This is a genomic window from Marinobacter litoralis, from assembly GCF_003336705.1.
In the GTDB taxonomy this organism is placed as follows: Bacteria; Pseudomonadota; Gammaproteobacteria; order Pseudomonadales; family Oleiphilaceae; genus Marinobacter; species Marinobacter litoralis.
The window spans coordinates 57,106-114,776 of the sequence record NZ_QMDL01000001.1 but is presented as its reverse complement, the minus strand read 5'-3'; the positions used below and the strand labels follow the sequence as shown (position 1 = coordinate 114,776).

The window sequence follows — 57,671 nt, the reverse complement described above, 5'->3', positions numbered from 1 at the left end:
CTGCTCCTGCGATCAAGACCTTCGGTGGCGTAGCCTTCCGTCTGCTGACCGAAGTTGAAGTAGCATGTCTGCCTAAGGACCTGCCAGAGTTCATCGAGATCGATCTGACCGACGTGGAACTGGATCAAGTTGTTCACCTGAGCGACCTGAAACTGCCAGAAGGCGTTCGTATCCCGGCTCTGCAGCACGATTCTGAGCACGACCAGGCTGTTGTATCAATCAACAAGCCGAAAGGCGCCAAGGCTGACAACGCCGAAGACGCTGAAGAAGCTGAGGAAGGCGGCGAGGAGTAATCACTCCGGAGGGACTGGCATATGGCACAGGATATTGTCATGGTTGTTGGCCTGGGTAACCCCGGAGCCGATTACGAGAATACCCGCCACAATGCCGGCGCCCTGTTCGTCGAAGCGCTGGCCCGCGATGCGGGTCAGACGCTCCGCCCCGAAAAGAAGTACCACGGGCTTTACGCTCGCATCCAATGGCAGGGTCTTGACCTGCATCTGCTCAACCCCAGCACGTTCATGAACCGCAGCGGCCTGGCCATTAAGGCTCTGGCGGATTTCTTCAAGATCGCGCCTGAAAACATCCTGATCGCCCACGACGAACTTGATATCGCTCCCGGTACCGCCAGGTTTAAAAAAGGCGGCGGCCACGGTGGCCACAACGGGTTACGCGATGCGATTGCACACCTGGGCACCAAAGACTTCCAAAGACTTCGCATCGGCATAGGTCACCCCGGCGACAGCCGCAAGGTAACCGGCTATGTATTGGGCCGCCTCGGCAAGAAAGAAACCGAGGAACTGAACGCAGTCACTGACGAAATCATGCGTGTACTTCCGGATGCCGCCAACGGCAAACTGGCAGCCGCCATGAACCGCCTGCACAGCTTCAAGCCTACCGCCTGAGCACGACACAACCCCTTACTCGCACCTATACCGATACACCGGTATAATCCGCGCAAATTATTAGTTCCAGCAGAGGCATTCCATGGGATTTAACTGCGGCATTGTCGGCCTACCTAACGTCGGCAAATCAACCTTGTTCAACGCACTCACCAAGGCCGGTATCGGCGCGGAAAACTTTCCGTTCTGTACCATCGAGCCGAACGCGGGCGTGGTGGCCATGCCCGACCCACGCCTGACCAAACTGGCAGAAATCGTCAAACCCGAACGCGTGGTAGCCACCACCATGGAGTTTGTCGATATCGCAGGCTTGGTAGCGGGTGCCTCCAAAGGTGAAGGTCTTGGCAACCAGTTTTTGGCCAACATTCGCCAGACCGACGCCATCGCCCACGTAGTTCGCTGCTTTGAAGACAGCAACGTCATCCACGTTGCCAACAAAGTTGACCCGGCTTCCGACATCGAAATCATCAACACCGAGCTGGCGCTTGCCGACCTCGACACCGTTGAGAAGGCCATCAAACGCGTACAGCGTGTTGCCAAGAGCGGTGACAAAGAGGCCAAAGCCCAGCTCGAGATGTTTGAACAGCTACTGCCCGTTCTGAACGAAGGCAAGCCGGTGCGCAGCATGAACCTCGATACCGATCAGTTGGCCTTGATTCGTGAGCTGTGCCTGCTCACCATCAAGCCCACGATGTACATCGCCAACGTTAGCGAAGACGGTTTCGAGAACAACCCTCACCTTGACGTTGTTCGCGAAATTGCCGCTTCAGAAAATGCAGCTGTCGTGCCTATCTGCAACAAGATCGAAGCCGAGATCTCAGAGCTGGAAGACGACGAAAAAGCCATGTTCCTCGACGAAATGGGCATGGAAGAACCCGGCCTAGACCGCGTTATTCGCGCGGGCTACAAGCTACTAGACTTGCAAACTTACTTCACCGCTGGCGTAAAAGAAGTCCGCGCCTGGACCGTTCGTGTAGGTGCCACGGCCCCTCAGGGTGCCGGTGTGATTCACACCGATTTTGAACGCGGCTTCATCCGCGCCGAAGTGATCAGCTATGACGACTTCGTGCAATACAACGGCGAAGCGGGCGCAAAAGAAGCCGGTAAATGGCGTTTGGAAGGCAAGGAATACATCGTGCAAGACGGCGATGTCATCCACTTCCGCTTTAACGTGTAATTTTTCGGAAATTTTGGCCAAGAAGCCTTGACAGCTTGAGGCCAAATGCCGAAAATACGCGCCTCGTTTGGGGTGATCCCCACAACGATTTGGCAAGGTAGCTCAGTTGGTTAGAGCACAGCACTCATAATGCTGGGGTCGGCGGTTCGACTCCGCCCCTTGCTACCAGTATTCTAAAAGCCCGACTCGAAAGAGTTGGGCTTTTTTTATGCTTAAACCACCTGGAAACTGCTGTCATGTCCGAAAACATCGCGTCCGGCTTGTCCATCGATACCCTTGAACGAATTACACGCCATTTCGATGAACGCTACATTCAGCCCGGCAAGCTGCCCGGTGCGGTCACCCTAGTGGCCCGCCACGGCAAAGTGGTTTGGGCACAGGCTCAGGGGCTGATGGACGTTGAACGCAACCGCCCGATGCAGCGCGACACCCTGTTCCGCATCTATTCCATGACCAAGCCTGTCACCTCCATCGCTATGATGCAGCTCTATGAACAGGGTAAATTCCTGCTGAACGACCCCGTGCACAAGTACATCCCGTCATGGCGCAAAATGCGGGTTTACAAAGGCGGCAGCTACCCGGATTTCGAAACCGAGCCAGCCGCAAAAGCGATGACCATTCGGGATTTGATGACGCACACCTCCGGCCTCACCTACGGTTTTACCGAGCGCACCGAGGTCGATGCGGCATACCGCAAGCTGAAACTGGACGGCAGTTCGATTCTTACACTGGAAAAGCTGGTGGATAGGCTGGCTGAATTGCCTCTGGAGTTTTCTCCCGGAACCGCTTGGAACTACTCGGTTTCCACCGATGTGCTCGGGTATTTGGTAGAACTGCTGTCTGGCCAGTCGCTGGATAATTACTTCGACGAACACATCTTCCAGCCATTGGGCATGACCGACACCGGCTTTCACGTTAGGCCAGAACAACAGCACCGCTTTGCAGCCTGCTACTTATACCAGCCCGGCGACACAATGAAACTGCAGGACGACCCGGAACGCTCAAAGTACCTGAAGCACCCGCGATTTTTATCGGGCGGCGGCGGACTGGTTTCCACCATCGACGATTACCACAAGTTTGCGCAGGCACTGTGTCAGGGCGGCGAATACCAAGGGCAACGAATCATCGGGCGAAAAACACTAGAATTCATGCGCCGCAATCATCTGTCCGACAACAAGGACCTACCCGCGCTCTCTGTTGGCGGTTTCAGCGAAACACCTTATCAAGGCAGCGGATTCGGTTTGGGATTTTCAGTAAAAACCGATGTAGCAGCCTCTCACACCGTCGGTTCTGAAGGCGAGTTCGGCTGGGGCGGCTTGGCGAGCACAAGTTTCTTCATCGATCCGAAAGAAGACCTTGTCGTCATCTTCATGACTCAGCTGATGCCTTCATCATCTTATCCGATCCGGCAAGAATTGAGAGCTTTAGTCTACGGCGCGATGACCTGAAATACGCCAGTAGCGAGCATTAGGTAACACCACCTATTCGACCATAGCCACCTATGGCATACTCGGCCTCCTTAGCCAATAACGAACAACTCATCAGCAAGGAACGTTGTCATGAAACCAGCAACTCTCGCTCTGCACGCAGGCTTCAAAAGCGACCCGACTACCAAGGCCGCAACGACGCCGATTTACCAGACCACGTCTTACACCTTTGACGACACCCAGCACGGTGCCGATCTGTTTGACCTGAAAGTTCAGGGCAACATTTATACCCGCATCATGAACCCCACCAACGCGGTTCTTGAAGAGCGCATGGCCGCTCTGGAAGGCGGCATTGGCGCGCTGGCTGTTGCTTCCGGTATGGCAGCCATCACCTACGCACTGCAAACCATTTGCCGTGTTGGCAACAACATCGTCAGTACTGGCCAGCTATACGGCGGCACCTACAATCTGTTTGCACACTCGCTGCCGAACCAGGGCATCACCTGCAAAATGGTCGCCCACGACGATTACGAAGCACTGGAAAATGCCATTGATGACCAGACCCGTGCACTGTTCTGCGAATCCATTGGCAACCCGGCGGGCAACGTCGTAGACATCCAGAAATGGGCCGAGATTGCGCACAAACATGGCATTCCGTTGATCGTAGATAACACCGTTGCTACGCCGGTTCTGTGCCGCCCATTCGAGCACGGTGCTGACATCGTGATTCACTCACTGACCAAATACATTGGCGGTCACGGTACAACAGTGGCGGGCATTGTGGTGGATTCCGGTAAGTTTGACTGGAAAGGCAACGCCGACAAGTTCCCGATGATGAACGAACCAGACCCGTCCTACCACGGTGTGGTTTACACCGAAGCACTGGGTGAAGCCGCCTTTATCGGCCGCTGTCGCGTCGTGCCGCTGCGCAACACCGGCTCTGCATTGTCGCCATTCAACTCCTTCCTGATCATGCAGGGCATGGAAACATTAGCACTGCGCATGGAGCGCCATTGTTCCAACGCCGAGAAAGTCGCCCAGTTCCTGCAAGACCACCCTTCTGTTGAATGGGTAAATTACGCCGGCCTGGCCAACAGCCCGTACAAGGCAACCTGCGAGAAGATCTGTGACGGCAAAGCCTCTGGCATCCTGAGCTTCGGCATCAAAGGCGGCCGCGAAGCCGGCGCCAAGTTCATCGACGCGCTGGATCTGATCCTGCGTCTGGTTAACATTGGCGACGCCAAGTCTCTGGCCTGTCACCCCGCCACCACCACGCACCGTCAGCTCGATGCAGACGAACTGAAGAGTGCGGGTGTTAGTGAAGATCTGGTGCGTCTGTCCATCGGCATAGAAGATGTTGAAGACATCATTGCCGACGTTGCTCAGGCCCTTGAGAAGTCCCAAGCCTGATTTGCATCAACCGGGTACGACCAAAGTCGTGCCCGGTACCCTCGTGATTGCCCGTATCCACCTTGTAACTGCACGCCCCGCCCATTAACCTTTAGAGCTCACCTTATCTGATTCGAGAGCTCCCGACCCCATGAGCGACAGCGCAAAAGCCCGCATTACCAGTGGTTCCAAATTCCGCAACGAACACGGTTTCGCCGCCATCAAAGACGGCGTCAAACGATCGAGCTCGAGTTCGGAAGACAAACCTCTGGAGCGCAAGCCCAAATGGCTGAGAGCGCGCATGCCTGGTGGTGAACGTTTTGAAGCGGTACGTCGCAACGTGTCGGAGCATCGTTTGAGCACGGTGTGTCAGGAATCCCATTGCCCGAATATCGGTGAATGCTGGACGAACGGTACCGCCACCATCATGGTGATGGGCTCCGTTTGCACCCGTGCCTGTAAGTTCTGCGCGGTTGATACTGGCAACCCGAAAGGCTGGCTGGATCCGGAAGAACCGGAAAATACCGCCAAGTCTGTTGAGCTCATGGGCCTGCGCTACATCGTGCTCACCTCAGTAGACCGGGACGACCTGGAAGACGGCGGTGCGGCTCACTACGCGGCCTGTGTGTCGGCCATCAAACAGCGCACACCGGAAGTTGCGGTAGAAGCCCTGACCCCGGATTTCGATGCGGTAATGAGCGATGTGGAGAAAGTAGTGGATTCCGGCCTGGACGTCTTCGCCCAGAACGTTGAAACCGTAAAACGCCTGACCAGCCGTGTACGGGACCCCCGCGCCGGCTATGAAAAAACCCTGAGCGTTCTAGCCCACGCCAAGAAACATCGCCCGGACGTACTCACCAAGACCAGTCTGATGCTGGGCCTAGGTGAAACCGAGGAAGAAGTCCTCGAAACGATGGATGACCTGCTCGCCATTGGCGTAGACATTCTAACCCTCGGCCAATACCTGCGCCCTACCCCGAATCACCTGCCTGTAGAGCGCTATGTTACACCAGAGGAATTCAACCGGTTCCGTGAGATCGGTTTGGAAAAAGGATTCATGGAAGTGCCGTCCGGGCCGATGGTGCGTTCTAGCTACCGGGCTGACCGGGTGTTCGACAAAAACAATCTCGGGCTGACTGTACCGGATGTTCCCGAGGCACCCCAGGCTATGCAGATTCCCGTCAAGCACGTGGAATAACTTTCACCATTAAAAACGCCGCCGGAGCTTCGCTCGGGCGGCGTTTTTAATCTTATCAGGCCTTTCCTGGCTCCGGGTTGTCCGGAGTGTTGATCATCTCATCGTGCTCGGCCATTTCCCACGGCAGTTTACCCGGCGAAATATCGAGGAAGTGCAGGTAATTCTCGAACTGGTCCAGGATATCCTTGATCACGTCATCCTTGTCATACCCGTAAATATCGTAGGCCCGGCCACCCCGGCGCAGATACACTTCCGCCCGGAAGTATACGTCCGGCTTGTCCGTGTCCCGTTTAAGCTCACCGTAAACAAATCCGGGCATGGCGTGCTCGGTTAGGCGGATGTCGTAAACAAAATCGACGTGATCCTTACGATGCACCATCAAGTGTGAGCGCTCGTTTTCCGGGTCGAATTCGGCCGAGGCGCTCCAACCCTGCGCCGTCAGCTCCTTCTCGACCTCCCGCATGGCTTCCATCACGGTGCCTTCAATGTACTTCGCCACGTCTTGGCGTGTCGGAAACTCAACCATAGCGGCCAACCGATGCTTCCATTGCGCCCCGGTCATGTGGCGATTGCTGCTGACATGGGCCTGCAAACTGGTTTCACGGTGCCCCTCAATAACCAATGCCCGCCACATGCCGATAGCGGCCACCAACATAATGATGGCAAACGGCAGTGCGCTGGCAATCGTCATCGTCTGCAAGGCGCTCAACCCTCCAACCAATAGCAAGACTGACGCAACCGCACCTTCCAATACCGCCCAAAACACACGCTGCCAGGCAGGGGTTTCAATCACACCGCCGGAGGCGAGTGAGTCGATCACCAAGGAGCCCGAGTCTGACGAGGTCACAAAGAATGTCACGATCAGCAGCACAGTCAGTAATGAGATAAAGAAAGACCAGGGCAACACATCGAACAACTTGAACAAGGCCACGGCATGATCTGTCTGGACATCGTTGATCAGCGTATCCAATCCCTCATGCATAATGAGAGTCAGCGCTGTGTCACCAAAGACCGAGAACCACAAGAAGGTAAACACGGAAGGCACCAGCATCACACCAAACACAAACTGGCGGATGGTACGGCCGCGACTGATCTTCGCAATAAACATCCCGACGAACGGAGCCCAAGCGATGGTCCACCCAAAGATAAATAACGTCCAGTTACCGATCCAGTCACTACGAGAGTAGGCTTGCAGGTTAAAGGTGCGCTCCACTATGCCGCTCAGATAACTGCCCGTGTTCTGCAGGAAGGTTTCCAGAATATGAATGGTCGGCCCAACCACGAACACAAACAGCATCAGGGAAATCGCCAACACCATATTAAGAATAGACAGTCGTTTGACGCCCTTATCCATACCCGCCACAACCGACACGGTTGCCGCTGCGGTGATCACGGCAATCGCGATAATCTGCACGGTGGTGCCGACAGGAACGGACGGCCAAAGGTAGTTAATTCCGGCGTTAATTTGAGTAACAGATAAGCCAAGCGTGGTGGCGATACCGAACATCGTCCCCAAAATGGCAAAGACATCGACCACATGACCGATGGGGCCGTAGATCTTCTCGCCAATTAAAGGATAGAGCGCAGAGCGAATGGAAAGCGGCAACCCGTGGCGGAAAGCGAAGTACGCCAATACAAGCCCCACCAGACCGTAAATCGCCCAGATGTGGAAGCCCCAATGGAAAAAGGCGATTTGCATGGCCTGCTTCGCCGAATTAACGGTTTCAGCTGCACCCGCGGGCGGCGCCGCATAATGCAACACCGGTTCAGCTACGCCGAAGAACAGCAAAGCGATACCGTAGCCTGCGGAAAACAACATCGCGAACCATTCTGGGAAGGAGTATTGCGGTTCGGCATGATCTGGGCCAAGTTTGATATTGCCCCACTTGGAAGCGCCCACGGAAACAATAAAGACCAGAAATATGGCCACGGAAAGCATGTAAAACCAACCGAATGTCTCGGTAATCCAACTCAGCGTGGCACTGAATGCCTCGCCCGCCATTTCGGGGTTACTGATTGTCCCGATCACCAGTAACAGCGCCACCACGACGGCCGGTATAAACACCGGCACTAATATCGTGGACCGCATCGCCTTCTTATCCGAAGCCATAAAACGCCACCATCCTTTTGTTAAATAAGAAATTCCGACTTGCGATTATAGGTTGCGAAACAGAATCAAAATCGCCTAGCAACACTATAGAAGCTGTAGGCAAATAATCCATTTGGGTTGTTCTAGTACTTTTCCCGAGAGAAAAAGCGAACTGCAGGAAATACGAAGGGGGTCCTCGGCGCCCACTGCTTGGGCGCCGAGGGAACTCGCGTCAGTATCGGGCGATTACTGAGACTGCTGCATCTGACGCTGTTGCATTTGCCGCTGCATCTGTTGCTGCATTTGCTGCATCTTTTGGTCAAGCTCTTCGCGCTGCTCTTTGGTGAACACCGCATCAACCTTAGCCTGCATCAACGCAGAAAGCGCCGCGATTTTACCGGTCACATCTCCCAATTTTTCAGCGTGGGAACGAATGTTATCTTCGTCATAATCGGCCTTGATTTCACCTTGCAGTTCACGCTGTAGGCCTTGGGCATCCTGACGCAACTCACTCAGTTCACCTTCCATCTCGCTGATGATGCCTCGAATTTCGGTTTGCTGGTCATCGGACAAACCCACCATTTGAGCCAACTGCGCAACTTGATCGGGTTGCCCCTGCTGAGCAAACGCCGGCATGGACAAACTAATGGCAACCAATGCCGAACCAATTATCTTTTTCAGTTTCATAGTACGCTCCAAATTTGAGTGGCAGATGCACCACAACATAGCCATTTAGGTTTCAGTGCCTTACACCCTAAATCATTCCCGCAAGCGATTTCACCCCGATCCCCCTGCTTTTTGTACAGTTTTTAGAGGCACCCGCCCAAACCCCGCGCCACTCCGGCATTTTTGACAATGTGAAAATTTAGTCATTCCACTGCATAATGGCGGCTTTACCCACCATACGGAGCAGACATCATGGCCATTAACTGGTTTCCCGGGCACATGCACAAGGCCCGCAAGGAGATCAAAAAAGTCATGCCCCAGATGGATCTCATCATCGAGGTGGTTGACGCGAGACTCCCCTTCAGCAGTGAAAACCCGCTGGTACCATCATTGCGTGGCGACACACCTTTGATCAAAGTGCTGAACAAACGGGACCTGGCTGACCCGAAAATCACGGAACAATGGTTGGAATGGCTGGAACAGGAACGGGGAGTGCGTGCCATTACCCTTACCCACAACCAGCGCCAGGAAGCCTTGAACATCCTGAAACTGGCGGAGGAAATGACGCCCGGTCACGATCGACAAAAGAGCGCGTTACGGGTGATGATTCTGGGCATTCCAAACGTTGGAAAATCCACCCTCATTAACACGCTTGCAGGCCGACCTGCCGCGAAAACCGGCAACGAGCCAGCGGTGACACGGGCACAACAAGCCATCAAACTCCCGGACAACGTTCTGCTGTACGACACCCCGGGCTTCCTGTGGCCAAAGTTGTCACCCGAACAGTGCGGCTATCGTCTTGCGGTTAGCGGCGCGATTCGCAGTGCCGTTCTGGATTTTGAAGACGTAGCCATGTTTGAGGCGGATTATCTGGTCGATGCCTATCCGGAATTGGCTATGTCCCGTTATGGCCTCAATGAACGCCCAAGAGACGGGCTGGTCTTAATGGATGCTATTGCCGCAAAGCGCCGCTTCGTGGGCCGTGGCGGTGTCCCCGATCTGTACAAGGTTTCTGAAGTGCTCATCAATGAGTTCAGGGCAGGCACCATTGGCCGAATTTCACTGGAAACACCGACGATGGTAGAAAAAGAACTGGCCGAGGCCCGAGCTCTAGCTGAAATCGAAGCGGCACAAAAAGAAGCCCAGGAGCAGGAGCGCAAACAGAAAGGCCGAAAACGCTAAGCCTTAAGAATTAAGCATAAATACCGCTAGCTCGAAGATTCGTTATGCAGCTATCTTGTTTTGGTATACTAGGTTAACGCTCAACAAGCCGCTATCGCTGGATGGCTTGTTTACACCATTTATTTCAGGTTCTTGGTTATGGCTAAGGCAATTCCGCTTCGCTCCGTTTCTCCGCTCAAGGCTTCATGCAATCAGTGCAGCCTCAGCAATCTTTGCCTGCCCCTTGCAGTCGAGGAAAACGATCTGGACAGCCTGGAAAACATTGTTCAGCAAGGAAAGATCTACAATCGCGGCGAACACGTTTTTGACCAAAGCTCACCGATTAGATCCTGCTTTGCGGTAAAGAGCGGCTCGATCAAAACGTCCATCATTACGGAAAGTGGCGAAGAGCAAGTGACCGGCTTTTTTATGCCCGGCGAGCTTGTTGGTTTAGATAGCTTAGGTAGCGATCAATACGCCTGTACCGCCAAAGCTCTGGAACGCACCAGTTTGTGCGAGTTCCCCATGGATAAGCTGGAAGAACTGACCATCAAGCTGCCTGAACTCCAGCACCACATGTATCAGCTGATGAGTAAGGAAATCCAAAGCAGCCACCAGTTGGCCATGCTGCTCAGCAAAAACACGGCAGAAGAGCGCATCGCTGCGCTTCTGCTCTCTCTTTCGAGCCGGTTTCGCCGTCGCCGGATGTCGGGCACAACGTTTACCTTACCCATGCCCCGAAACGACATTGCCAACTTCCTGGGCCTGGCGGTTGAAACCGTCAGTCGCGTGTTTACGCGCTTTCAGAGCCAAGGCATTCTTCGGGCGAAAGGGCGTGAGGTTGAGCTTTTAGATGTCGAAGCGTTGCAGACAGTGACGCACGAAGTGAGCAAGCAAGCCTGTCGGTCTTCACAATCCTGAACGTAAAAGAGCCAGCTTATTGAACTGGCTCGCTTTCCGGTTTCTCAGCAGCGGTCACCATCAGAAACTCTTCCTCCAGCCAGCGCCGCCAAGGCAATTGTTTTATGCCAAAGGTGTTGCGAATTTTGGTGCACACCATGGTTGTATTCACCGGCTCCAGGTGACCCCATTCCGGCGTTTCATCTACCACCCGAATGCCTTCCGGTATACCCGGCATATCGGCAATAGCTAAGCCTAATTCGTATAGGGATATTTCCTCAGCGCCGGCATATTGATACGTGCCCCAAGCTTCTGCCCCGCAATCCAGTTGCATGATAATTGCAGCCATGACGCGAGCCAGGTCCTTCACCGCCACCGGTTGGCCGAGGCAACGGCCGGGTAAAGGTAGTGCGTCCGTGTTGGCACTGTTTTCATAAACCTTCTTCGCAATCCGGGCCAGACTCCATCCGGCACGCAAAATAATATGCCGAGGCAACTGACTTCGTAACGCCTGCTCGCACTCCCACTGCCAGCGTCCCAATTCATTAATAGGCTGACCAGGATTAGAAGCGATATAGGCATCTTGTTTACGGCCATCGAATACATAGCATGACGACAACTGGAGCATGGCCATTCCGCGCTCCAGCGCATGGCCTGCAAGAGCCAAAGGCAGCGAGAACGCAGCTTCGTGAGTTGCTTCACGGTCGGCTTCAGCCTGCTCGGGATCACCCAGCCACAGTGCGTTAACGATCAAATCCGTATCGTCCGGAATCCAACTCGCCAAGGCATGCAGATCGACCCGCGCAGGATCGCTTATCAGCAGAGGACTCACCCGCAGATGCGAGGCTCGCAAGCGGTCAAGAAGCACCCGGCCTAATGGACCGTAATCATGAACAACTAATACATGCACGGGAATTCACCACCTCCGAATTTCGCTGATATGACAGGCAAATCCACTTTAGGGCCAATGGCCTCAACTAAGGTTTTGCTGCACCATTCATCGCATCATATAACAACTGACTGACTGTCAGTATGAACCACGCTCTGTGCAGCAACACCGTTGCGCTGCGATTATGAGCATACAACACCAGGACTGATCATGCTGAAACAACAAAGCCACATTGTTGCCCCCATTCCCGATGAACTTCGTACCCGCGCTCTTTACACGGTGAACGAGCTGAAAACCCGCGGCAAAGCCGACAAGGAAGCCATCGAAAAACTGCACAACTTGATTGCGGACTTGACCGAGAACGGCCTTGATTTCTTTTTTCTGGAACCGTTACGGCGCCTGAATGCCGGCAATATGACCATGAGCATGGCCAAAGTGGGCATCAGCAGCATGCTCAAAGGCAGTAAAATGGTCGTTCACAAAGTGCTCAAAAAGCTAAACGACCGGAGCCTGACCTCTATTCTGGAATTCATCGAAGAAATCATTCACGAGCCCGAAGCGCAGTAGGCCGGCCATCGCTTTTCGGGACTGCCGTTCAGTGGTAGTCCCGAGGCACCCTGGCCGTTACGCCGGTGAGCAGCTCGTAGCCAATTGTGCCCGCACAGGCAGCCACTTCATCCACACTGACCGTCTTGCCCCACAGCTCCACCATGTCGCCTTCCTGAGCCTCTGGCACACCCGTCAGATCAACCGCCAGCATATCCATCGACACCCGCCCAAGAAGCCCAATACGCTGCCCTAGAACAGCCGCAGGGGTTCCTGTGCCAGCATGGCGCGGATAGCCATCGCCATACCCGATAGCCACCATGCCCATTCGGGTTTCGGATTGGGCCACCCAGGTTGAACCGTAGCCGATAGACTCTCCCGGCTTGATAATTCGCGTGGTGATCAAAGGCGCCTCAAGCGTCATAACCGGCTTTAGCCCCAAATCGGGCCCGGTTTTACCTATCATGGGAGACGCTCCGTAGAGCATGATGCCGGGCCGGCTCCAGTCGTAAAGTGGCTGGTCCGGCAGGAAATGCGCTGCTGAATTGCCCACACTGCGCATCAATGACGGCCAAGCCTTTGTCGCTTGCTCGAAAATACGGGTCTGCTCCCGAGTCATGGAGCTCGACGTGTCGTCGGCACAGGCAAAATGCGTAACGAAGCCTTGAAGCTCAGCTCGCTGACCCGCCCCGTCCAGCGTTGCCATGACGGCAGGTAACTCCGACGGCCTGAAGCCTAACCGGTTCATACCCGTATTAACTTTCAACCAATACGCCGGGGCGGAGCTTTCGGCTAGCCAGTCCAGCTGGTGATTATTGTGCAATACCGGCTCGAATCCCTGCTGAAAGCACAGCTCTACATCCTCTCGGCCGTGCACACCCTGCAGCATCACAACCGGCTGACTCAAGCCTGCAGCACGTATTTCAAGCGCTTCTTCCAAGCAGGCCACCGCAAATTTACCGGCATCGTCAGCCAGCGCGTGCGCGACCGCTTTTATGCCATGGCCATAGCCGTCAGCTTTGACCACGGCCATCGCCTGCGCCGCACCCGCTTTGGCTTGCGCGAGTTGGTAGTTGTACTTCAGGGCACCCAGATCAATTCTGGCAACGGTTGCGCGCGGCATTAATAGTCACCACCGTAATCACCGTAATCCCCGTGCGCCAAGTCTTCGAACTTGGTGTACTTACCGATAAAGGCCAGCCGGATGGTTCCGATCGGACCGTTCCGCTGCTTACCGATGATAATTTCGGCGATGCCCTTGTCCTGAGTATCTTCGTTATAGACCTCGTCCCGATACACGAACATGATTACGTCGGCATCCTGCTCGATCGCACCGGACTCCCGGAGGTCCGAGTTCACCGGCCGCTTGTTGGGCCGCTGCTCAAGACTACGGTTCAACTGGGACAGTGCCACCACCGGGCAACTCAGTTCCTTCGCAATGCCTTTTAGCGATCGTGAAATCTCCGAGATTTCCGCGGTTCGGCCTTCAGTGTTGCCGGGCACCCGCATCAACTGCAGGTAATCCACCATGATCAGGCCAATTTTTCCGCCATTTTCCCGGGCAATCCGGCGCGCTCGGGAACGCATTTCCGTGGGACTCAAGCCTGGCGTGTCATCGATATACAGAGGCTTGTCTTTCAACAGACTGACCGCCGACGTCAGGCGGGGCCAATCGTCTTCCTCGAGCTTACCGCCCCGAACCTTTGTCTGGTCAATGCGGCCTAGCGAGGACAACATACGCATGGCGAGTGCATCCGCGGGCATTTCCATACTGAACACGAGAATCGGTGTGCCCGTGCTGATCAAGGCGTTTTCCACGATGTTCATGGCAAAGGTGGTCTTACCCATGGAGGGGCGACCGGCAACGATGATCAAATCAGCCGGCTGCATACCAGACGTCTGATCATCCAAATCCCGGAAGCCGGTGGTCAAACCCGTGGTTTGCTCACCAGATTCGAACAGCTCTTCAATACGGCTGAGGGTCGTCGCGAGAATCGGATTAATGGCTTTCGGCCCCGACCCTTCTTTTGTACGAGCTTCTGCAATCTGGAAGACGCTGCGCTCTGCCTCATCCAGTATTTCACTACTTTTTCGACCCAGCGGATTAAATGCGGAATCGGAAATCTTACCGGACACCTCTACCAGTTGACGCAGAACAGAACGCTCGCGCACGATATCCGCATAGGCGGCGATATTGGCTGCACCGGGAGTCTTCTCTGCCAGCTCGGCCAAGTAAGAAAGACCACCAGCGTCTTCAATATCCCCGGCCCGCTCGAGAAATTCGGCCAAGGTGACGACATCCAAGGGTTCACTTTCACTGGCCAGTCGCTCAACGGCACCAAAAATCAGGCGGTGATCCTGGCGATAAAAATCAGCGGCAGAGATCATTTCTGATATCTCGTCGAACCGTCGATTATCCAGCATCAGACCACCCAATACGGCCTGCTCTGCTTCCACCGAATGGGGTGGCACTTTGATACGACTGGTTTCTGAATCAATAGATACAGGTTTGGGAGAAGGAGTTGCCATAGACACCAGACACGTAAGGAATGAAAAACAGATCTACAAGAATACCAGAAACAAACAAGCCCGAAACCGTTTCCGGCTCGGGCTTGTTATAGACCGCTAAAAGCCTAGGCTTCAGCGGTCACTGAACTTACCTACTGTGGTTAACCGATTACTCGGCAACAACCGCCAGCTTGATGGTAACTTCAACGTCAGAGTGCAGCTGCAGCTCAATTTCGTACTCGCCAGTAGTCCGCAGTGGGCCTTCCGGCAGACGAACTTCGCTCTTCTCAACTTCAGTGCCGCCAGCAGAAACAACTTCTGCGATATCGCGAACACCGATTGAGCCGAACAGCTTACCTTCGTCACCAGCCTTGGAGGTGATGGTGAAGGATGCGCCTTCCAGAGCTTCTGCACGGGACTGGGCAGCAGACAGCTTTTCAGCAGCGGCTTTTTCCAGCTCAGCGCGACGCTCTTCGAACGCCTTTACGTTTGCTTCCGTGGCAGGCACAGCCTTACCGTACGGCAGCAGGAAATTACGACCGTAACCGGCCTTAACATTTACCTTGTCGCCCAAAGTGCCAAGGTTTGCAACTTTCTCGAGCAGAATAACTTCCATCTCGTTAACCTCTTCGTGCTTTATTCAGCCGGTCCGGTTGGCGCTATGCGCTCCCGAATATCCAGCCAGCTATCCACAAAAGCCAGAACCAACAACAGCATCATTAGATTCAGACCCAACAGCCCCAACACAATGTAAAACGCGAACAGCGCCTGACCGCCCCACTGTTTACGACCAACCACACCATGAACCAAAGCCAAACCTGCCACCAGAAGTGGCGTGCCTGCAGCCCAGGCCAAGAGTACCGGATTCAGCCCTAACAGCGGGCCCGACACCATGGATACAGCGCATACAACCGCGATGGCCGGCGATAGCCGGATGGCATGGAACTCGCGCTGAAAACCGCCTGGGTTATCCAGCCCTGCCTGCCAAGACCTTGCCAACATAGCCATGGCAATCGCTATCACGAATGCCGAGCCCGCTATGCTGGCGCTCATCGCGCTTCGAATGATTCGCTCCAGGTCGCCGCCCAGAGCCTGAACCACTTCAGCGTTGTACTGGTCGTAAAACTCGACACCGATGCGAACAAGTTCGTTTAACAGTGCCGGATACATGACTGGCAACATAAGGCCCGTCAGTATCGTCAGAAAGGCGCCGGATAACAGCGCGTTTTCCCAGGACAGCGATGTCCGGAAGACCGATGCAATCAGCATCGTTTGCAGCAATACAATCAGCGCTGTCGGGTTTTGACCGTAAACGGCCCAACCCAAAGCAGGCAAAATTGCCCAGAGGCCAATGGTGAGCCCCTGCCGAACCCCCTGTCGCATAACGACAAGGGCCGTAACTGCTGCGCCTATCCAGAACAACAAAGGAACAATAGTTGTGACTACTGCTACTCCGCCGGCCTGCATGGGACCGCGCATTACATACTGTGCCAGTGCACGCATGGTCCCGGGTCCTGTCTATCTGTGCTTAGTGGTCGTGACTATCCGTATACGGCAGCAGTGCCAGGTAGCGGGCACGCTTGATAGCGGTAGCCAGCTGACGCTGATAACGTGCTTTGGTGCCGGTAATACGGCTGGGCACGATTTTGCCGGTTTCAGTGATGTAGCCTTTCAGGGTGTCCAGATCCTTGTAATCGATCTCTTTAACACCTTCTGCCGTGAAGCGGCAGAATTTACGACGTCTGAAAAAACGAGCCATAACTTAACTCCTAACTCCGGTGAATTACTCTTCTTCGCCTTTGGACTCAGCGCTCTGGCTTTCGCCAGACTCAGCCGAACGGCGTGGACGATCGTCTCCGCCGGAACGACGGTCCTCACGGGACTCAGCGGCTTTCATCGGAGACAGGTCAGTAACAGCCTCGTCACGACGCAGGATCAGCTCACGGATGATCGCATCGTTGAAGCGGAAGTTATGAGTCAGCTCGTCCATCGCAGCCTGTGAACATTCAACGTTCATCAGCACGTAGTGAGCTTTGTGAATCTTGTTGATCGGGTATGCCAGGTGACGACGGCCCCAATCTTCCAGACGATGTACCTGACCGCCATCTTCAGTGATGAGGCCGGTATAACGCTCGATCATCGCGGGCACTTGCTCGCTCTGATCCGGATGTACCATAAATACGATTTCGTAGTGACGCATGAGTTCTCCCTACGGGTTAAACAGCTTTCTGCTCTGGGGGGTTCTTGCAGAACCGCTCCTGAACATGGAAAGCAAGGAGGTGACAGCTAAGCTGCCGGCTTCTTTTTGCTTTATAGACAAGGCTTTGCATAAAACCGCCTGATCAAAAGCGAGATTTTGATCCCCTGAATTCAGACAATACAAAACCACCCCTTCTAAAAGGGGTGACGTATTCTATGCCTACAAGGGATATCGTGCAAGGATTAACCGGTTCGTTGGCGCAACGCTTCGTACAGACAAACCCCTGTCGCTACCGAAACGTTCAGGCTATCAACATGGCCCAGCATAGGAATGTTTACTAACTGGTCACAATGCTCTCGGGTAAGGCGACGCATCCCCTTCCCTTCTGCACCCATCACCAACGCCACCGGCCCTTTGAAGTCCGCCTGAAACAGGTTGGCATCGGACTCGCCGGCGGTGCCGATGAGCCACACCCCCTGATCTTTCAATTCGCGCAGAAAGCGGGCGAGATTGGTAACGCGGACAAACGGCACGGTTTCAGCCGCGCCACAGGCAACCTTTCGGGCCACAGGCGTCAAACTGGCGGATTTGTCTTTCGGCACAATAACGGCTTGCACACCGACAGCGTCGGCAGTGCGCATACAAGCACCCAGATTGTGAGGATCGGTCACACCATCCAACACCAACAGAAACGGCGGCTTGCTGCTGGACGCTAGCTGCGCCAGCAAATCCGCCTCGGTCCATTCACGGCTTTCCGAGACTTCGGCCACCACCCCTTGGTGCACACCGGACACTCGCTCATCCAGTTCGCGGCGATGAACAACGCTCCAGCGCACGCCCAAACCGTCCAGCGCCTCGGTCACCGATTTTACTCGTTTGTCCTGCCGACCCGTCTGGATCCACACACGCAGCAACCGCTCCGGCTCCCGCTTCAGCACTGCATCCACGGCGTGCCAGCCAAATACATATTCCTGAGACACTAGCGATTCATTCCTGTGTTACTGATTACTTGCGGCTTTTACGCTTTTTACTGGCGGGCGCCGATTTGCTTTTCGCGCCCTTCTTGGCGGCTTCACGCGCAGCTTCGCTGGCCAGGCGCTCTTTCGCGCTGACCGGCTTGCCGGACTTGCCACGCTTGCCGCCCTTACCAGCCCGATCACCTTTGCCGCGCGGCTCACGCTTGGCGACGTCCAGTGCATCCCGGTCAGCGGTGCGCTTTTGGGGCGTGCTGGTCAGCTCCAGGTCGATTTTGCGATCTTCCAACCCAACCCGCACCACTTTCACTTTGACCTCATCGCCCAAACGGAAGCTCACCGCGGTGCGCTCTCCGATCAGCCGGTGTTTGGCTGCATCATGGTGGAAGTAGTCGCCATTCAGGGTCGAGACATGCACCAGCCCTTCAATGTAGATATCCGCCAGTTCGACAAAGAAACCGAACGGTACCACCGCCGCAATCACGCCATTGTATTCCTCGCCCACGTGATCCTTGAGGAATTCACACTTGAGCCAGGCCATTACATCACGAGTAGCATCATCTGCCCGACGCTCGGTCATCGAGCAATGCTCACCGAGCTGCTCAACTTTCGCGTAATCGTACGGGTAGGCAGCTAATTCTGCATCCAGCTCTTTCGGCGACACCACATCTTTCTGCATTTCCGGGTTGTGAATGCAGGACTTGATAGCACGATGCACCACCAAATCCGGATATCGCCGGATGGGTGACGTAAAGTGTGCGTAGCTGGCAAAGCCAAGACCAAAGTGACCACTCTCTTCAGGGCTATACACAGCTTGGCTCAGCGAACGCAGCATCACCGTCTGGATAACATGGGCATCTGAGCGATCCGCCACTTCAGACAGCAGCTGCTGGTAATCGGCCGATGTCGGGCGGTCACCGCCCCCCAACTGCAGCCCCAGCTCACTGAGGAACAAACGCAACTTGGCCAAACGTTCTTCGGATGGGCCATCATGAACCCGATAAAGCGCCGGCATTTTGTGCTTTTTCAGGAAACGGGCCGTGGCCACGTTCGCGCACAACATGCACTCTTCCACAATCTTGTGGGCATCATTCCGGTGCACCGGAACGATCTCTTCGATTTTGCGCCGCGCATCGAAAACAATCTTGGTTTCTGTCGTCTCGAAGTCAATCGCACCGCGTTCAGTACGCGCCTTACGCAGAAGCTTGTAGAGCTCGTACAAATTGTGCAGATGCGGCAGCAAATCGGCGTAATGCGCGCTCAGCTGATAGCCCTGTTCGGTATCCGGGTGCTCAAGCATGGCGCTGACCTTGTTATAGGTAAGCCGCGCATGGCTGCGCATAACCGCCTGATAGAAGGTGTATCCACTGATGTTGCCTGCAGCACTGATGGTCATATCGGCCACCATGCACAAACGGTCAACGCCCGGGTTCAACGAACACAGTCCGTTGGAAAGCTTCTCCGGAAGCATCGGCACGACGTGGTCAGGGAAATACACCGAGTTGCCACGTTCAAACGCTTCTTCGTCGAGCGGTGAGCCGGCACGCACATAGTGAGATACGTCGGCAATCGCCACGACCAGCCGGTATCCGCCACGAGGACGCGGCTCACAATAGATCGCATCATCGAAGTCACGAGCGGATTCATCATCGATGGTTACCAGCCGCATGTTTCGAATATCAACGCGATTTACTTTGTCTTTCTCTTCAACTTCCGAAGAAATCGCGGCGGTTTGTTCGCCGACAGCATCAGACCAGCTGTGGGGAATCTCATAAGAACGGATGGCCACGTCTATTTCCATGCCCGGAGCCATATGCTCACCCAACACTTCAACCACACGCCCAGTTGGCTGAGTGCGCACGGTTGGCTGGCGCAAGATTTCAACCACCACATACTGCCCGTGCACGGCGGCACCGACATTTTCATCCGGAATCAGAATCTCGTGATTGATACGGGCGTTTTCAGGAACGACAAAGGCAATGCCACTCTCCTTGAAGAAACGCCCCACGGTCTGTTCGGTACGGTGCTCCAGCACCTCAACGATCACACCTTCACGGCGACCACGGTCGTCTACGCGATCCACTCGTGCGGCTACTCGGTCGCCATGGAAAACCTGACGCATCTGACGAGCCGTCAAAAACAGATCAGAGCTGCCGTCATCGGGAATCAAAAAACCAAATCCATCGCGATGACCGGAGATCTTGCCGGTCACCAATGCAGCCTCTTCAATCGGCAAAAACGCATTTCGGCGATTACAGATCAGTTGCCCGTCCCGACACATCGCAATCAAACGACGGCGCAGGGCCTCAACACCTTCCTCAGATGCCTGCCCCAATTCTTGGCACAGGGTTTCGTGGGTTGCAGGCGCACCACGCTCTTTCAGGTGATTGAGGATAAACTCCCGGCTTTGGATGGGGTTATCGTATTTCTGGGCCTCACGATCAGCGTGAGGGTCCTTTATATTTTTTTTCTTGGAAACCATTCGGGTCCTTGTTATTCAGGCCGCAAACACTGCGGCAAAATTCATCAACTTACACAGTATAACGTTGGCATCTTAAACCTGCATGACAAGGGGGACATTAATAGGCACAAATACCGTGAAAACTTTTTTCACTAAAACGTTTGACAGGTCAGAAAGGAATTATTAAAGTACGCGCCATCGGTTGAGGGGCAACCTTCAACTCTGGCAGAAACGCTAGTTTTACACAAACTAACAGCGCAACTGCAAATCACCTGCCGAGGTGGTGAAATTGGTAGACACGCTAGCTTCAGGTGCTAGTGGGGGCAACCCCGTGGAGGTTCAAGTCCTCTCCTCGGCACCATTCTTTTTGAATGGCCTTCCAGATCAAATACTTACTCTGAATTCAATAGCTTAGCCGTCGCTCTGGTACACATTACTGGTACACAGAGGAATTTTGCTGTGGGTTTACGAATGTGCACTCCGAAACGTCATCCAAATAGCTCTAACTACTGGATACGCAAGCGCGTACCCGATGAATTACGGCCAATTTTGCAAAAGCGCGAGATCAAAAAATCTTTAGCCACCTCTGACCCAAGAGAAGCCAAGCGGCGAGCTTCAGCGGTCTGTGCAGAAATTGACACAATCTTCGAAAAAGCTCGACGCTCTCTGAAGATGGGCGCGTCCGAAATCGAAGCCCTAAAAGGCGAGTACCTACGGGAGCGCGTTGAAGCAATCATTAAAGAAGCTCAACGACATCAGTGGAAGCCGGAAGACCTAGAAAACGCAACACTCTCCCTATCAGACAAAATTGAGAGGAATATTCCCGCCAATCTTGACGAACAGGAGTATGAAGAGTGGCGGTCAGACCAAGCTTCTCGATTAGGGCTAAAGGCGATAACCCCAATCTTAAAGCGCCGCAACCTGACCCCTCCACCTGGAATAGCAACAAGACTAGGAGAAGAAGCTTTTAGGGCCGAATATGATGCCTATCGAGCAGCTTACGCCAACCTTTTTGGTGACCCCGAGTGGAACCCGCCACGCTATGCCTCAAGAACAATGGAAGAAGCATCCACTGTCCTAGAGCTATTCGAAGAGTATGCCAAGAACTCGGAGCTTGCCCCCCGCACCATTGACAGTTGGCGCACCTACTTGACTAGAGCCAACAGCTTCTTCAAAAGCAAGACTGCCGGAGACATCAAAAAACAGGATGTGAGAGCCTTTGCGGAAGCACTGCAACAAGGCGACAAATCCGCCACCCCCACAGGAAAAGCACTTTCCGTCAAATCAATCAACGACAACTATCTTGCCTCCTTGTCAGCCGTATATAAGTGGGCCATTGAACGAGATCGCCTTACTTTTGACCCTACAAAAGGGGTCAGACTAAAGGAACGCGGAAGAACTACACTTCCTATAATCCAGTACACCCGCGAAGAAGTCGCCACAATACTAACCGCCACCCGAGTCAAACCCGAATCACGGGTAAAACCTGAGACAGCAAACGTCCGACGCTGGGTTCCGTGGCTGTGCGCGTTCACTGGTGCCCGAATCAGCGAGATTCTTTGGTTGAAGCGCGAGGATATTCAGGAAACTCAGGGCATCCACTACATAAACATTCGACCCGACATTGAAACTGGACGAGGAACTAAAACCCGCAGTTCCATCCGGTTCGTTCCACTCCATCCTGCAATCATCAACGAGGGGTTCCTCGAATACTGGAAGAGTGTCCCCAAATCGGAGACATACCTGTTCCCTGGCAATTGGTCAGACAAAAGCGGTGACCGGACAAAGTCTCCGGCCAACAAACTCCGCGAATGGCTTAAAGCCCAACTACCAAAAGCCAATTGGACACAACTAAACCCTAACCACAGCTTCCGCCATTGGCTGACAGCCGAATGCCGCATTGCAAAAATCGATGGTGATTACGCTCGTGCGCTCACAGGACACAAACAAAAGGACGCTCACGGAGACTATGGGCCAGGAACCGTTCCCATCCTATACAACGAACTAAAGCTTATCCCTTCGCCGGTCGCCCCGCGCATGTAAAAAAAAGCCCCGCCAACGGAATTAACCGAAGACGGGGCTGAATACATAACAAGAAGCTGGTTTTTTAGACTGACAGGATGTTGACCACTGACCCTGCATCACCTCCAGAGCTTGAGGAGGAGGCTATACCGCATCTGTAGCCAGACACTTGAGAAAAAGGGGCAAATCATGGGTAAGCTTAGCGTCATACCCAGGGCGACCTCCTCAAAGCAATAAAGCTAATTATAGTTATGACCATCCTGCTTCCTCTATCCAGAGGCGCAAGCTCTTGATTACCTTCACCCAACCTGGAAACAACTCAGACCAATACCTGAGGCTCAACTCTAAGTTAGACCAGAGGTCAGAACTCCAACTTAGACCTTGAGCAATAGGAGCTAGTAGAGATAAAGCTTAAGTAGCTTAAAACCTGAGTTAAAAACTTTAAGTTACCCCCCTTACCCCCCAGAACCATTACTCCCCCTTACTAAGCAATGGTCATTCAGATGTACTGAAAACGGGTCTTACACCAAACTATCGGTCAAACTTTAAGCATCTCTATCCTTTGGTACGACAAAATCCCGAGGTCAAGTGGCCCAAGCTCTTCAGCGCTGCGCGTATGGAGCAAACTACTGTAGAGGTTTTGATCAGGCGTAGCTGCCCCCCAGAGAACCTGAGGTCATGAAGCGTCTGCACTCAAAACCTTCACAACCCCAGTCTCAATGGCCAACTTCCCGTCAATCACACACCACCAGTTTCATTTTCTGGGTCAATACTAGCGCTGCGTGTCATAACCAAAGGCTCATCATCAGTGACTTACCACTGATTCCGACCATTGGTTGAAGCTACCGAAGATAGCAGGCCTTTTAAGCCAAGAAACTAAATTTCAGTCAGAGACTCCAAGCCTCAAAACACCGCTCTGAAACCAGCTTAAAAGCCCTACAGCACCAACCATGGCGAGCCCATAAAAGTCATTGCTCAGTGTAGTTTTAGGCCTCAAAACGAGCCACAAGCTCCCTAAACTTAAAGGTATACCTCCTCCGAGATGCGACCCTCAATCAGCGCTCGGTTAGCGAGAGCATCGGCCTCTTCATTCCCATGATGACCATTATGCCCCCTGACCCACTCCCATGTGATCGTATGTTTCTCGTTGAACACATCAAGTTGCCGCCAAAGCTCTACATTCAAGACCGGCTTCCCATCTGACTTCCGCCAGCCGCTAGCCTTCCAGCCCACCAGCCACTCCGTCATTCCTTTAACCAACACCTGACAGTCGGTAACCAAGCGTATCGGCCTGCCTACGTGTCTATTTAAAACACTGAGCGCTTTGACAGCCGCAGTAAGCTCCATTCTCTGGCTTGTGGTCTGACCCACTCGATTAGCTATTAAGAAACGCTTCTTGTCGTCTTCGATAATTGCTGCCCATGAACCTGGGCCAGGGTTGCGCTTGCAAACACCATCGGTGTGAATCGTGATAGTAGAATTGTTCGTCGTCATGATCATGACCTCCTATAAGTCTTTTGTCGGTTATGCCGCGAACTAACGCGACGGTTTCTTCTTTGGGACGACAAAAAGACTGGATAGAAGGTCAGCTTTGGGAATCGGAGGCAGTAGTCTGAGTCATTACACCTCACATATCGTCATCCGGCCTCGCCCCGTGGCGTGACCTAAAACCATCTGCAACCCAATATACGGTTCTATTCTCATGACAACTAAAGTGGCTGGTGAGAATCAAGGTAGATGTCACCAAGCCCTCTCCCTAGCGTTATAGCGCGTAGAACAATGGCTCTTCATCCAAGTTCAAGGTTTTGGATATGACCTGGAATGAGGCTCTGGCGGCCTGTAAGAAGCACTCAGAAACCACCTTGAGCTTTTGCTGACCGACAGACGCTCGCTGGGGTCTTTGAGAGGATGCGTGATAGTCCAACTTGCGGGGAAGTAACAGCTGAAAACAATAGGGTATCGCTCCTTCGTTCACTTCTACTTCTCCGCCTCACGCTTTCCCAAGAAGTCAGCTTCGGGCAAAGACGACAACCTATAACTCTCTGTTTTTAAACACCAATTAGCTGCCCCGTTATTGACATTAAGTCATAACTAAAGCCCAAACCAGAGCCAACACCAATAGTCCTTGCATGAGTTCTCTATCTAGTACTAGTCCTGATTGAGTAGCCCTTCAACTATGAGTCATACCTAGAACACTCCCTGACTAACCTGGGGTCAACCGGTCAATGACTTAGTTACCAACTCCAGGCTAATCAGGGAGCTTATGCTCATAGACCTACCAGTGAACTGACTCCTCCCTCTATGCCTCCGAAACTATTGGATAGAAGCCCAATCGTTCGTAGTACTTCTCCATCATAAGTTGTCGTAACAGGTTCTCAGCATCTTTTGGCACAACGAAAGAATCATGAATTCCTAGACACGGCACTCCGTTGCTCGCCAGCACATCCATTATGCCCAGAGCAATACAGCTCTCTATGTACTGAAGCTCTCGCCAAAGCGTATCGCTCATAGCGTCTTTGATAATGGGGTTTAGCCTTAACACCGTCTCCAACAAAGCTTTCGCACCAAGCCGTTCTGGCAAAGTTGCAGCACCCTCCTGTTTAGACTCCTCCTCTTTTAGCAGTTGACTAAGAACACGCACTGCCTGTTTCTCATCAGAACAATTCATGACTCGAGTAGTTGCGGCTTTTATGAGCGACCGAGGAAGGTGGGGGTCAGCATAACAATCAGTTTCAGCTTCAACGCCCCTAGAGTGGTAGAGAATACGTATCTGATGGGACTTGTAATCCAACTCAACCGTCGGCCTACCGTCTATAGTGAGCGTCTTCCGGCTTTCCTGGGATATGCATTGGGCACGGCAATACACCCTACCTCCACCCTCAAAGTCATCTCTAAAACTCCTCGTATAATCAAGCATCGTCGGAGGTAGAAACTCTCGGGTCATTTTTCCCTTGGGCAAAACCGTAAATCGATGAGCCTGACAGACCTCGGTAATGCGCAAGAGCTGATCACGAAAACTACGTGTCGTATCGTCATCCTCGTAGTCAACCGATAGCTTTACAGCGACCGGCTTACCCTTAATGGTTTTGACTTCTTTGGTCTTTAAGTAAATAGTCTCGCGGTGATCACTCAATTGCTCAAGCCACATGTTCGTTGAGGTCTGCTCGAACCACTTGATCAACTTGTCAGTGAGGCTATAGAGCGTGCTGATACCGCTGAAATGTCCCTTCCCTCTGTATCCGCCGCCAAGCTTTGTTAGAAACCCCGCACATACCATTTGGTCAATTATCTTGCACCATTGCGTATGGCCGATAGCGTTTACCCTATACCGACTCTTTGGCTTGAAGTTCTGATCTCTTCTCGGCAGGCATAAGGCGTACAAAGCAGATGGGTCTTGAGTCTCTTCCTGAAATCGACTCAGGCTTAAACCGGCTAACAAGATAACGGACAAACTGTCCAAGTAACCCTGTCTGTATCGCTTTGAGTAACCACCTAAAGAGCCGAGCAACTCGTTGACAGGAGGGCCGACAAGCCCATCGCTACAATCGCCAGGCACGACACCTACCGAATACACTTTAGCTCCCAAAAGCGCCGATGCTTTATAGTTTTCGCCAACGAACACAGGTAGAGCGATTTCAGTTACGGACTGCTTGCTGTTCAGTAAATATTGGGGTTTCGAGTTCATTAAAGCCTCCCTATTAGGTTCTCCTCTTAGGGCCGACTAAACTCGCTCAAGAAAATCCCAACATCGAGACAATCCCGACATCGATCTCATTGATTTTAAAGTATTTTTTTGTGATACCCTTTAAGTCCAACAAACAACAAGGAGGATGTCATATGGCCGGAAATCTCACACCATCAGACAAACTGGCAGCAAACATGAAGCGGCTTTCTGCTCTATATCCGCAAGAACTCTGCTTCAGAGAGGTTCAAGCGCGGAAAGACCACATAGACCAATTCGGTAACTCTATTGCGCGAGGTGATATCTACTACTGCTACGAGGAGGGTTATCAATTTGAAAACTACGGCAAGCTATCCATTAAATCAGCAGAACTGCTTACCGAAATTCTCATCGACCGAAACCCCTCTTTACGAGAAGCCACCGACCGAATCAATGAAGAGAGAGAGGCGAAACTAAGGGAGAGCATGCGGGCTTTCATGGAACAGTGACTGCTATCCTGCGGCTCTCACGGTGAGCATTGGGGTGGTTTTCTCGGTCATCCATACAAGCCTCGGCAAAACACGCCAACGAACAATACTCAATGCGGGGACGGGCTTATTGCGTCAAAAACAACTAGCTTCCCACCCCGCTACTGATTACACCCCAGCGTCATCCATTCAACTTAGGCATGACACGGAATCACAACTATCATCGATCAAGAGACGCGTATATCGTCTGACGACTTACCCCATACTTCTCCGCCAAACGCTTCTTAGAAACACCTTCGGCAATTAGCGCTCGTATCTCTTCAACTTGCCCAGGACTTAACTTTGGCTTCGCTCCGATTTGCTTGCCTTTTCTCTTAGCTGCTTCGATACCCTCGCGCTGACGTTCATTGATCATTGCCCTCTCAAACTCCGCAAAGGCACCCATCATTTGGAGCTGGAGTCTTTGAAAAGGAGTCTCCTCGCCAGTGAAGGTCAACTTCTCTTTATGGAACTGCAGTGTCACACCCCGTCGTGTTACTTCCTCAACAATATCTAGAAGATCGACCATGTTTCGAGCAAGCCTGTCGATACTATGCACATGGAGCCAGTCACCCTTTCTGACGTGCCTGAGACACTCCTGTAGCGCCGGTCTATTTCTATTCTTACCACTGACCCTATCAGTGAAAGTCTCGTCAAACTCAATGCCAACATCCACAAGCTGGCGGTCAGTGTTCTGATCAACAGAGCTGACACGAATGTAAGCAACGTGATGTCCTTTCAATTCACAACCCTCAATGAACCATGATGTCCATAAAACTCTAAGACTTACATAGACAGAGTGTCAATAATTAAAAAAACGAGTTATATAGACACAGAACAACAAGGGCTGAGGGCTAGGCGGCATTGGTGTCCAACAAGCTTACTTAACTGGACACGAATCAAAAAAGCGCCCACTAACGTTGTCGCAAGAGAAACAAACAACGACACGTGAGCTTCAAACCAAAACACGCTGGGAATACTAAAGCAGGTCACACCACGCCCCCTCCGTGAATTCTGAAGTGCACAATCACGACAGCTTCATTGAGCCACTAAAATAGCTAGCACGTTACTCAGCATAGAAACCTCCTTAAACTGATGATAAGGATGTAAACGCCACTGCGTTGAAGAGTACGCCTCAAGTGGGTAAACTTTACTGTCCATTTCTGAGGTTACACATGAGCGACAAATTACGCTGTATCGAATTATTCTGCGGCTGTGGCGGCATGTCACTTGGCCTCAAAAACGCGGGTTTTTCTGTAGAGTTTGCTGCTGATCTTGAAGCAAGTGCAGTAGCGACCTATAACAAGAATTTTGAGCGAAGCGCAACGCAAGCAGACGTAAACAAGCTAACTCCACAGCAGCTTTTAAGCATAGTAGATGTTGAACGTGGGGAACTAGACCTCATGTCCGGCGGACCACCCTGCCAAGGGTTTTCAAAACAACGGCGTGGGGCGCATCTGCTCGAGGACAAACGCAACTTCTTGATCAAGGATTATGTACAGCTAATCGATGGAGTGATGCCCAAAGCATTTATCCTCGAAAACGTTGCTGTGTTTGGCCAAAAAAGAGGGCAAGCGTATCTCGAAGAGCTCTCAGCAGCTTTACATGATGAGTATTACCTGAACCCCAACTTCTACAACTCTGCCGATTTTGGGCTCGCTCAGACGAGAGAAAGATTCATCCTTGTAGGGATTAGAAGAGATATTGCAGGCAGGTTCGATGCGCCCAAGCCAAGCGTAAAGACTTGGAAAACCGTAAAAGAGGCAATCGGGGACCTGCCACCTCCTCCAAGCGATTGCTCAGAGCACCCCAACTACCCAAACCATATGACTACGCGTATATCTGAAAAGAACCGGCTCAGGTTCTCTTTTGTTCCTCAAGGAGGCGGGTGGAAAGATATACCTTGGGAACATCGCCTTGAATGCCATAAAGTAACAGACCCTAAGGCAGGGGGCTGGCCAGACGTTTATGGCCGATTAAGCTGGGACAAACAGTGCCCTACAATCACAGGCGGGTTTGATAGTTTTACTCGCGGTAGATATGGCCATCCAGAGCAAAATAGAGCCCTAACCCCAAGGGAAGCCGCTCGATTACAAGGCTTCCCAGATTGGTTCGTCTTTGCTGGCAACCGACACCAAGTTCGCCACCAGATCGGTAATGCGGTCCCCCCTCCTCTTGCTCAAGCAATTGGAGAGAGTATCAAAACCGCATTAGCAGGCGGCGGCACCGCGCAAGAATCTGTAACTACAACAGCCTCCCAATTTAGCCTTGCAATATAATCAAATCTCAGCTGGCTGGGCGACTAACTATTAGCCCCCAGCCACGCGGGGAGGTCATCGTTAATCATGCAATCGATTGTCCTCATGTTACTTCTTGAGTCCTCCATTGCCAGCAATGCTGTAGGTGGGGGGTCTACATAATAGTAGGCATCCAAAGGATCGAGCAGATGGCGATACAGCCTGTCATGTCCGCTTAAAAATGTATACGAAACCCCAACGGTTACCCCTTTTTTCCTTTTTCTCTGAACATCATTCAGAACAACCGCAATAAATTTTGGACGCTGGGAATGGGTCTGCTGGTAGAAAAACTTGTCGACATAGAACATAACCCCTCTATCTTTCGTCGTAGTTTTCACACCACAAACGATACAAGGAGGTGTCAGGTCCATGTTGTTTTTAATTTCATGGTTTCGCGGCCTAACTAGCTTATCAAAACTTAGCTTAAGTACTTCGTCCTCAGCCGTACCCAAAGCTGCCTTCACCTCATCGCTTAAGGCCTCAGCTTCCTGGATATTGAACGCTATAGTACCAGAGCTGACCGAGTACTGACTCGCAAAAATCTGACCCACTAGCCCCTCAAAAAATTCGCCAACTATCTTTCGGGCACTTTGCGCATCAGATATCAAGTCAAGATATGCACCAACGCTTTGCTGCATCGTATATATAAGCCTACGCTGATCGTATCGGAATGCAGAGCCGGCTTCAGGATGCGCCTGCCCGAGATATTCAACGATGCTATCAGACCATTTTGAAAACCCTTCCGTAATGAACAGCTCAATATTTATCGGACGGACACCCTCATTGGCGGAGCCCTTATCGTGGCGCATCGAATAGCCGTTGAATTCGTCTGTATGCTCGGTATTAGTCATCACATACTGATGACACTTAACAGAGAGATCAAACAAATCCTTGAGGTTTCTTTTTTTGTAATGTTCTTTTATATCGTCAACGCTAGGGTAAGACATAAACCACTCTCTAATCAGATGGCTTTTCATCCCCAAACAATGCATTCACACTGACATCGAGAGCTTTCACAATCTTCAGAAGGTTAAGAACTGAAAAGTTCCGTTCGCCCCTCTCGACAGAACCAATATAAGTCCTATGCATGCCACATAAATCAGCCAACTCATCCTGCGAATACCCTCTCGCTAATCGAGTTTGACGAATCCGTGCGCCGAGTTCGGCAAGTGCTTGTTCAGAGTGCTTTTTCATCACCAAAGTACACCCGAACGATGACTCTCCGTCGACAGACTATGAGTAGCATTAAGACTAAGACAGAGATTAAGTTGGAAGGAGCTCCGAAAAATAAGGACTGCCCAACGCAACAGACCTAAAGCTCCAAATTAAGTTAGAAATCTATACTCTCGTTTACGGCCTGCAGCACGGGGGGGTATGGGGGGAAATCCACGTAGGGCTCTCTTAAAAAGGGGGCTCAAATTTTTCTGACAAAAACTTTTGGTCAAACCTGTTTATGAGTTGAGGGGTTACAGGTACAGTCCACACTCCGCTCCCCCCCCAACCTCATGAAACTGAACAGAAAGCATGAAGCTAGCTCTTACCTCCGTCCTAACTCTTTTAACTGCTATTACCCACCTACCTAACGCTGCAGCAGACACTCTTACTTTCCGCAAAGCCAAAGAGTTGTCTCGAGAGGTAGTTTACGAAGATCAATCACAAGCTTTAACTGGCACGTTCTACTGCGGCTGCTCTTGGTCATGGGCAGGAAAGTCTGGCGGACGTATAGATCACCTCTCCTGTAACTATGGGGTCAGAAAGCAGGAAAACCGAGCTGCAAGGCTTGAGTGGGAGCATGTAGTCCCCGCATGGGTCATGGGCCATCAGAGACAGTGCTGGAAGGAAGGCGGAAGGCGTAACTGTCGCAGCAATGACCCATTGTTCTCAGTTATGGAAGCCGATATGCATAACCTCGTGCCTGCAATCGGAGAGGTCAATGGCGACCGCAGCAACTACAAGTTCGGAGTGATTTCAGGTGAACCCAGGGCCTACGGGCACTGTGACGTTGAAATCGACTTCAAAGAACGCGTTGTAGAGCCTCGCCCTGAAGTTAGGGGGCAAATTGCTCGCACTTATTTTTACATCCATGACCGCTACAACTTGAGCATGAGCAAGCAACAGCAGCAGTTATTCATGGCTTGGCACAAACAATTCCCCGTCACCCCATGGGAACTAGAGAGAAGCCGGAGAATTGCCCAAGTAACAGGCGTTAATAATCCCTTCGTGACAGGCGAACAGTCTTGGAAGATCGGACACAAGAATAGTGGCTCTGGGTTATCTGTTCAGTTAGCTCAAAGTAACAAATCTAAGCACTCCGAGTCAGACCCTCGATACCAAGAGGTCAGAGGCAACCGGAACAGTAAGGTGTTCCATCTGTCAGTCGGTTGTCCAAGCTATGACCGAGTGTCCCCAAAAAACCGTGTTTCCTTTACGTCTGAGGCTGAAGCAGTGGACGCTGGGTATCGCAAGGCAGGAAACTGTCGCTAACAACGGGAGCTACGACGTGCCTCTGCCAGCACTCAGCAATCGTGATGCTTTATAGCTTCTTCAATGATTGTCGGATTAAATACAATATCAGCCATGCTGTTGCCCGAGCTTTCCCGTCTCCCATGCGGCACACTTTGCTCCAGACTCAATTTTTGAGACATCGCGAATACAAACTGGAGTTTTGTTGTGTCGTACCCCCGACCAGCACAGTAATCATGAACACTGATGCACCCCGCCAGACGGTCTGAGCCGACCTGAACCGACATTCTTCCCGCCAACTCGTCAATACGGTTTTCGTGCTCTATAAACTTTGCCTTGGTCTGGCGCTCTAGCTCTTTAGTCTTCTGCTCAAGCGCCTCTCTAGCCTTAATCTCTTGCAGCAATATTTCTGTTGCTCGACGGATTTCTGAAGAGCTTTCATTTTTCGTTGGAGGTGGGTAGGTTCCATGCCTTTGAATGGATGGCAGCACATCGTGCAGAACCCAGCGTTGAAACTGTTTTGCTGCTGGACTGGTGTCCCTCATAACCACCCGAAATAGTCCTGGTTGGGTTACGTATGTCTGGTGCGGAAGGTCATAGCCTCTCGTTTGAGGTTCGCTTACTACCTCATGCTCATCCGACTCTAGCGCTTCAATCTGAGCAGCAAACAATCCTTTAAATCCTTTACCTGCATCACCTCCAGACAGCCGACCATTCTCCGCTGCCAACACTCTCACAACGTCAGCCAAGCTGAAGAGGACTTCCTCGCCTCTCATGATAGTTCTAACTTCTTGATGACCCGCAGTCCCTGGGTATGACAAGACGATTTGGTTAAAAGATGCAGATTCCCTCACAACAACTCTCCAGCTCAATATCAGAATAAAGCCAACATTACCATAAACCAAAATGCCCGTTAGTGTGGTGACTTGACTTGCCCGAACACCAAAGCCATCATCCCTAGATTGATAGTACCTTTAACTGGTACACAAAGCGACACCAGATAGACTGCAAGCACTTGATTCAAAAGCACTTAATCTGAAGCCAAGAGAGTCCTCTCCTCGGCACCATTTCCTTCCTCAGGAAATGGCATCGAAAACACCCTTTTTTGAATCGCTCAACAAGCCCTAATGCTTGGTCTTTTTCTTATCCGTTAAAAAAAGCGGCAGTCGCGTAGACGCACCGCTTGTCGCATCCCCGATTTTCTAGCTATTCAGAAACTTCACCCTCTAGCCCGTCGATCAAATAATCCGTGAGGGTCTTGTACTCATAACTTAGCTGCGCATATGCGACTCCGCTTCGCTCTTGAACAGGCTCACCACATGCCGTTGTGTTGCCGGCTCGCTTCAGCTCAGCTTGCTGAATATGGTTTACAGTTTCTTCGGTGACACCGTCTTGGTTGAGCCTTGGGTAGGTCAAATTCCACCGGAACGCGCCGCTTTCCGAATCTACACGCCCAAGACTCGCTGCGGCAGAATTTTGTACCGGATATTTCAGTAGCCGCTGAACATTCAATTCGGGACCGCCCTCCCCGCCGTGCTCCAAGGGAGGCTCACTGTAACTGCGGAAGTCGTATTCGTAGGCACTCTCATAAGAAACCGGCCCTTCAGAGAGAGTTACACCGAACAGCCGGGTCACATAGGGGTTTTCTAGAACAGCGGGATCATCATCGGGATTCTTCGGCGTACAGACATCGCCTGACCCTGCCTCCAAGAACGCAACCGCACGCTCCACTTCACCGCCCGCTTCGGATTCAACGCGGTACCCACTAACCCAACTTCTTTTCGACTTATCCGCCTCCTCCATGACCTCTGATCCCTCAGCCGGCGAGTGCTCAACCAAAAATGAAATCGTCCGATCGGGAAGCCCTGGAACAGACTCAACCACGGCAGTCTTATCCGCCCAGCTCCATACAATCTCCGGACTTCCCTCCAGTTCAGTGATTTCTGGCTCTATACCTTGGGTGTCCTTATGGCACAGGGTCTCAGTATCAAAATAAGCACGCTTCTTTTCCCAATCGAAAACGATTTGCTCATGAGTACCGCCTTGTTCGTAGAGCTCCTGGCCTTGGTCCGACAATGACGCACTGGGCAACCACTGCGTTTGCAGTAATCCCATATAGCCATCCACCTGCACCAGCCGCATCAATTCAGGCAACGATGGGTCCATGCAGCCCCGACTGGACACCGACAACAACTGCCCGCCTTCCGAATAGTCAAAGAACAATTCGGCCGACGGACTCAGGTCTCTTGAGGGCAACTTGCTGTTATCAGCAGACACTTTGACCGCGGTCAAAAGCACGGGGTTGCTGAGCTCAATGGGAACAACAGGCAATGCCAGCGTATCCACGTCGACGTTGGCATACCCACCGGTTGCCGCAGCGTCCACCAAATCCATCACCTCAGCGGCATTCTGAACTAACGAGATACCCAGTAACCGCACGGACTCTTCTGTTAAGAAACGCTGCTTCCCATCGCTACCACTTTCAGCCAGAAACGCGTTGTAGTCGTCCGGGATTTGGCTCGCCATAAAACGAACTAACGCTCGGGCATAAGCATGGGCCCTGTCATCGCTGGCAAGCACATAATCGTTCAGCAAGTTCAGCCCGTTCAGGTCTGCAAACCGTTCCGGAGGAATGAGGCCCAGCTTTGGGCTAATGGAGTTCCCCACAACAGCACGGTAGCGTGCCAGCGTGGTCAGCGGCGTCACGTTGGTCACACCAGGGCTGGCCGACATCAGGAAAGCGCGCGCGACCGGCACCTCACCGTGACGGGTTTCTTCCACGGTTTTGCCCGGCAACGCCAGCGCATACAGCGGATAATCTCTGGGGTCTAAATCTTTGCCCAAAGTGCCCGGCACATCGAGCTCGGAAATATCGAGATCAAAGCGCCCGCCAGCAACGGTCATGGCCGTGGGCTCGCCGTTGGCCAGCGTGTAAGTTTCACCGTTCGCCAATGAAACCTCGAGCGGACCCTCGCTATATTGCCCATCGCCATCCAGATCCAGCCAAACGCGAGCGTTCCGAAGGTAGCCATCAATAACGCGCCCCGAATAAGGCGCAGGCTTGCTGTAGCCAACGCCGTCAAAATCACGACCATCAACCGGCAGTTGGTCTGAATCTTCGCCACAACCGGCGAGCGCAAGCGTTAAAAGGGGGACGGAAAGACTGAGCAGGCGTTTCATCACGGCAACCATTTATCCTTGTTAGAAGGTTGTGCCGTTACTGTAGGGAATACCGAAGCCGGAGACCTTGACCGGCTTGGCAAATTGTAAAGTTTGGTAAACGACAGGCCTGATCGCTCAAAGCCTGTCGTCTGGAGGGATATTAGAACGAGCGGGCGACGATTTCTTTCATGATTTCGTTGGTGCCGGCATAGATGCGTTGCACACGTGAGTCGGCCCATGCGCGTGCAATCGGGTACTCCCACATGTAACCGTAACCACCGTGCAGCTGCACGCACTCGTCCATGACTCTGCATTGCAGGTCGGTGGTGTGCTGCTTGAGCATTGCCGCGGTTGGGATGTCCAGCTTCTTCTCCAAATGAAGTTCCAGGCAGCGATCCGTGAACACGCGGGCAGCGGTAATTTCAGCTTTCAGTTCCGCCAGTTTGAAACGGGTATTCTGGAACGCCACAACCGGCTTACCAAATGCTTTCCGCTCTTTCACGTAATCGAGAGTCCACTGCCAAGCTGCTTCCGAAGCCGCTACGGCCGTGAGAGCCACCTGCAGCCGCTCAGCCGGCAACTCGCTCATCAATTGAATAAAGCCTTGCCCTTCGCGGCCACCCAACAGATTCTCTGCGGGCACTTTCACGTCCTGAAAGAAAAGCTCAGACGTATCCTGCGCCTTCATGCCCACCTTGTTCAGGTTCTGCCCCTTCTCAAACCCTTCAGCGGTTGACTCAACGATGAACAAACTGGTGCCTTTGGCGCCCTCTTTGGGATCGGTTTTCGCGACCACCACAACCAGATCCGCTAACTGACCGTTGGTGATGAAGGTTTTGGAACCGTTCAAAAGGTAGTGATCACCGTCTTTAATGGCCGTGCTTTTCACGCCCTGCAAGTCAGAACCGGCACCTGGCTCGGTCATGGCGATGGCACCCACCATTTCCCCGGAAGCCAGCTTGGGCAGGTAACGCGCTTTCTGCTCGTCGGTACCCCAGTTATAGATGTAGGGGGCGACGATATCCGAGTGAAGGCTCCAGCCAATGCCGGTCAAACCGGCCTTGGCCACTTCTTCCATGACCACAGCGGAATAGCGGAAGTCTGCCCCTACACCGCCGTATTCTTCAGGCAATGTCGGGCACAGAAAGCCCAGCTCGCCGGCTTTGTGCCAGATTTCCCGGCTGACCTGGCCGTCTTTTTCCCATTGTTCATGGTGAGGCGCCGCCTCTTGCTCGAGAAACTTACGAACGGAATCCCGAAAACCTTCAAGATCGGCATCAAACAGAGTACGTGGAATCATGGCAGAACCTCGCGTGTCGAGTGGCTTGTTTTTATCTTTAACCAGTCTGTGACGAGGGAGGCGCGCACTCAATGGTGAAAACCATCAATCGCTTTGGCCAAAACCAACGCAAGCAATGGCCCTACTCTGCTTTCTATTCTCCCCAGCGCGGAACCAACGTTTGCGGAAGACCCAGATGATCAAGAATCCGCGCCACCATGAAATCCACCAAGTCTTCAATCGATTGCGGTTTGTGATAAAACCCGGGGCTCGCCGGCATGATGACAGCGCCCATGCGGGTAAGTTTGAGCATGTTCTCGAGGTGCACTTCTGAATAAGGGGATTCCCGCAGCACCAAAATCAGCGGCCGGCGCTCTTTCAGAGCGACATCACCGGCACGCTCAATGAGATTGTTGCTGGCACCGGTGGCTAACGCCGATAGTGTCCCGGTGCTACAGGGGCAAATCACCAGCGGGGCTTTTTCACCCGACCCCGAGGCCGGAGCCGAGAACCAGTCTTCACGACCAAACACCTGAATCTGGCCCTCGTCGGCACCGGCGTATGCGGTAAACGCGTCGGCCATAGCAGGCGGCGAGCCCGGCAGGCGGAAGTCGGTTTCGGTGGCAATCACCACCTGCGCTGCGCGGCTGACCATCACGTTCACCCGGCAACCATTGGCCACCAGACACTGAATCAATCGCAGCGCATATTGGGCGCCAGAAGCGCCGGTGATAGCAAGATTAACGACCTGAGGTGCCTCAGCCACGCACTTTCTCCAATTCGGCGACCAGTTTGCGGTGAATACCACCAAAACCACCGTTGCTCATGATGACAATGTGGCAGGTTTCCGGCAGTTGTTCCAATGCGCGGGCAATCAGCGTCTCGACAGAATTCTCGACACTGTGATGATCCAGCTCTCCGTGTTCTGCCCGCCAGCTTTCCACCAACTCCGGCAACCAATCCATATCACTGAGATTACCCCACAGCACCCGGTCTGCTGCTGCCGTGCTGGGGATCAGAGTTTGCTGGTGCACGCCTTGCTTCATGGTGTTGGAACGAGGCTCGATGATGGCCAGAATCGGCTCGTCACCCACCTGATTCCGCAATCCTTCCAATGTGGAGGTAATCGCGGTGGGATGATGGGCAAAATCATCATAAACGGTCACGCCACCAACCTCCCCCACTCGTTCCATGCGGCGTTTTACGCCGGAGAACCGGCACAGGGCCGCCACTGCATGATCCGGCGTCACGCCCACATGGCGCGCTGCGGCAATGGCCGAGAGCGCGTTACGAACGTTGTGTTGACCGGTCAGATTCCACTTCAATACCGCCACCGGCTGCTCATGGTGAATCACCATAAACTGGCTGCCGTCTTCCCGTAGGAGTTCCGCGCGCCAGTCGGTGGTACGGGATATTTCGCTGCCAATGGCGGTGTCCTGAACCGGACTCCAACACCCCATATCCAACGCCTTGTCTAAATGCTTATCCACGGCGGGGCGAATGATCAGCCCTTGCGACGGCACCGTGCGTACCACATGGTGGAATTGGCGCTCGATGGCCTCGACGCTGTCGAAAATATCCGCGTGATCGTATTCAAGGTTATTAAGAATCAGCGTATTCGGGCGATAGTGAATAAATTTGGAACGCTTGTCGAAAAACGCACTGTCGTATTCATCGGCTTCAATGACAAAGAAATCACTGCTACCCAACCGGGCCGACACCGGAAAATCCTGTGGCACGCCGCCCACCAGATAACCCGCATCGAATCCCGCCTGATCCAAAATCCATAACAACATAGAGGTGGTCGTGGTTTTTCCGTGGGTGCCAGCGACCGCCATCACCCACCGGTGTCTTAGTACTTCCCGAGACAACCATTCCGGGCCAGACATGTAATCGATACCGCGATTAAGAACCGCCTCAACTTCTACATTGCCCCGAGACATGGCGTTGCCGATCAACACCAAATCGGGCTTGGGCTCCAGATTCTCCACCCGGTAGCCTTCCATCAGCGCAATACCTTGGGCCTCAAGCTGTGTGCTCATGGGGGGATAAACACCTTGATCGGAACCGGTCACCGTATGACCCAGTTCCCGCGCAATCACGGCCAAACTGCCCATGAACGTGCCACAGATGCCCAAAATATGTATATGCATTAGGATATTGCCTCCGATTTGAATCCTGCCAAGCCTCTACCATACTTTCTGCGGGGTCAAGAGTCGGCATCCCCTCATGAAAAACGACCGTGTTTGGCGTATCATTCGCGGCAACTTTGAACCAGCAGGAGGCTTGAGCCCGCGATGGCGATCAAGAACGCATTTTATGCCCAATCTGGCGGAGTAACCGCCGTCATCAATGCTAGCGCATGCGGCGTTATCCAGACCGCACGCAAGTACCCGGATCTGATCGGAAAAGTCTACGCCGGTCGCAACGGTATCATCGGTGCCCTGACCGAAGAACTGATCGATACCAGCCTGGAATCAGATGAAGACATTCAGGCGCTGATCCACACACCGGGCGGTGCGTTCGGCTCTTGCCGCTACAAGCTGAAGAACTTTTCCGAAAATCAGCGTGAATACGAGCGACTGATTGAAGTGTTCCGTGCCCACAACATCGGCTACTTCTTCTATAACGGTGGCGGCGATTCCCAGGACACGGCTTACAAAGTGTCTCAATTGGCCGACAAAATGGGCTACCCCATCACCTGCATTGGTGTTCCCAAAACCGTCGATAACGACCTGCCGTTCACCGATTGCTGCCCGGGCTTCGGCTCGGTTGGCAAATACATTGCCACTTCGACTCTGGAAGCCAGCCTGGACATCAAGTCCATGTGCGAAACTTCCACCAAGGTGTTCATTCTGGAAGTGATGGGCCGTCACGCTGGCTGGATTGCAGCCGCAGGTGGCTTGGCCGGTCAGGAAGAAGGTGAACCGCCTCACATCATCCTGTTCCCGGAAATCCCGTTCGACCGCGAGAAGTTCCTGGCCCGTGTTGATCAGTGCGTGAAAGACTACGGTTACTGCGTGGTTGTAGCCTCTGAAGGTGCCCAATACGACGACGGCCGCTTTGTTGCCGACGCCGGCGCTAAAGATGCCTTCGGCCACACCCAGCTGGGCGGTGTCGCTCCGGCTCTGGCGAATATGGTCAGACAAGCTCTGGGCCACAAGTACCACTGGGCTGTTGCGGACTATCTGCAGCGCTCTGCTCGCCACATCGCGTCTGCCACGGATGTTGAACAGGCTTACGCAGTTGGTGAAGCCGCTGTGGAAATGGCTCTGGCCGGCAAGCAGGCACTGATGCCCACCATCGTGCGCGATCAGGCCAAGCCTTACCGCTGGTCGATCGGCGAAGCCAATTTGAGCGAAGTGGCGAACCAGGAAAAGAAAATGCCCATCCACTACATCACGGATGACGGCTTCGGCATTACTCAGGACTGCCGCGACTACCTTCAGCCGCTGATCGAAGGGGAAAACTTCCCGCCTTTTGAAAATGGCCTGCCGAAGGTTGCCAAGCTGAAAAACCAATTGGTCGAGAAAAAGCTGAAGACAGAATTCAAACTCTGATCAGCGGACCTGAAAGCAAAAGCCCGGCTACTGAGAAGTAACCGGGCTTTTTTGTGCCGCTGAGGCGTATCTGCGGAGTCTGTTTTTACACGCCGTGACGACGCACGTACGCGAAAAACTCATCACAACCACCGACGTATTCAGACCCTACCAGAATTTGGGGTACCGTATGCACGGGCTGACCGATCCGCTCAGCCACATCTTGCTTGCTCAAACCCTGCTCGACCATATCAATCCAGGTATAGGGAATGCTCTGAGATTCACACAGGTCTTTGGCTCGCAAACAAAAACCACAACTTGCGCGACCGTATATCGTGACCTGTTCCATAACAACCTCCTGCATCAAGGGCTACGCCTTGTGGTGAATAAGACAAAAACTGTAATTGCGACAAATAATGACACGCGCAGAAAAAATTAAAAATTGATCCTGCGCATAGTGCTCATAGTAAGCACCGATACTTAGCGGGAGGCCGAGTTCAGGTTTTCAGGCGTTTCAACTCTCCATCCAATACCTGAACCTGGCCGTCAAGCGCTTCACCACTTTGGCGCACTCGCTGTGCCAGTTCACGCAGGTCCGTAGCCGCATCCCCGATATTAGTCAGGTTGCGGTTGATCTCCTCACTCACGGAGCTTTGCTCTTCGGCCGCCGTCGCCACTTGAGTGACGTGCTCAACGATTACTCCGATACGGTCAACAACCGTGGCCAGAGAATGGGCCGCTTCCCGGGTGCCATCTACAGCGCCGGAGGCACGATCTACACCATGCTGAATCACCGACACGGCCCCCGTGACATCGCCTTTCAACGCTTCGATCATATCGCTGATTTCGTCGGTGGATTCACGGGTTTTCGAAGCCAGACTCCGTACTTCGTCTGCCACCACGGCAAATCCACGACCTTGTTCGCCCGCGCGAGCCGCCTCGATGGCCGCGTTTAACGCCAGCAAGTTCGTCTGTTCTGCGATTCCGCGAATGACCTCGATGATCCGGTTGATCTCTTCGCTACGCTGTTCCACATGCCCAATCGCCGAACTGGCCTGCCCCATATCATTCGCCAGCGCATCAACCTCTTTAACCGCTGCGCCCAGGGTGTCTTGGGTAAACTGAATGCCGTCCCGCGCAGCACGGGCGTTATCGGCCGCTTCACCGGCAAAACCGGCCACTTCACCCGCCGCTGCGGACATTTCATTCATTGCGGTAACCACACTGTCGATATCGCCGTGCTGCTGGCCGGTTTGGTCATCAATATCCCGGCTGACCGTGCCCATGTCGGTGGCCTGGGCCCGCACCTTGATATTGACCGCTTTCAAGTCGCTGATCATTTCTCTCAGGCGGGCAAGGAACTGGTTAAAGCCGCCCGCCAGGTCAATCAGTTCCGCGTGGGTATCAATCTTCAGCTCTCGGGTTAGATCACCTTCCGCGCTCGCCAAATTTTGCATCCGATCCCGAATCTCATTCAAAGGCCTTGTCACCGAGCGCACCAGAAGAATCAGTAGAGCAATGGCAATCAACACCACAACCGCTGCAACAACTGCCTGCCGCGTCGCAGTAGTTGTCACATCAGAGTCCAGCAGAGCGATGATTTCGCTCACATGGGCCAACGCCACATCTCTGGGCAATTCGATTAACAGTGACCACTCGCTCCCAGACAAGGCAACCTTGACTGGGTGCGCAACCGCAAGCGTGTGGCCATCATCGTAACCGCCGTCCTGTTTGTGCAGACTGACAAAATCCGATGCCAGCTCTGGCATGGCCTCCTGAAGTGGCCGCCCCAGATGTTCCCGATAATGACTGGAAGCAGCAATCAGACCTCGTTCACTCAGCAAGGTGACTTTCGATTCACCATTAAACAGTCCCTGACTGACCTCTGTCACCATGGTTTGAAGCGTGCTCAGATTGATGTCGATACCGACCACTCCGGCAAACTGCCCGTCACTCAAAACCGGTACAATAAGGCTCGTCATTAGTTCCGAGTAGCCGTCCTCGATTTCATAGTCGTAGGGCTCCAGCAGGCAAGGCTGAAGAGAATCCATCGCACACAGGTACCACTCTGCCTCGCGGTCACCAAACTCATTGCGGGCATCCAGATACTTTTCAGAGGGATCTTCTGTGCGACTGAACTCGATTTCGCCCTGAGGGTTCCGAAAATAGTAAATATCTAACGTGCCTTCATCACTGCTGTGTTCTGCAGCACCGTCTTTGAAAAACTCGTCTAAACCATCGTAGGCATCAGGCTCAAATTGGGCATAAATGGCGCTGATATCAGACTGTTCCTGCAGAACGGCTCGAAGTGCATCCTGCAGTGCCCACCGGCTCATCCGCCCGAACTTGTCGTTTTCTATGTTTTGGCTGATCAGAATCCGGAGCGTTTCCGGTGTTTGGTAGGCGGCTTCAAACTTGCCGACCACTCGCTCCCCATATTGGCCGGCAGTTGCACTGAGCTGGTCCACCACAATACCCTGCACGGTATCGCGCGTATCATCGGACAACCGCTCCTTCATCGATCCCAATGACCACTGGGCGGTCAAAACAATACTGAGACTGAGCAGCAACAACAGCGCGATCACTAAGCCGTATAGCTTGAAACGGAGCGATAGGTGTTTCATAGAACGTAAAACCCATTAAAGTAAGCGTTAAAACCCATAGTAGAACATGGAGCGCCCATGGCGTACCTCACCCTGTTTTTGACATCTTTTGCAGCAGCCACCCTGCTACCCGCGTATTCCGAGATACTGCTGGGCACTTTGGCAAATCAAGGGCTGCCCCTGTTCTGGCTTTGGCTCGCGGCTACCCTCGGGAACACATTGGGCTCTGTTGTTAACGGGGTTATCGGCCGGCAGGTCGATCGCTTTAAAGACAAACGCTGGTTTCCGATTAGTGAGATGCAACTGCACAAGGCCCGAAACCGCTTTAACCGGTACGGTCAATGGTCACTGTTGCTCGGCTGGCTGCCACTGGGCGGGGATGCCCTGACACTCATCGGGGGCGTGATGAGGGTACCCTGGCTGAACTTTATTGTTTTGGTAGGAATAGGCAAAGGCCTTCGCTACGCCCTGGTCATCTGGGCGGTTGAGAAAGCCTTCAGCTAGCGTTACTCGGGGTAGAGATAACGCCGGAGAATGTCTTCGCCGTTAAACTCCGAATACAACACGGCGATAAAGGTATAAACGCCAATCAGCTTTCGATTCAGGAACACAAATTCCTTGGGCGGCACCCGGAAGTACCGGCTGATAGCCGAGCGGGCGGCCTGCTTGGCAACGCGCGACGGTAAGTCGCTTTGCCGCCAGCGGTATTCACCTTGGCTGTTTACGGCGTAATCCGGCCACTCGCTGCGATCTTGGGCCAGAGGCTCCAATACCGACATACACACAGCACCAAACTTTTCCAACACCGCTTCCGGCCAATCCCGGCTCATGAAGTTTAGCGTGACCCCGCCATCAATCACGGCTTCGAGATCACCTTCATAGGACGCCCGGATCATCTGGATCACGGGCGCGAGGAATTCATCTGAATAGCTTTGCACGGCGCCGAAATCGAGCAACACGATTTTGTCCCGGTGGTTATCTTCACCCGGCTCGTCGGCAATTCGGATTCGATAGTTGCCAAAGTTCGGGTCGGTCTGGATTTCGCCCCAGTCGAACAGCTCCCGGAAGAATAACTCAAGAGCTGCTTTCCCCAGCTCACTACGCCGAGCCTGGGGTAAAGCCGCTACTTCAGGCGAGCCCACAGAATAGCCATGCTCGTAGGTGGAAGCGATGATGTGATCGGTCGAATATTCCGGCAGCACCCGCGGCACAACGAACCGTGTGTCTTCAATGAGCATGGTCCGGAATTTTTCAGTGGTGCGAGCTTCCAGCCGATAATCCACTTCGCGGTGCATCATCTCCCGAACTTCTTCCAGCCAGTCATTAAACTCCGGGCCAAAGCTAACCAGGCGGGCGACTTTCAACAACTGGGCCACCGCGTTCAAATCACTGTCTACGGCATCCGCTACCCCCGGATACTGAACCTTCAGCACCAGTTCCAGCCCATCGCGTTTCCGCACTGCGCGGTGTACCTGCCCCAAAGACGCGGCCCCGATAGGTTCGGGGTCTACCACCAGCTCCGCCAACCGATCAGCGCCTATTTCTTCCTTCAGCACACGCTCTATGGCTGGCCACTCCAACGAAGTAGTCTGATCTTCCAGGGTATGCAAGGCTTCGGTCACTTCGTCCGGCAAAAAGTGTTCGCCGTATAAGGCCATTACCTGGCCAATCTTCACCACACTGCCTTTGAGTTTGCCCAGCTCATCCACCAGAAAACGGGACTGGCTCGACAACATGGCCCGGTGCCGTTGATCACGGGTTTCTCTGCTGCTGAACCAGTTAGTGGCCATGTGGGAGGCCATGCGGGTTCCGGCGAACAAGCCGGCCTTGGTCAGAGACAGTCGGCGCTCAAAGCTGCCAGTCTTGATGCGAGAAACAGATTTTGCGGGCTTTTTGGTAGACATGAAGAACCTGTCTTAATGTGGGGTGTTCGAATATGTGGCCAGTTAAAGGTACCGCCCAACAACTCTCACGCTACATTATATCGACACTGCGCGCAGACAACTTATCCCGTCCGCCCCACAAGGATTGCTATACGGGCCAATGCGTGCCGCTTTACCAGCCCTGTTTGAACTCGACGTCTTGCCCCGCCAACCCTGCAATCAGCTCTTTAACCAGATGCTGTTCGACGTCGTACACCGAAACACCCGGCACAAAATTGCTGACCTGCGACATCGACATGCCGGCATAGCCACACGGGTTGATGCGAGAGAACGGTTCCATATCCATGTTCACGTTCAATGCCAGCCCGTGAAACGAACACCCTTTGCGCACCCGCAGCCCGAGCGAGGCTATTTTCGCGCCGTTAACATAAACCCCCGGAGCGTCAGACCTCGGCGCCGCTTTGATATCGTAGTGGGCTAATGTGCGAACGATTGCTTGTTCAATCTCATCGACAAGCGACCGAACACCCAACTTGCGCCGGGTCAGATCAATGAGCAAATAAACAACCAATTGCCCGGGGCCGTGATAGGTGACCTGCCCTCCGCGATCCACCTGGATCACCGGAATATCACCCGGCAAAAGGATATGCTCAGCCTTACCTGCCTGCCCTTGGGTAAACACTCTCGGATGCTCGAGGCACCAAAGCTCATCAACCGTATTGTCGTCGCGGGATTCGGTGAAGGATTTCATCGCTTCCCACGCGTCCATGTACGGCTGTTGCCCCAAAGAGCGGACGATAAGATCTGCCATCACAGCACCATATGAACCCGGCCAGTAGCCTTTAGTTCTTCGAACAGCGCTTTGAGCTGAGGTTCCCCGGTAGCCACAATCTTTACCCGAAGCGAGCAAAACCGTCCATTTCGGCTGTCATTAACGGTAATGGCAGCCTTATCAATGCCCGGCGAATGCTTTTCGACAATGGCGGCAACCACATCGATAAAATCCGGAGCAGAGTCTCCGATGACTTTGATCACGTAATCGCATGGAAACTCGATTTTCGGTGCTTTCGGCTCAGTCATGCCGCCTTATACTCCCACGTCGTCGCGGACAATCCGCGCGGTCTTAATTGAATAATTGAATGAAAAAGAGCTTGATGGAATCCCACAGGCGCTTGAACAGACCGCCTTGCTCAATTTCAGTCAGTGCCAGAACCGGTTGCTCGACCACGGTTTCACCATCAAGCTGCACACGCACTTGGCCCAGTTCCTGACCCATCTTAATGGGCGCTTTAATCACAGAATCAAGGTCCACCGTCGATTGCAGTTTATCGCGGGAACCGCGTGGAATCGTTACGTAGACATCTTCGGCCATACCCACCGACACGTGATCAGCCACACCACCCCAGACATCAGCCGCCATCAGCTCCTGGCCGGCACGGAACAGACGCTCGGTTTCGTAATAACGGAAACCGTAATTGAGCATTTTCTGAACTTCCTGAGCCCGGGCTGCCGAGCTGCTGGTACCCATCACCGAGGCAATCAAACGGGTATTGTTTCGCTTCGCAGACGCGACAAGGCAGTAGCCCGCCTCTTCAGTGTGACCGGTTTTCAGCCCATCCACACTGTCATCACGCCACAGCAACGCGTTGCGGTTCGGCTGACGGATGTTGTTGTAAGTAAAATGCTTCTCAGCATAGATCGGGTAGTTTTCCGGGTAATCCTGAATAATGGCCCGCGCCAGAAGCGCCAGATCGTATGCGGTAGAGAAATGATCCTGTGCCGGCAAACCGGTGGCGTTCCGGAAGTTCGTGTTCTTCATGCCAAGCAATTGGGCTTGCTGGTTCATGATATCGACGAAAGCTTCTTCACTGCCGGCAATAAACTCGGCTAAAGCTACCGAAGCGTCGTTACCTGACTGAATAATCACGCCCTTGAGCAGATCGTGAACGGTTGCGGTGGTACCTTCACGAAGAAAGGTACGAGACCCTTCGGTGCGCCACGCATTCACGCTAATGGGCACGGCGTCCTGCATGGAAATCCGGCCCTCGTCCAGCTCACGCTCGACAATATAGGCCGTCATCATTTTGGTCAGACTGGCCGGCGGCAAGCGCTCGTTACTGTTGTGTTCCATGATCACACGGCCACTGAGCGGATCCATCAGCACCCAGGAGCTGCCGGCTATTTTGGGCGCCGAAGGTATCAGTACAGATTGCGCGGAGGCCTGCGCGGAGAACACTGTCAAAGACAGAGCCAGAAGAAAGATTCGAGTAAACATTTTGAAAACCATGGGTCGTTTCATTCGCTGTCAGAGGTTCGTCTTATGTGTGTCCTGAACTCAGGGTTCAGTGTGTGTCCGTAAGAACAATGGAGTTGCCGAAACCTTTTGCTTCAATCAGGTTCTGGGCATACCGGGCATCATCTTCACTGCCAAACGGGCCCACTTGCACCCGATGGAAACGCCCGTTACTCGTTGAAACTTGCCGCACCCGGACCGGATCATCAAGCTCTCGCTGAGCTCGGGCAAGCATTGCATTGGCAGGCTCCAGGCTACCAAAAGCCCCAAGCTGCACAAACAAAGCCTTGCGGGTACTTTCAACCGCCGGCTCTTCTGGTGCAACAGGTTCCGGAGCCGGCTTGGCCATTACTGTCTCGCCATTCGGGCTATAAGGCTGCCCGGCCAAGAACATGGAGCCGTCGGGTTTTACGGTAATAGCTGCCACTTCCACGCGCGCCGTACCGCGGGATTGGTATCCCAGTTTCTTGGCCGCCGCGTACGATAAATCGATCAAGCGGTCACCATGAAACGGCCCTCTGTCGTTCACCCGAACAACCACAGAGCGGCCGTTATCCAAATTGGTCACTCGGGCATAGCTCGGGATGCGAAGCGACTTATGGGCAGCCGACATGCTGTACATATTGAATACTTCGCCATTCGACGTTTTGTGGCCGTGGAACTTTTGTCCGTACCAGCTGGCGGTTCCACGCTCTACGTATCCGTCATTGGAATCAACCACATGGTAGCTTTTGCCCCAGACCTTATAGGGCGACTTGTTCCCTGCCCGGCGGGGAGCTTCGTAGCGAGGCTCGGCATCGGCCAGACCACTGACGTCGTAATCTCCGTCTGGTGCCCGGTCTTGCTTGATGGTGTATCGTGAAGAATGGTCGATTTCTGGGGTACTGGAGCAGCCGGACAAGACCACTGTGACTACTGCCACCCAAAAACCTATGTTCAGTATGTTCGCCATAGCTGCGCGCAACTCATCGTGTTGGTTTGTCAGAGCTTACTGACCTGCAATATTGTAACGGGTTCCACCACGCCTTAACCATTACCGGCCAGCCATGATTGACCGGCCGTCAGGCGGTAATCATCCGGCGATGGGTGTGAATCGACATAAGCACCCCGAAAGCTGCCATCAACGTAACCCCGGAGGTTCCACCATAACTGATAAGTGGCAGAGGCACACCGACCACCGGCAATAACCCGCTGACCATTCCCACGTTGACGAAGATGTAGATAAAGAACGTCATGGTCAACGCCCCGGCCAGCAGGCGCGCATAGGAATCCTGCGCCGACACCGCGATGTACAGGCAACGCAGAATGATTAAAAAGTACAACGCCATCAGCAGCAGCATGCCGACAAAACCAAATTCCTCCGCCAGAACAGCAACGATAAAATCGGTGTGGCTTTCCGGTAAGAATTCCAGATGGGACTGGGTTCCCTGCAGCCATCCTTTGCCATCCATCCCCCCGGACCCGATTGCGGTCTTGGACTGGATAATGTTCCAACCGGCTCCGAGCGGGTCACTTTGAGGGTCCAACAAGGTAAGCACACGTTGTTTTTGGTAATCCCGCATAACGAAAAACCACATCAGCGGTGCGGAAACCGACACCACACCGAAAAACGCAGTGATCAGTTTCCAGCTCATACCGGCAAAAAATACAACAAAAATACCAGCCATCCCTACCAGCAGCGAGGTGCCCAAATCAGGCTGCTGAACAATCAAAAACATCGGAAGCAGTACGATGAACAGCCCAACCATCACACGGCCGAAGGTCGGGGGCAGGAAATGACGGGAGAGGTACCAGGCAGCCATCATAGGGACCACCAACTTCATCAACTCTGACGGTTGGAACCTTGGCAGCCCCGGAATCGCTAACCAGCGCTGCGCGCCTTTCGCGCCCACCCCCACCAGCAAGACGGCCACCAACCCAGCTAACCCAAGCACGTACAGCCAAGGCGACCAACGCCGGAATACCGCTGGGTCGAGCTGAGCAAACACCAGCATGACACCAAACGCCACCGCCAATCGAATGCCCTGAGCCTTGACGACTTCAATGTTTCTGTCAGCACCACTGTAAAGTACAAACAGGCCACCACCGACCAGAATCATGAGAAGAAACAGCAAAATCGGATCGAGGTGCAACACGTTCCAGATGCTTCGCGACCGCCCTAAACCGGCACCTGCCTGAGCACCCAACAAATCGTTTCCTAATCCCATCACTGCTCACTCCCGTTCCGGGTCAACTGCCCCAGCAACTGGTTTGTCTCTGCTGCGGGAAACTCTTCCAGCCAGGCATCAAACAACCCCCGAGCCACTGGCGCGGCAACGCTGCTGCCACCACCGCCATTTTCAACAATAATGGCGACGGCAATCTTGGGGTCATCCGCCGGTGCAAAGCCTACAAACAACGCATGGTCGCGCAGTCGTTCCCGAACCTCTTCGGCATCGTATTCTTCATCTTGGCCCAGGCTAAATACCTGCGCCGTACCGGTTTTGCCCGCCATTCGATAGTTAGCATCGGCGCCAGCCCGGCGGGCGGTACCTTTCGCCCCATGCATGACTTCTTCCATGGTATCGACAACGTATTCCCAGTTTTCCGGATCTTTCAGCACCAGCGGGTTGTGAGTTTCAGCTGGTAAAAACTCGTCCGCCGACCGTTCGCCGCGAATATCCTTTAACAAACGAGGCTCAACCCACTCGCCCCGATTGGCCACCAGAGCAGTCGCTGTGGCCAGTTGCAGCGGTGTGGCCAAGAAGAACCCCTGGCCAATACCCATGTTCACAGAATCTCCCGGGTACCAACGCTCATTTCGCATGGCGCGCTTCCAGTCATCGGATGGCAGAAGGCCGCTCAAAGCACCGGAAACGTCTAACGTTGCGTCTTCACCAAAACCAAACGCCGAAAGATACTTGTGCATCGTACCAACGCCCATTTCGACGGCCGCATCATAAAAATAGACATCACAAGACTGTGCCACTGCATCTTTCAGATCGACCCAGCCATGCCCGGAACGTTTCCAGTCACGATACCGGCGGCCACCTTCCCGTAGCTGGTAGTATCCCGGATCCCAGATTTTTCGGTCGCGGGTTGTTACTCCGCTATCCAGAGCGGCCACCGCCATCATTGGCTTTATGGTAGAGCCCGGCGGGTATTGCCCCCTCAACGCCCGGTTAAAGAGAGGCTTGTCGATGCTTTCGCTGAGCGCACGATAATCCGCCACGCTGATACCGGTGACAAACTTGTTGGTATCGAAACCAGGCACACTGGCCAGCGCCAGAATGCCACCTGTGGCCGGTTCGATCGCGACAATGGCTCCACGCCGGCCTTCCAGTAACTCATGAGCTTTACGCTGCAGACGCAAGTCCAGATGCAATTCGAGATCTTCCCCCGGCACAGGATTTTCACGCTCCAACACGCGCAAAATGCGACCTCGGGCATTCGTCTCTACGTGCTGATAGCCAACCCGGCCGTGCAAGACTTCTTCGTAGAAACGCTCAATCCCGGATTTTCCGATGTAGTTGGTACCCGCATAGTTGACCGGGTCAATCCTGTTCAACTCGTCGCGGTTAATACGGCCAACAAAGCCCAAGGCATGGGCGGTGAGATCGCTGTGCGGGTAATAACGAACCAGTTCTGCAGTGACTTCAACGCCCGGAAACTCATGCCGGTGTACCGCCATCCTGGCGATATCCGATTCACCCAGATCGTAAAACAAGGGGATTTCCTGAAACGGTCGGCGAGGCTCGTTCAAGCGTTTTTTAAAGCGCTCAAGATCTTCATCAGCAATGTCGATTATCCGCCCCAAGCGGTCCAGGGTATCGTCAATGGGCGCGGCCCGTTCGGGCACGATCGTCAGACTGAAAACTGGCCGGTTTTCCGCCAGCAGCTCTCCGTTCCGGTCATAAACCAGACCACGAGGTGGTGGCACCGATTGGACCTGCACGCGGTTCTTATCCGACAGCGTGGTGTAAACATCGTGCTCAACGACCTGCAATTGATACATGCGGGCCAGCAGTCCCGTCATCAACAACATGACGAACAGCAACATCACCAACGCACGGCGTTGAAATAACCGGCGTTCTGCAGCGGTGTCTTTGAATTCACCCCAAGCCATAGAGTGTCCTAGGCCCGGTGATATGGATGATTACGTGTGATGGACCAGGCACGATACAGCTGCTCGGCAAGGAGGATGCGCACCAAAGGATGGGGTAAGGTAAGAGGAGAAAGTGACCATTGTTGGTCGGCTCGTTGCCGGCAGGCATCAGCTAAGCCATCCGGGCCACCCACCAGGAACGACACGTCCTGACCATCTTGCTGCCAGCGTTCCAGCTGGCTGGCAAGTTTTTCAGTTGACCACGGGCGCCCGCCCACTTCCAGCGCAATTACCGTATCTCTCTGACCAACAGCGGAAAGGATAGAATCGCTTTCACGCTGCATGAGTCTCGGGATATCGGGGTTTTTGCCGCGGTGAGGCATGGCAATTTCAGTCAACTCAAGGGGCAGCTCCGGAGGCATCCGGCGCGCATAATCGTTATACCCCGCAGTGACCCAGTCGGGCATCTTCTGCCCCACGCAGATCAATCGCAGGCGCATGATTACTCGCTGCCTGCCGCGCCAGCATCTGGCGCATCACGCCAGAAGCGTTCAAGATCGTAGAATTCCCGGGCTGCTGGCAGCATCAGATGCACAACCACGTCGCCCAGATCTACAAGAATCCAGTCGCTGCCCGGCGCACCTTCTACGTTATTGGCTCGCATCCCCTGCTCTTTGGCTTCGATTACCACGGAATCAGCGAGTGATTTCACGTGCCGGCTGGAGGTACCCGATGCGAGAACCATAAAATCAGTTACGCTGGTACGGTCACGAACATCAACCACGCTGATGTCTTGCGCTTTGATGTCTTCCAGCGCGTTTACGACCAGATCTTTCAGTTGTTCTGCCTGCATAATTACCCTGTGTTCCGGGCCCTGGCCCAAATGGCCGCCCGATTAGTGATATTCAAGCGCGATTGTAGCACTAAAAGTTTCTGTCGGGGCAGGCACCATACAGGCCTTGCTCATGAATTCTCTGCAAGACCGAATCGGGCAACAGGTAACGCGGAGAATGCCCGTCGGAAATTCGTTGGCGAATACCCGTTGCCGATATTTCCATGAGCGGTGCATCAAACCCCAGTATCTTGCCGGCGGGAGCCTGCCAGAGATCGTTTGCCGTTTCTGCACGACGCTCTTCAAGCAAGCCACTGGCCACACTCCCGGTCGGCAAATCAGAGCCGGGCCGGCGAACCACAACAATATGTGCCAACTGCGGAATTTCTCGCCAATCGCGCCATTGATCAAAGCCAGCGAAGGCATCGGTACCCAGCACCATCACCAGCGGCTGGTTCGGGCCCAGTTCCTGCCGCAACTGCCGCAGGGTATCCGCTGTGTAGGATGCCCCTGCACGTTGTAACTCACGATCATCAACACTCAAGCGCGCCTCGCCTTCAACGGCAAGGCGAATCATGTCGAGCCGCTGAGCCGAGGTTGCCCCCGTGCCATTTCGATGGGGTGGAATGTGGCAAGGCATCAAATCCATCCTCTCCACCTGCAACGCGTCGGCCACTTCCAGTGCCAGCCTCAGGTGCCCGTGGTGGATCGGGTCGAAGGTGCCGCCGTAGATTACGTGCATCAATCAGGCCCGAACGTGGCCGTCACCGAACACCACATACTTCTGGGAGGTCAGGCCATGCAGCCCAACCGGACCACGGGCATGAATCTTGTCGGTAGAGATGCCAATTTCCGCTCCCAAACCATACTCGAAACCATCCGCAAACCGCGTTGAGGCGTTAACCATCACGGAACTGGAATCCACTTCGGTAAGAAAACGACGCGCGCGGGTATAGTTTTCGGTAATGATGCTTTCGGTATGTTGAGAGCTGTAGCGATTGATGTGATCAATGGCACCGCTCAACCCGTCCACCACGCGCACCGCGAGAATCGGGGCAAGGTATTCTTCATGCCAATCGTCTTCGGTCGCCGCAACAATGCCAGGCAGAATCTTCAAGGTTCGTTCGCAGCCGCGAAGTTCAACACCTTTTGCATCAAACTCAGCCGCCAGCAAAGTCAGGATATCTTCGGCAATTTCCTGATCCACCAGCAAAGTTTCCATGGTGTTGCAGGTGCCATAGCGGTGGGTTTTGGCGTTCACAGCAACCTTGATCGCTTTCTCGGGATCGGCGTGACTATCGATATAAACGTGGCACACACCATCAAGGTGTTTGATCACCGGCACTTTGGCATCCCGGGAGATACGCTCAATCAACCCTTTGCCGCCCCGGGGCACAATCACATCCACATACTGCGGCATGGTGATCAATTCGCCTACGGCATCACGGTCAGTGGTTTCAACCACTTGGACAGCCGTTTCTGGCAATCCTGCGGCAGCCAGGCCCTGAGCAATACATGCGGCCACGGCTTGATTAGAATGAATGGCTTCAGAGCCGCCCCGAAGAATGGTCGCATTGCCGGATTTCAGGCACAGGCTGGCGGCTTCAACCGTCACATTCGGGCGTGACTCGTAAATAATGCCAATCACCCCCAGAGGCACCCGCATCTTGCCGACTTGAATGCCAGACGGACGATAGTTCATGTCCGTGATCTCGCCCACCGGATCTGGCAAGGTTGCCACTTGTTTCAGACCTTCGATCATCGTATCGATGCGCGCGGGGGTCAGCTCTAACCGATCCAGCATGGCAGCATCCAATCCGTTCGCCCGCCCGTTTTCCAGATCTTTCTGATTGGCCTGCGCAAGCTCCGCCCGAGCACCGTCGAGTGCTTCTGCGGTGGCGGAAAGCGCGTGATTTCTTACGTCAGTCGACGATCGGGCAACTTCTCGTGCGGCGGCCCGAGCCTGTTGGCCCAGCTCCGTCATATACGCTGCAACGTTCATTGATATACCTTCTTATTTGCAAGCTGAATCCAAAACCGGTGGGTTACTTTACCTTTCCCGTTTCAAGTCCGCACCCCAAACGACTATTATACCGCTGCACAGGATTCATTATTCAACGGATGTGCCGGTATAGGACTGTCACCATGCCCCAGTTGGCCGAAAAATTTCTGCCTAGCAAACTCTCGAAAATAGGTTTTATCGTTCTGGCGTTGACCGCGGCGGGCTTTGCCGCTTTGAGAGAACCTCTAGCGGCAGCTGCAGCAGCGTCTACAGCGGGTTTGTTTCTGACCGGCATGCACGGCAACCGCCGCAGACAATCTATGCCGTGGCGACAACTGCGCATTCTGTTTTTTATTACCCTGAACTTAGCGCTGTTTACCGCCCTATGGCGTGGCCCCTGGGCTCTGAGCCACTGGCTGTATGCCCTGCCTTTGATCACATTCGGGTTTGTTCCGGCTTACCTGGCAACTGTCGTGACCATCGTAGGGGTTATTTTCGTGATCTCCAGTACGCAATGGCTCATCACGCTGCCTGACCGCCACCAGATGATTAGCGCCTTTGTGCTCTCCACCCTGCTTGGGGCGATCCTGATCTTTTTGCAAAAATACAAAGACCGCCAACTAAAGCCTTTGCGGCGCACCGACCAACTAACCCAAGCTGCAAGCCGAGAGTACTTGTCAGCAGATTTACACAAGGAAATACAACGCAGCGAACGGGAAGGCACGCATCTTTCGGCCATGGCGATTGGACTAGACACCCACCTGAGCGACACGGCTCCGGATGCCGACATCAGCGCTATTCTGCCCCGCATCGGCCGATATCTGCATTCACAGCTCCGGGATTTTGATACTTATTACCGCATGGCCGATTTACAGTTTCTGGCAATACTGCCGGGCACCAACACCGCAGAAGCGGCAGATACCGCCGAGCGTATCCGGATTGGCCTGTGCACCCTGATGGCCTCGCACGGTTTGAAACTGACCGTCAGCGTTGGCGTTGCGGGCCTAAACATTGGCGATGATGCCGACAGTTTACAAATCAGCGCTTCAAATGCGCTAAGGCGAGCCCAACAACAAGGTGGCAACCGCACCCAGACCTATAGCAATCCAGTGCCTCACGAGCTTTCAGGTACCAAGGGGGCTGCACAATGACCGAGACCCGACTAAGAACCTGGTCACACAGCGTGGCCTACACACTGGCTGCCGTTTTTATCAGTGCACTGGCATTTCAGAATCTGCGCTATGGTTTTTACCCGTTATTCTACCTTGCCTCGATGATGGCGACATTGCTGTTCGCAGGCCTGATCTACACGTTTATTTCTCGCCGCCAGCAGCTGTCGGCTCCGGGGCACCTGGTCATTCTCAGCCTGCTGAACATTGGGCTATTCATCTCCTGCTTCACACTCGATGCACCGGGCATCAGCCATTGGGCCATGCCTCTACTGGTTCTTAACCTGACGATTTTACCCCTGCGTCAAGGGCTAGCGCTGTCGGCTTTATTAGTCGCAACCGTGTCTGTTTCATTATGGATCAGGCAACCGCTCGCTGACGCATTGATATCCAGCTCGGGGTTGGCGCTCATGCTGGCAGTGGTCGGGCTCTATATCTGGGGATACGACTACATGGCGCAGTCTGCTCAAAACCTTTCCACGACAGATCCGGTTACTGGCGCTCATAACGCCCGCTTTCTCGATGAAACACTGCAAAAAGAAATCAGCCGGGCCATTGCCACCGGCCACCCACTTTCTGTTGTCAGCATCGGCCTGAACCACGCCGATGAAATTCGGGATTTGCACGGCAAAAACGGGCTTCAAAACTTGCTGAAGAACATAACCGAGCACCTGTTCGAAACCGTTCGAACAGGTGATACCTTATACACAGTCAATGAATCCGAGTTTTTCCTGATCCTCCCTTTTACACCCGAGGAGGGCGTGCGGGTAATCGCTGAACGCATTCGCCGTAACCTCATTGAGCAAGACTGGCCCGAAGTCGGAAAAGTATCCGTTAGCCTGGGGTGCACCACCCGCGGCAATGGCGACACCAGCACCTACTCATTACGCTCTCGCGCTACAAGCGCTATGGAAGAAGCGCACACAAGAGGGGCCAATTCAGCTTGGTTTAGCCCCGGAGAACCGGTTAAAGCATGACTGAAACCTGGCTTAACGAGGCAACAACATGGGTTGCAGCCAACCCGGGATGGCTAGCGCTGGCTTTAGCTGCAACAGCCTTCATTGAATCTCTCGCCGTGGCGGGCATCATTGTGCCCGGTGTGGCCATGCTGTTTGCGTTTGCGGCTTTAGCCGGCAAATCCGGCATGCCGCTGACAGAAGCCCTGGTCTGGGCGGGCGTAGGCGCGGTGGCGGGCGACGTGTTGAGCTTTGCCATTGGCCGCTTACTTCAAGGGCGCTTACATTCGGTGTGGCCACTGAGCCGCTACCCTAAACTGCTAGCCCGCGGGGAAGCGTTTTTCCATGCTCACGGGGGCAAGAGCGTCATTATCGGGCGCTTTGTAGGCCCTATACGTCCTATTATCCCCCTGATTGCCGGCGCCTTTTACATGCCCTGGCAACGGTTCCTGTTATTTAATCTACTGTCTGCGGTCGGTTGGGCGCTGACTTACATCCTGCCGGGCTATCTGGTTGGCGCAGCACTCGCGACCGGCATCAAGCCTCCGCCACATTTCTATTTGGTTCTCGGCATCAGTGGCGCGGCATTACTCATTGTGTATTTCATAGCCCTTCGAATGCGACTCGGCCTTGGTGAAGGCAGCCGCCTGTATCACTGGCTGGAAACGCGAATGGCAGCCTATGATGCCACCCACCGTTTCTGGCGTTTATACACGAGCGCTCGCCCCGCCCACCGCGGCGAATTTCCGCTGCCTTCTCTCATGATGGCCACCACGGCCTTGGCGCTGTTCCTGATTCTTGCCCAATTGGTCACGCTTAGCGGCCACTTGTTTTTGCTCAATCAATTGGTCAGTGAATGGTTCCAATTGCTCCGGCAACCGCTGCTGGACCTACCAATGATCGCTTTTACACTGGCCGGCGATCCCCCTGTGTTAGTCGCAGGCGCCGTTTTGGCAACTGTCTGTCTCGTGTTCAGGGGTTACTACGCAGCTGCCCTCCACATCATCACAGCAGCATTGCTAACCATGGTCAGTGTTTGGTTGCTCAAAGCTGGTATCGGCATAAGCCGTCCCGACCAAGTGTTTAGCCCCCCTGAGTCCGGAGCTTTTCCAAGTGGCCACACGGCCGGCGCTACGGTTTTGGTAACACTGGCCGCCAGCTTTATTGCCGGCGAAAACGCTCAAAAACAACGATGGCAAAGCTATGTGTTGTTGTCTTTACCCTTGATCCCGATAGCCCTCAGCCGACTTTATCTCGGGGTACACTGGTTCACAGACGTTTTGGGAGGTTTTTTTCTTGGGCTGGCGATTACCGGAATCATCAGAGCGAGCTATAGCCGCTATGACCGGGTTCCTATCAAGGCCGAGGCGGTTTCCTGGATCGCTCTTATCATCTGGGTAGTGTTTAGCGTTTTTTACATTAGCGAGCAGTGGGATCTTGCTTTACAGAGCTATGCACCGAAGCTTTAACCTTCGCCTTCAAGCGCTTCCAAAAGACGTTGAAGCCGGTCGAGACGCTCCAGCGGATCCTGCAACTCGGCCAATCGTTGTTTTTCCGGGGTATCCAGGGGCAATAATTCAGTAAGACGCCACCCAACATGACGGGCATCGTCAAAGTCCACCTTCATGTCGAGATTCTGTATCGCAGGGTGCCGAAACAATGCCCTGAGCACCGAAGGCAATTCCTGGTAACGCTCCGGCACATCGCTCTCGGCCTCGGACATCAAACATTCCACGTCACCCAGATTCAAGCCATCTTCCTGCTGCCAGGTCCGCACCACCGACACCTTGCTTTCGCCTTCCACGGTGATCCCCAACAAGCCGTTATCCAGTTGCTGGAAATCAATAATGCGCACATAGGTGCCAATGTCATAAAAAGCAGCAGTCTTCGAGGTTTCAGGGCCTTTCTGCAAGAGCACTATCACAAAACCGCGATCTTCCTTCAGGCATCGGCTCAGCATATCGATGTATCGAGGCTCGAACAGCTGCAATGGAATGCGCCCTTGAGGCAAGACAACAGAATTCAACGGGAATATAGGCACATTCATATGGGTTTCAATCACTGCAAAGCAGACCCCGATTGTGTTAATTTAGCGGCCAGACAAAAGCTTCTGAGCTTCATTTACTCGATCCCTCGCTTCACTGAGCACTTGCAAACTACGGGATGCATTTAGCTCTAGCTCACCCAAGCGACGCCAGGCAGGCACCTGATCGAAAGCTGGCAAACCGGCGCTCTTGCTGGATCCAATCATGGCGTGCATTTGAGCAACAATCACGATATCCACAAGCTGAGGTGAAGGTTCACGGCTCTCGTAGCTCCAATCTTCGGCATAACGAGCCGCTTCAATAAAGTTTTTAGGAAACGACCAATTCTCCAGGACGGCGCAACTCACATCCGCCCGCAACTCTGAGA

General features: G+C 53.5%; 54 protein-coding genes and 2 tRNA genes (2 of these 56 only partly in view). 20 read left to right on the top strand and 36 right to left on the bottom strand.

From position 1 onward, the window contains the following. The 7 genes from DOQ08_RS00560 to lipA form a co-directional block, all read left to right on the top strand. On the top strand, positions 1-293 hold the 3' end of the coding sequence (locus DOQ08_RS00560; RefSeq protein ID WP_114333855.1) for a 50S ribosomal protein L25/general stress protein Ctc. Its footprint begins 349 nt before the window's first position; 293 of the gene's 642 nt are visible here — the last part of the coding sequence; the start codon falls outside the window, past its left edge; it ends in the stop codon at positions 291-293. Between the two features lie 21 nt (positions 294-314). Continuing rightward, a complete protein-coding gene (gene pth, locus DOQ08_RS00555) occupies positions 315-905 on the top strand; it encodes an aminoacyl-tRNA hydrolase (RefSeq protein ID WP_114332969.1) in 591 nt (196 codons plus the stop codon). Positions 906-987: 82 nt separating this feature from the next. Beyond that, the gene (gene ychF, locus DOQ08_RS00550) at positions 988-2,079 is read left to right on the top strand and encodes a redox-regulated ATPase YchF (RefSeq protein WP_114332968.1); all 1,092 of its coding nucleotides are present in this window, start codon (positions 988-990) and stop codon (positions 2,077-2,079) included. 91 nt (positions 2,080-2,170) lie between these two features. After that, positions 2,171-2,247: transfer RNA gene (locus DOQ08_RS00545), tRNA-Met, on the top strand. A 68-nt stretch (positions 2,248-2,315) separates the two neighbouring features. Further along, the gene (locus DOQ08_RS00540; protein ID WP_114332967.1) at positions 2,316-3,527 is read left to right on the top strand and encodes a serine hydrolase domain-containing protein; all 1,212 of its coding nucleotides are present in this window, start codon (positions 2,316-2,318) and stop codon (positions 3,525-3,527) included. A gap of 111 nt (positions 3,528-3,638) precedes the next feature. Then, on the top strand, positions 3,639-4,916 hold the full coding sequence (locus DOQ08_RS00535; RefSeq protein WP_114332966.1) for an O-acetylhomoserine aminocarboxypropyltransferase/cysteine synthase family protein: 1,278 nt from the start codon (positions 3,639-3,641) through the stop codon (positions 4,914-4,916). A 130-nt stretch (positions 4,917-5,046) separates the two neighbouring features. Beyond that, complete coding sequence (gene lipA / locus DOQ08_RS00530; protein WP_114332965.1) at positions 5,047-6,093, top strand: lipoyl synthase; 1,047 nt, start codon at positions 5,047-5,049, stop codon at positions 6,091-6,093. A gap of 55 nt (positions 6,094-6,148) precedes the next feature. Here the strand turns inward: lipA and DOQ08_RS00525 are convergent, their stop codons facing one another. Next, positions 6,149-8,203, bottom strand: a complete 2,055-nt coding sequence (locus tag DOQ08_RS00525; protein ID WP_114332964.1) for a BCCT family transporter — start codon at positions 8,201-8,203, stop codon at positions 6,149-6,151. 225 nt (positions 8,204-8,428) lie between these two features. After that, complete coding sequence (locus DOQ08_RS00520) at positions 8,429-8,869, bottom strand: Spy/CpxP family protein refolding chaperone (RefSeq protein ID WP_206074753.1); 441 nt, start codon at positions 8,867-8,869, stop codon at positions 8,429-8,431. A gap of 231 nt (positions 8,870-9,100) precedes the next feature. Here DOQ08_RS00520 and ylqF point away from each other — a divergent pair, with 231 nt between their 5' ends. Together ylqF and fnr are read left to right on the top strand one after the other, a co-directional pair. Further along, positions 9,101-10,030, top strand: coding sequence for a ribosome biogenesis GTPase YlqF (gene ylqF, locus DOQ08_RS00515; RefSeq protein ID WP_114332962.1), 930 nt, complete (start codon positions 9,101-9,103; stop codon positions 10,028-10,030). A 138-nt stretch (positions 10,031-10,168) separates the two neighbouring features. Next, positions 10,169-10,930, top strand: coding sequence for a fumarate/nitrate reduction transcriptional regulator Fnr (fnr, locus tag DOQ08_RS00510; RefSeq protein WP_114332961.1), 762 nt, complete (start codon positions 10,169-10,171; stop codon positions 10,928-10,930). A 16-nt stretch (positions 10,931-10,946) separates the two neighbouring features. On the opposite strand, the gene DOQ08_RS00505 is transcribed toward fnr, so the two are convergent. Continuing rightward, positions 10,947-11,819: a sugar nucleotide-binding protein gene (locus DOQ08_RS00505; protein ID WP_114332960.1), complete on the bottom strand. Its 873-nt coding sequence runs from the start codon at positions 11,817-11,819 to the stop codon at positions 10,947-10,949. A 189-nt stretch (positions 11,820-12,008) separates the two neighbouring features. On the opposite strand from DOQ08_RS00505, the gene DOQ08_RS00500 reads away from it, so the two are divergent. Continuing rightward, positions 12,009-12,365, top strand: coding sequence for a hypothetical protein (locus DOQ08_RS00500; RefSeq protein ID WP_114332959.1), 357 nt, complete (start codon positions 12,009-12,011; stop codon positions 12,363-12,365). Between the two features lie 28 nt (positions 12,366-12,393). On the opposite strand, the gene alr is transcribed toward DOQ08_RS00500, so the two are convergent. The 8 genes from alr to rnr form a co-directional block, all read right to left on the bottom strand. After that, positions 12,394-13,467 carry an alanine racemase gene (gene alr / locus DOQ08_RS00495; protein ID WP_114332958.1) on the bottom strand — a complete coding sequence of 358 codons (1,074 nt, stop codon included), beginning with the start codon at positions 13,465-13,467 and terminating at the stop codon, positions 12,394-12,396. After that, positions 13,467-14,873: a replicative DNA helicase gene (gene dnaB / locus DOQ08_RS00490; RefSeq protein ID WP_114332957.1), complete on the bottom strand. Its 1,407-nt coding sequence runs from the start codon at positions 14,871-14,873 to the stop codon at positions 13,467-13,469. Before dnaB ends, alr begins: the two co-directional genes overlap by 1 nt. A 148-nt stretch (positions 14,874-15,021) precedes the next feature. Then, positions 15,022-15,468 (bottom strand): 50S ribosomal protein L9, encoded by a 447-nt coding sequence (gene rplI, locus DOQ08_RS00485; RefSeq protein ID WP_114332956.1) that lies wholly within the window; start codon positions 15,466-15,468, stop codon positions 15,022-15,024. A gap of 20 nt (positions 15,469-15,488) precedes the next feature. Then, positions 15,489-16,355, bottom strand: coding sequence for a hypothetical protein (locus DOQ08_RS00480; protein ID WP_114332955.1), 867 nt, complete (start codon positions 16,353-16,355; stop codon positions 15,489-15,491). Positions 16,356-16,380: 25 nt separating this feature from the next. After that, entirely contained in the window at positions 16,381-16,611 is a 231-nt protein-coding gene (gene rpsR / locus DOQ08_RS00475) for a 30S ribosomal protein S18 (protein ID WP_008937282.1), read from the bottom strand. Between the two features lie 24 nt (positions 16,612-16,635). Beyond that, positions 16,636-17,052, bottom strand: a complete 417-nt coding sequence (rpsF, locus tag DOQ08_RS00470; RefSeq protein WP_114332954.1) for a 30S ribosomal protein S6 — start codon at positions 17,050-17,052, stop codon at positions 16,636-16,638. 242 nt (positions 17,053-17,294) lie between these two features. After that, positions 17,295-18,032 (bottom strand): 23S rRNA (guanosine(2251)-2'-O)-methyltransferase RlmB, encoded by a 738-nt coding sequence (gene rlmB, locus DOQ08_RS00465; protein WP_114332953.1) that lies wholly within the window; start codon positions 18,030-18,032, stop codon positions 17,295-17,297. Positions 18,033-18,057: 25 nt separating this feature from the next. Further along, positions 18,058-20,508, bottom strand: coding sequence for a ribonuclease R (gene rnr / locus DOQ08_RS00460; RefSeq protein WP_114332952.1), 2,451 nt, complete (start codon positions 20,506-20,508; stop codon positions 18,058-18,060). A 253-nt stretch (positions 20,509-20,761) separates the two neighbouring features. Here rnr and DOQ08_RS00455 point away from each other — a divergent pair. Both DOQ08_RS00455 and DOQ08_RS00450 read left to right on the top strand, forming a co-directional pair. Then, positions 20,762-20,848: transfer RNA gene (locus DOQ08_RS00455), tRNA-Leu, on the top strand. 98 nt (positions 20,849-20,946) lie between these two features. Beyond that, positions 20,947-22,530, top strand: a complete 1,584-nt coding sequence (locus tag DOQ08_RS00450) for a site-specific integrase (RefSeq protein ID WP_133297151.1) — start codon at positions 20,947-20,949, stop codon at positions 22,528-22,530. 999 nt (positions 22,531-23,529) lie between these two features. Here DOQ08_RS00450 and rnhA read toward each other — a convergent pair. Together rnhA and DOQ08_RS00435 are read right to left on the bottom strand one after the other, a co-directional pair. Beyond that, complete coding sequence (gene rnhA / locus DOQ08_RS00445) at positions 23,530-24,003, bottom strand: ribonuclease HI (protein ID WP_114333854.1); 474 nt, start codon at positions 24,001-24,003, stop codon at positions 23,530-23,532. A gap of 805 nt (positions 24,004-24,808) precedes the next feature. Beyond that, a complete protein-coding gene (locus DOQ08_RS00435) occupies positions 24,809-26,194 on the bottom strand; it encodes a hypothetical protein (RefSeq protein WP_114332949.1) in 1,386 nt (461 codons plus the stop codon). 152 nt (positions 26,195-26,346) lie between these two features. On the opposite strand from DOQ08_RS00435, the gene DOQ08_RS00430 reads away from it, so the two are divergent. Beyond that, the gene (locus DOQ08_RS00430) at positions 26,347-26,679 is read left to right on the top strand and encodes a hypothetical protein (protein WP_114332948.1); all 333 of its coding nucleotides are present in this window, start codon (positions 26,347-26,349) and stop codon (positions 26,677-26,679) included. A 199-nt stretch (positions 26,680-26,878) separates the two neighbouring features. Here the strand turns inward: DOQ08_RS00430 and DOQ08_RS00425 are convergent, their stop codons facing one another. Then, positions 26,879-27,439 (bottom strand): recombinase family protein, encoded by a 561-nt coding sequence (locus tag DOQ08_RS00425; RefSeq protein WP_114332947.1) that lies wholly within the window; start codon positions 27,437-27,439, stop codon positions 26,879-26,881. Positions 27,440-27,872: 433 nt separating this feature from the next. Here DOQ08_RS00425 and DOQ08_RS00420 point away from each other — a divergent pair, with 433 nt between their 5' ends. Then, a complete protein-coding gene (locus DOQ08_RS00420) occupies positions 27,873-28,976 on the top strand; it encodes a DNA cytosine methyltransferase (RefSeq protein ID WP_114332946.1) in 1,104 nt (367 codons plus the stop codon). Between the two features lie 23 nt (positions 28,977-28,999). On the opposite strand, the gene DOQ08_RS00415 is transcribed toward DOQ08_RS00420, so the two are convergent. Beyond that, positions 29,000-29,941 (bottom strand): hypothetical protein, encoded by a 942-nt coding sequence (locus DOQ08_RS00415; RefSeq protein ID WP_114332945.1) that lies wholly within the window; start codon positions 29,939-29,941, stop codon positions 29,000-29,002. Positions 29,942-29,951: 10 nt separating this feature from the next. Next, positions 29,952-30,188, bottom strand: a complete 237-nt coding sequence (locus tag DOQ08_RS00410) for a helix-turn-helix domain-containing protein (protein ID WP_114332944.1) — start codon at positions 30,186-30,188, stop codon at positions 29,952-29,954. A 330-nt stretch (positions 30,189-30,518) separates the two neighbouring features. Here DOQ08_RS00410 and DOQ08_RS00405 point away from each other — a divergent pair, with 330 nt between their 5' ends. After that, positions 30,519-31,478, top strand: coding sequence for an endonuclease (locus DOQ08_RS00405; protein ID WP_114332943.1), 960 nt, complete (start codon positions 30,519-30,521; stop codon positions 31,476-31,478). A 32-nt stretch (positions 31,479-31,510) separates the two neighbouring features. Here the strand turns inward: DOQ08_RS00405 and DOQ08_RS00400 are convergent, their stop codons facing one another. From DOQ08_RS00400 to mpl, 5 genes are all read right to left on the bottom strand, one after another. Next, positions 31,511-32,311: a BRO-N domain-containing protein gene (locus DOQ08_RS00400; protein ID WP_114332942.1), complete on the bottom strand. Its 801-nt coding sequence runs from the start codon at positions 32,309-32,311 to the stop codon at positions 31,511-31,513. A 352-nt stretch (positions 32,312-32,663) separates the two neighbouring features. After that, on the bottom strand, positions 32,664-34,637 hold the full coding sequence (locus DOQ08_RS00395) for a hypothetical protein (protein ID WP_114333853.1): 1,974 nt from the start codon (positions 34,635-34,637) through the stop codon (positions 32,664-32,666). A 142-nt stretch (positions 34,638-34,779) separates the two neighbouring features. Beyond that, positions 34,780-35,919, bottom strand: a complete 1,140-nt coding sequence (locus DOQ08_RS00390; protein WP_114332941.1) for an acyl-CoA dehydrogenase family protein — start codon at positions 35,917-35,919, stop codon at positions 34,780-34,782. Between the two features lie 133 nt (positions 35,920-36,052). Further along, positions 36,053-36,664 (bottom strand): flavin prenyltransferase UbiX, encoded by a 612-nt coding sequence (locus DOQ08_RS00385; protein ID WP_114332940.1) that lies wholly within the window; start codon positions 36,662-36,664, stop codon positions 36,053-36,055. After that, a complete protein-coding gene (gene mpl / locus DOQ08_RS00380; RefSeq protein ID WP_114332939.1) occupies positions 36,657-38,051 on the bottom strand; it encodes a UDP-N-acetylmuramate:L-alanyl-gamma-D-glutamyl-meso-diaminopimelate ligase in 1,395 nt (464 codons plus the stop codon). The genes DOQ08_RS00385 and mpl overlap by 8 nt, the downstream gene beginning before the upstream one ends. A 144-nt stretch (positions 38,052-38,195) precedes the next feature. On the opposite strand from mpl, the gene DOQ08_RS00375 reads away from it, so the two are divergent. Then, positions 38,196-39,458: a 6-phosphofructokinase gene (locus tag DOQ08_RS00375; RefSeq protein WP_114332938.1), complete on the top strand. Its 1,263-nt coding sequence runs from the start codon at positions 38,196-38,198 to the stop codon at positions 39,456-39,458. Positions 39,459-39,543: 85 nt separating this feature from the next. On the opposite strand, the gene DOQ08_RS00370 is transcribed toward DOQ08_RS00375, so the two are convergent. Both DOQ08_RS00370 and DOQ08_RS00365 read right to left on the bottom strand, forming a co-directional pair. Further along, entirely contained in the window at positions 39,544-39,786 is a 243-nt protein-coding gene (locus DOQ08_RS00370) for a GrxA family glutaredoxin (RefSeq protein WP_114332937.1), read from the bottom strand. 148 nt (positions 39,787-39,934) lie between these two features. After that, positions 39,935-42,061, bottom strand: a complete 2,127-nt coding sequence (locus tag DOQ08_RS00365; RefSeq protein WP_114332936.1) for a methyl-accepting chemotaxis protein — start codon at positions 42,059-42,061, stop codon at positions 39,935-39,937. Between the two features lie 57 nt (positions 42,062-42,118). Between DOQ08_RS00365 and DOQ08_RS00360 the strand changes: the two genes are divergently transcribed. Further along, the gene (locus DOQ08_RS00360) at positions 42,119-42,544 is read left to right on the top strand and encodes a YqaA family protein (RefSeq protein ID WP_114332935.1); all 426 of its coding nucleotides are present in this window, start codon (positions 42,119-42,121) and stop codon (positions 42,542-42,544) included. Positions 42,545-42,546: 2 nt separating this feature from the next. Here DOQ08_RS00360 and DOQ08_RS00355 read toward each other — a convergent pair whose 3' ends face one another. The 11 genes from DOQ08_RS00355 to DOQ08_RS00305 all read right to left on the bottom strand — a co-directional run bounded on the left by DOQ08_RS00355 (position 42,547) and on the right by DOQ08_RS00305 (position 53,134). Then, a complete protein-coding gene (locus DOQ08_RS00355) occupies positions 42,547-43,944 on the bottom strand; it encodes an ABC1 kinase family protein (protein ID WP_114332934.1) in 1,398 nt (465 codons plus the stop codon). 151 nt (positions 43,945-44,095) lie between these two features. Then, entirely contained in the window at positions 44,096-44,734 is a 639-nt protein-coding gene (gene lipB, locus DOQ08_RS00350) for a lipoyl(octanoyl) transferase LipB (RefSeq protein WP_114332933.1), read from the bottom strand. Further along, entirely contained in the window at positions 44,734-45,003 is a 270-nt protein-coding gene (locus DOQ08_RS00345) for an HP0495 family protein (protein WP_114332932.1), read from the bottom strand. Before DOQ08_RS00345 ends, lipB begins: the two co-directional genes overlap by 1 nt. Positions 45,004-45,046: 43 nt before the next feature. Next, a complete protein-coding gene (locus tag DOQ08_RS00340) occupies positions 45,047-46,198 on the bottom strand; it encodes a D-alanyl-D-alanine carboxypeptidase family protein (RefSeq protein WP_227537429.1) in 1,152 nt (383 codons plus the stop codon). A 67-nt stretch (positions 46,199-46,265) separates the two neighbouring features. After that, the gene (locus DOQ08_RS00335) at positions 46,266-47,168 is read right to left on the bottom strand and encodes a septal ring lytic transglycosylase RlpA family protein (RefSeq protein ID WP_114332930.1); all 903 of its coding nucleotides are present in this window, start codon (positions 47,166-47,168) and stop codon (positions 46,266-46,268) included. A gap of 109 nt (positions 47,169-47,277) precedes the next feature. Continuing rightward, positions 47,278-48,423, bottom strand: a complete 1,146-nt coding sequence (rodA, locus tag DOQ08_RS00330) for a rod shape-determining protein RodA (protein WP_114332929.1) — start codon at positions 48,421-48,423, stop codon at positions 47,278-47,280. After that, positions 48,423-50,321 carry a penicillin-binding protein 2 gene (gene mrdA, locus DOQ08_RS00325; protein ID WP_114332928.1) on the bottom strand — a complete coding sequence of 633 codons (1,899 nt, stop codon included), beginning with the start codon at positions 50,319-50,321 and terminating at the stop codon, positions 48,423-48,425. Before mrdA ends, rodA begins: the two co-directional genes overlap by 1 nt. An 8-nt stretch (positions 50,322-50,329) precedes the next feature. Next, positions 50,330-50,800, bottom strand: a complete 471-nt coding sequence (gene rlmH / locus DOQ08_RS00320; RefSeq protein ID WP_114332927.1) for a 23S rRNA (pseudouridine(1915)-N(3))-methyltransferase RlmH — start codon at positions 50,798-50,800, stop codon at positions 50,330-50,332. A gap of 2 nt (positions 50,801-50,802) precedes the next feature. Further along, positions 50,803-51,153, bottom strand: coding sequence for a ribosome silencing factor (gene rsfS / locus DOQ08_RS00315; RefSeq protein ID WP_114332926.1), 351 nt, complete (start codon positions 51,151-51,153; stop codon positions 50,803-50,805). Positions 51,154-51,223: 70 nt separating this feature from the next. After that, positions 51,224-51,874, bottom strand: a complete 651-nt coding sequence (gene nadD, locus DOQ08_RS00310) for a nicotinate-nucleotide adenylyltransferase (RefSeq protein WP_114332925.1) — start codon at positions 51,872-51,874, stop codon at positions 51,224-51,226. A 3-nt stretch (positions 51,875-51,877) separates the two neighbouring features. Continuing rightward, on the bottom strand, positions 51,878-53,134 hold the full coding sequence (locus DOQ08_RS00305) for a glutamate-5-semialdehyde dehydrogenase (RefSeq protein WP_114332924.1): 1,257 nt from the start codon (positions 53,132-53,134) through the stop codon (positions 51,878-51,880). 143 nt (positions 53,135-53,277) lie between these two features. On the opposite strand from DOQ08_RS00305, the gene DOQ08_RS00300 reads away from it, so the two are divergent. The 3 genes from DOQ08_RS00300 to DOQ08_RS00290 are packed head-to-tail and all read left to right on the top strand — an operon-like array spanning position 53,278 to position 56,728. Continuing rightward, positions 53,278-54,285 carry a GGDEF domain-containing protein gene (locus DOQ08_RS00300; protein WP_114332923.1) on the top strand — a complete coding sequence of 336 codons (1,008 nt, stop codon included), beginning with the start codon at positions 53,278-53,280 and terminating at the stop codon, positions 54,283-54,285. Continuing rightward, a complete protein-coding gene (locus DOQ08_RS00295) occupies positions 54,282-55,280 on the top strand; it encodes a GGDEF domain-containing protein (RefSeq protein WP_114332922.1) in 999 nt (332 codons plus the stop codon). Before DOQ08_RS00300 ends, DOQ08_RS00295 begins: the two co-directional genes overlap by 4 nt. Then, positions 55,277-56,728 carry a bifunctional DedA family/phosphatase PAP2 family protein gene (locus DOQ08_RS00290; RefSeq protein ID WP_114332921.1) on the top strand — a complete coding sequence of 484 codons (1,452 nt, stop codon included), beginning with the start codon at positions 55,277-55,279 and terminating at the stop codon, positions 56,726-56,728. The genes DOQ08_RS00295 and DOQ08_RS00290 overlap by 4 nt, the downstream gene beginning before the upstream one ends. Here the strand turns inward: DOQ08_RS00290 and DOQ08_RS00285 are convergent. After that, positions 56,725-57,306 (bottom strand): LON peptidase substrate-binding domain-containing protein, encoded by a 582-nt coding sequence (locus tag DOQ08_RS00285; RefSeq protein ID WP_114332920.1) that lies wholly within the window; start codon positions 57,304-57,306, stop codon positions 56,725-56,727. The two genes, DOQ08_RS00290 and DOQ08_RS00285, sit on opposite strands and share 4 nt — an antisense overlap. A gap of 42 nt (positions 57,307-57,348) precedes the next feature. Next, positions 57,349-57,671, bottom strand: partial view of an HDOD domain-containing protein gene (locus DOQ08_RS00280; protein ID WP_114332919.1) — the 3' end only. Its footprint extends 931 nt past the window's final position; the window shows 323 of its 1,254 coding nt (coding positions 932-1,254); its start codon lies off the right edge, out of view; it ends in the stop codon at positions 57,349-57,351.

Coding starts and splice junctions, on each gene's coding strand:
- pth (WP_114332969.1), top strand. CDS start 315: ATGGCACAGGATATTGTCATGGTTGTTGGCCTGGGTAACCCCGGAGCC.
- ychF (WP_114332968.1), top strand. CDS start 988: ATGGGATTTAACTGCGGCATTGTCGGCCTACCTAACGTCGGCAAATCA.
- DOQ08_RS00540 (WP_114332967.1), top strand. CDS start 2,316: ATGTCCGAAAACATCGCGTCCGGCTTGTCCATCGATACCCTTGAACGA.
- DOQ08_RS00535 (WP_114332966.1), top strand. CDS start 3,639: ATGAAACCAGCAACTCTCGCTCTGCACGCAGGCTTCAAAAGCGACCCG.
- lipA (WP_114332965.1), top strand. CDS start 5,047: ATGAGCGACAGCGCAAAAGCCCGCATTACCAGTGGTTCCAAATTCCGC.
- DOQ08_RS00525 (WP_114332964.1), bottom strand. CDS start 8,203: ATGGCTTCGGATAAGAAGGCGATGCGGTCCACGATATTAGTGCCGGTG.
- DOQ08_RS00520 (WP_206074753.1), bottom strand. CDS start 8,869: ATGAAACTGAAAAAGATAATTGGTTCGGCATTGGTTGCCATTAGTTTG.
- ylqF (WP_114332962.1), top strand. CDS start 9,101: ATGGCCATTAACTGGTTTCCCGGGCACATGCACAAGGCCCGCAAGGAG.
- fnr (WP_114332961.1), top strand. CDS start 10,169: ATGGCTAAGGCAATTCCGCTTCGCTCCGTTTCTCCGCTCAAGGCTTCA.
- DOQ08_RS00500 (WP_114332959.1), top strand. CDS start 12,009: ATGCTGAAACAACAAAGCCACATTGTTGCCCCCATTCCCGATGAACTT.
- alr (WP_114332958.1), bottom strand. CDS start 13,467: ATGCCGCGCGCAACCGTTGCCAGAATTGATCTGGGTGCCCTGAAGTAC.
- dnaB (WP_114332957.1), bottom strand. CDS start 14,873: ATGGCAACTCCTTCTCCCAAACCTGTATCTATTGATTCAGAAACCAGT.
- rplI (WP_114332956.1), bottom strand. CDS start 15,468: ATGGAAGTTATTCTGCTCGAGAAAGTTGCAAACCTTGGCACTTTGGGC.
- DOQ08_RS00480 (WP_114332955.1), bottom strand. CDS start 16,355: ATGCGTGCACTGGCACAGTATGTAATGCGCGGTCCCATGCAGGCCGGC.
- rpsR (WP_008937282.1), bottom strand. CDS start 16,611: ATGGCTCGTTTTTTCAGACGTCGTAAATTCTGCCGCTTCACGGCAGAA.
- rpsF (WP_114332954.1), bottom strand. CDS start 17,052: ATGCGTCACTACGAAATCGTATTTATGGTACATCCGGATCAGAGCGAG.
- rnr (WP_114332952.1), bottom strand. CDS start 20,508: ATGGTTTCCAAGAAAAAAAATATAAAGGACCCTCACGCTGATCGTGAG.
- rnhA (WP_114333854.1), bottom strand. CDS start 24,003: ATGACGACGAACAATTCTACTATCACGATTCACACCGATGGTGTTTGC.
- DOQ08_RS00435 (WP_114332949.1), bottom strand. CDS start 26,194: ATGAACTCGAAACCCCAATATTTACTGAACAGCAAGCAGTCCGTAACT.
- DOQ08_RS00430 (WP_114332948.1), top strand. CDS start 26,347: ATGGCCGGAAATCTCACACCATCAGACAAACTGGCAGCAAACATGAAG.
- DOQ08_RS00420 (WP_114332946.1), top strand. CDS start 27,873: ATGAGCGACAAATTACGCTGTATCGAATTATTCTGCGGCTGTGGCGGC.
- DOQ08_RS00415 (WP_114332945.1), bottom strand. CDS start 29,941: ATGTCTTACCCTAGCGTTGACGATATAAAAGAACATTACAAAAAAAGA.
- DOQ08_RS00410 (WP_114332944.1), bottom strand. CDS start 30,188: ATGAAAAAGCACTCTGAACAAGCACTTGCCGAACTCGGCGCACGGATT.
- DOQ08_RS00405 (WP_114332943.1), top strand. CDS start 30,519: ATGAAGCTAGCTCTTACCTCCGTCCTAACTCTTTTAACTGCTATTACC.
- DOQ08_RS00395 (WP_114333853.1), bottom strand. CDS start 34,637: ATGAAACGCCTGCTCAGTCTTTCCGTCCCCCTTTTAACGCTTGCGCTC.
- DOQ08_RS00390 (WP_114332941.1), bottom strand. CDS start 35,919: ATGATTCCACGTACTCTGTTTGATGCCGATCTTGAAGGTTTTCGGGAT.
- mpl (WP_114332939.1), bottom strand. CDS start 38,051: ATGCATATACATATTTTGGGCATCTGTGGCACGTTCATGGGCAGTTTG.
- DOQ08_RS00375 (WP_114332938.1), top strand. CDS start 38,196: ATGGCGATCAAGAACGCATTTTATGCCCAATCTGGCGGAGTAACCGCC.
- DOQ08_RS00370 (WP_114332937.1), bottom strand. CDS start 39,786: ATGGAACAGGTCACGATATACGGTCGCGCAAGTTGTGGTTTTTGTTTG.
- DOQ08_RS00365 (WP_114332936.1), bottom strand. CDS start 42,061: ATGAAACACCTATCGCTCCGTTTCAAGCTATACGGCTTAGTGATCGCG.
- DOQ08_RS00360 (WP_114332935.1), top strand. CDS start 42,119: ATGGCGTACCTCACCCTGTTTTTGACATCTTTTGCAGCAGCCACCCTG.
- DOQ08_RS00355 (WP_114332934.1), bottom strand. CDS start 43,944: ATGTCTACCAAAAAGCCCGCAAAATCTGTTTCTCGCATCAAGACTGGC.
- lipB (WP_114332933.1), bottom strand. CDS start 44,734: ATGGCAGATCTTATCGTCCGCTCTTTGGGGCAACAGCCGTACATGGAC.
- DOQ08_RS00345 (WP_114332932.1), bottom strand. CDS start 45,003: ATGACTGAGCCGAAAGCACCGAAAATCGAGTTTCCATGCGATTACGTG.
- DOQ08_RS00340 (WP_227537429.1), bottom strand. CDS start 46,198: ATGTTTACTCGAATCTTTCTTCTGGCTCTGTCTTTGACAGTGTTCTCC.
- DOQ08_RS00335 (WP_114332930.1), bottom strand. CDS start 47,168: ATGGCGAACATACTGAACATAGGTTTTTGGGTGGCAGTAGTCACAGTG.
- rodA (WP_114332929.1), bottom strand. CDS start 48,423: ATGGGATTAGGAAACGATTTGTTGGGTGCTCAGGCAGGTGCCGGTTTA.
- mrdA (WP_114332928.1), bottom strand. CDS start 50,321: ATGGCTTGGGGTGAATTCAAAGACACCGCTGCAGAACGCCGGTTATTT.
- rlmH (WP_114332927.1), bottom strand. CDS start 50,800: ATGCGCCTGCGATTGATCTGCGTGGGGCAGAAGATGCCCGACTGGGTC.
- rsfS (WP_114332926.1), bottom strand. CDS start 51,153: ATGCAGGCAGAACAACTGAAAGATCTGGTCGTAAACGCGCTGGAAGAC.
- nadD (WP_114332925.1), bottom strand. CDS start 51,874: ATGCACGTAATCTACGGCGGCACCTTCGACCCGATCCACCACGGGCAC.
- DOQ08_RS00305 (WP_114332924.1), bottom strand. CDS start 53,134: ATGAACGTTGCAGCGTATATGACGGAGCTGGGCCAACAGGCTCGGGCC.
- DOQ08_RS00300 (WP_114332923.1), top strand. CDS start 53,278: ATGCCCCAGTTGGCCGAAAAATTTCTGCCTAGCAAACTCTCGAAAATA.
- DOQ08_RS00295 (WP_114332922.1), top strand. CDS start 54,282: ATGACCGAGACCCGACTAAGAACCTGGTCACACAGCGTGGCCTACACA.
- DOQ08_RS00290 (WP_114332921.1), top strand. CDS start 55,277: ATGACTGAAACCTGGCTTAACGAGGCAACAACATGGGTTGCAGCCAAC.
- DOQ08_RS00285 (WP_114332920.1), bottom strand. CDS start 57,306: ATGAATGTGCCTATATTCCCGTTGAATTCTGTTGTCTTGCCTCAAGGG.